This window comes from Thermosediminibacter litoriperuensis (assembly GCF_008124715.1).
GTDB lineage: Bacteria > Bacillota > Thermosediminibacteria > Thermosediminibacterales > Thermosediminibacteraceae > Thermosediminibacter > Thermosediminibacter litoriperuensis.
The window spans coordinates 57,672-115,342 of the sequence record NZ_VNHO01000003.1; the positions used below are offsets into that span (position 1 = coordinate 57,672).

A 57,671-nucleotide genomic window follows, 5' to 3' on the forward strand; every position below is an offset into this window, starting at 1 on the left:
CGGGCGAGATCATGCAGGCTCGTGATAGTCCGGACAAAACGGTTGATGAAGATCACTATTTCAGGACCATAGAAAAAAAAACGGCGTCGCTTATCGCAGCCTGCTGCAAATCAGGCGCCGACTGCGGCAAAGCCGGTGAGGTGCAGATAGAAAAAATGGGGCTTTTCGGCCTGTATCTGGGTTACGCCTTCCAGATAGTAGACGATATACTGGACGTAACCGGCGATACAAGCGAGATGGGAAAACCCGTAGCCCACGACCTGGAAGAGGGAAAAATAACCCTGCCCTATATATATCTTCTGCAGGACAGCGTGTTGGGGGCTAAATACCGGGATATTCTGTCGGACAGAAAACTGGCGGCCGGTATGAAGGCCCAGATCATCCGTGATCTCAAGCAGTCGGCTGCTATCACGAAGACCTATGCAAAGGCTGAAGAATGCGTTAAAAAGGCCAGAGAAATCTTGGACGGGCTGCCCGATTCAATTTACAAGGAGATATTGACAGACCTTTCCGGGAAGGTAATAAAAAGGAACAGGTGATCAAAGCCTGTTCGTTTTTCTTAGCTGGGAGCAAACACCGTGCATCAACCTGGCATAATATCCGCACCAGTTTAAGAGCTCCGCCGTGACCAGCTTGCGCCCGCCGGTGTAGGCTTTCGGATCCGACAGGTACATGGCCATGAGGCCGTCCACGACCGTGCTGTGAAAAACGGGATATCTTAATTTTGCCGATTCTTCCAGGGAATTTTGGTAAAACAACTTCAACCGTTCTAAACATTTTATCTCATTGGTGTAGTAACTTACGAAATTCAGATCGCCGCCATCCTTATCCTCATCCAAGTCGATGTAATAGTCCAGCAGGATGTGCAGGCCGCAGATCCAGGGAAAATACGATTGAAATATTTTCCAGGCCTCAAGGTTGTCCAGTTCCGGATCGGCGGCAGCCGCCACCAGCATGAAAATTCCCAGCGTAGAACCCGCGGCTGCGGAAAACTCCCACCCGCTGATTTCGGGAAAGTAATCCAGGTAGTTGCTGAACCACCCGGCCATTCTGCATTCCCTGATTTCCGGCGCCAGGTGTTTGTATACCTGTAGGTCCGAGTAAAGCCTCGCCAGAAAGAGAATCTTCTCCCTTATTATGGTATAAGAGGGCAGAGTGGATACAAATTTTTTGCACTCACTGACCAATAACGTAAGGTACCCGCCATCGTTTCTGTAAGGGTAATACTTGTAATAATCGTTGTAACTCTCCCCCGGAAGCAGGGCATCGATCATGGCCAGGTGAAGCTGCCTGAAAGCCTCTTCTTCCATAACTCCTGCCCTATCGCATAAATTGTCCAGGTAATCGCTAATTGTCTGGTATGATACTATGAAATGAACCATGTCCTTTTGCGAAACACCGGGGTACAGAGCGTATACGCTGCCGCCCTGGCAATGAAACTTCTTTTTCTTTATGCTCTCCAGGGCCTGGCGGCTTAACACCGGATCCGGAATTCTTTCCGCAAGGCTGGTATACTTTTTTAGTTCGACATCTACTATCGGAAATATCCTGTTAATAAATTTATACAGAAGGCTGAAACGGTAAAAGCAGTCTTTCAGAACCATAGATCCTCCGGAAAGTCGTTATTCTCCTTCCTATTATTTGCCAATATAGGGTTAAATATAATTTTACTTCAAAAACTTTACGGAGGAGCAGCTTTTTACAGTTTTTAAATTATAAAAAAGCAGCTTAAATTCAATAATATTAATTGTAAACTCAGAAGTCAGGAGTGTTTTTATGCTGAAAAGACAGGTCGCATTTTTCCTCCTAATATTTAATTTTGTGCTTTTTTCATCCCCCGTCGCCGCCGATACCGGTTCTTCCCGCAAGCTGGCGGTTATGATTGTGCTGGACCGCATAAACCTGGAGGACCTGGATGGAGATTATCCGAACATCCACGGGCTTATGGACCGGGGTGTCACTGCCCTAATGAACACCAGGACTGCCGGTTATTACGATCCCGCCAGCTGCTACCTTACTCTCGGAGCCGGAACCAGAGCCCATGCCGGCGGCAAAGGCAAAGAGGCCCTGATGGCCTTCGAAGAATATAAAGTCGCGGACGCAGGCAGCACCTTTGAAATGTTCACCGGTATTGCCGTGCCCCGCAGTGCCATAGTGGAACTGGATATTCCCGCCATAATTTCGGAAAGCAAAAAACAGAACCACGAGATAATACCGGGGCTCCTGGGGGAGCTCTTGAAAAACAACGGCATACCCGTATCAATTCTGGGTAACGCGGACACGCCTTCGGAAAAAAACAGGCTGGCGGCACTGATAGCAATGGATACTACCGGTGTAGTATACTCGGGGTATGTGGGCGGGGATCTCAACAAAAAAGACGGCAAAAGCCCTTTTTTCGTAAAAACCGACTACGAAAAACTTTACGCGAAATTTGATGAATTAAAGGAAAAGGGCGGTCTTATAGTAATCCAGCTGGGCGATACCGTCAGAGCCAACGACTGCATCAACCTCGTTACGCCGGAAGTGTACGAACACTATCGGAGGAAGGCTCTGAAGGAGGCCGACGAATTCATCGGAAGGGTAGCGGCGGCTATGGACCTTAAAAAGGACCTGCTGATGATCGTAACGCCATTCCCGTCCCACCGGGGGTACGCAGAACGCAACCTGCTCACTCCGTTCATAGCCGCCGGCCCCAAGATGGCCCCGGGCCTGGCGCGATCCGCCACCACCCGCCGACCCGGCATAATCTCAAACATCGACATTGCCCCTACGGTGCTGGCTTTTTTCCGAATCCCGGTACCGGCGGTGATGCTGGGCAATCCCGTGGAAAGTATAGATTTTTCAGGGACCTACGATTACCTCCTCGATACCAACAGGAAAGCGATTTATACATACGTCCAAAGACCCTATCTTATAAAGTCGTATGTAGCCATGCAGATAGCGGTCTCCATAGCATTCCTGCTGTTCATTTACTTTAAAAGGAACTGGCTCGCTTTCGCGAAGCCATTTATCCTTGCAAACATGGCGGTACCGCTGGTTTTCCTTGTGCTTCCGCTGTTTCCGGGGGAAACTTTGTTTTACAGGTACGCCTGGACCTTTATCATCACCGCGGCAGCAGTGTCCATCGCTATTAGCTTTAAAAGTACCCTTGGCTCCATTGCTTTTATATGCCTGCTCACTGCATCGGCAATAACCGCCGACCTGGTATCCGGTGCACGGCTTTTAGGAACTTCGGTACTGGGACATGATCCTCTGGCGGGGGCCCGCTATTACGGCCTGGGCAACGAATACATGGGCGTACTCGTAGGTTCGACCGCCATCGGTATTACCGCTCTTCTGGACGAAATTAAGATTAAAAATCGCCTCACGTCGCTTGCAGTAGGCCTTTTCGTATTCGGCTTACTCTTTTACCTCATATCATCCCCGTTTTTCGGAAGCAACGTGGGCGGGGCTATCAGCGCCTACGGAGCCTTTTTGACCACTCTGATTTTGCTTTCCGGCTCAAGGCTTAACCTGAGGACCTTCGGCGGCATTGGGGCCGGGATGGCGGTTATGATCGCGCTCCTGTTTTTCTGGGCAACCGTAGCAGGTCCGCCCAGTCATATCAGCCAGACGGTGGCGCTGATGAAAGAAATGGGAATAGAGCCTGTATTCTCGATAATAACCCGGAAACTCTCTATGAATTACAGGTTGTTCAGATACACACCCTGGACCCGGGCGCTCATCACAACCATCGCGGTCATAATTTCCCTTTCTTTCAGGCCTCCCGATACCATGAAGAAAATTTTCAGCAAGTACCGGCAGCTTTACGCCGGATTTTTAGGTGCCAGCGTCGGTTGCATTCTGGCGTTTATTTTCAACGATTCAGGTATCGTAGCAGCAGGAACCATGGCAATTTTCCTGGGGTTGCCGGTTTTGCTGCTGATAGCCGAAGAAATAACAGTTCACCGGCAGGTCGATTGAAATGCAGAAGATAAAACTCCTAGAACTGGTCCGGGACTCCGAAGGTGGCATGAAGCGCCACGTGGAACAGCTCCTTTGGGGTTTCGATAAAGCTAAATTCGACATATTCCTCGCCCTTTCGGACGACAACCCGGATACCTGGAATCTGGAGAAATTAAACGTAAAAGTCCACAGCATTAAACTGGGGGACCGACGTAGCCCAATAGCGGTGTGTAAATCCCTTTTTGACATCGTTAAGCTTATCAAAAAAGAGGGGATAGAAATAATACACGCCCATGGGCTGGCCGGGGCTATAATGGGCACTACTGCCGCCTTTTCCGCCGGCACCCCCGCAATCGTAACCACGGTGCACAATTTCCCGAAAAACACTTTTTTAAGCCGCACTGCGGGGTATTTGTTGAGGTACAATCACAAAATAATAACCGTGTCGTACCGGATGGCTCGTGAGATCAGCAGAATGTGGGGCATTCCCCCGGGAAAAATCGAGGTCATCTACAACGGTGTAGACCCCTATCTTATTGCAAAATACCAAGGGAACGACGATGAATGCCGGCAAAAACCCGTAGCGATTCTGAACATATCCCGCCTCATCCCCGAAAAGGGAGTTGACGTATTCCTCAAGGCCTGCGCCATCCTGGTCGAAAGGTTTTCCGGCGAGGACATAGAAACAGTTTTTTATATAGCCGGAAACGGCCCTCTGGAACGGGAGCTCAAGGATCTGGCAAAAGGCCTGGGGCTGGAAGGAAGGGTGAATTTCCTGGGGTTCTGCTGGGATATATACCGGATAGTGGGCAATTCAGATATGCTGGTGCTCTCCTCGCGCAGCGAGGGTTTGAGCCTTTCGCTGCTGGAGGCCATGGCCATGGGAAAGCCGGTCATAGCAACGGACGTTGGGGGAAATCCGGAAATAGTAAAACACGGGGTAACCGGCATACTGGTGCCGCCCGATAACCCCCGTGCCCTTGCGGAAGCCATGGAATACGTTATAAGAAACCCCGGTGATGCGGGGAAAATGGCCCGGACAGCCCACCGAATGGTAATGGAACACTTCACCCATGAGCACATGATAGAGGCCGTACAGAATCTCTTTATTTCCTTGGTAAATCAGAGTGGATAGAACTTTGTTAAATTTTTATTGATCTTTTCTCCAGTTTATGTTATTATAATCGTAGCATGAAAATCTGAAAAAGTAACATCTTCGGGAGGCTGCCATGGCGGATACCACTAGATTCGGAATTTCCATGAGCCAGGACTTACTGGATAAATTCGACAGAATGATACAGAAAAAAGGCTATACCAACCGTTCGGAAGCTCTGAGGGACCTGGTAAGAAACGCCCTCATAGAAGACATGTGGGAAAAAGACACCGGTACCCTCGCCGGCACCATAACAATTATTTACGACCACAACAGCCACGGAATTACCGACACCCTTACCCACATGCAGCATCACTTTCATCACCTGATAATATCCACCGTACACGTGCACTTCGATGAAAAAAACTGCTTGGAAGTCCTCATAGTAAAGGGCATGGCGCAAGAGATTAAAAAACTCCACGAAAAACTTTCTTCCCTGAAGGGCGTAAAACATTCCAGGCTGTCCGTAACGGGCATTATTTGATTTACGGCAGATTAATTTTTTTAACATAGCGTGTTACGTTATCTTTTTTGTGTGTTACCTAAAAATAAATGTTCAGGGGGAATGTATAATGGAAAATAAAATCAAAGACATCGCAGCCGCGGGCCTTCTGGTCGCCGCGGGAATACTGCTGCCGATAGCCTTTCACACTTACAAGCTGGGAGGGCCAGTGTTTCTACCCATGCATATCCCTGTACTGCTGGGGGGCTTCATGCTGTCGAAAAACCTGGCAGCCCTGATAGGGATTTCAACCCCCTTTTTAAGTTTCGTCCTTACATCGATGCCCTCTCCACCCGCCGTCTTTGCCATGATGGCCGAACTAGCTACATACGGATTTGTAAGTTCGTTTTTTTACCGCCACCGAAAATGGGGTATATACCCGGCCCTTGCCGGAACAATGCTTTCCGGAAGAATTGCCTCTATAGTTGCCAACTGGTTAATCATTGCCTGCATATTAGAAAAGCCCCTTAGCTTGGCGAAAGTAATGACGTCGCTTTTCATAACCGGCCTGCCGGGAATTCTTATTCAGCTCATCCTCATCCCCTTAATAGTGAAACTGGTCGAATCCCGAACCCCATTACAGGGGCAGGCCAGCGCTGCCGGTGGGGAAAGGAGGTAAAAACATGCCGGAATCTTTACGCCGGTTTTTCAACGATTTAGCCCCCGAATGGGATGGTAAAGTGAATCATTCCCCCGAAAAGATAAGGTTTATATTAAAGCTTACAGGAATCGCCCCGGGATTTAAAATCCTGGATGTGGGCTGCGGCACCGGGGTGCTCATCCCGTATTTAATTGAAAAAATCGGGCCTTCCGGGGAAATCACCGGTATAGATATTGCTGAAAAAATGCTGGAAAGGGCCAGGGAGAAATTCCAGGAAGCCCTTTTCCCCAACGTAAAATTCGCTCACGGGGACATAATGAATTTTGAGTCTCCGGATAAATTTGACGCGATAATCTTTTATTCGGTATTCCCTCATATTGAAGACAAACCAAAATGCATAAAAAAAACCGCCTCCCTGTTAAACCCGGGAGGCAAACTGACCATATGTCACTCGGAGAGCCGGGAAAAAATAAACGCCCTTCACCGGTCGGCAGGCTCCCCCGTGTTCCATCACCTTCTCCCGCCTGCCGACGCGGTAGCCTCCTATATGAAGCAAGCCGGTCTGGAAGTAATACATTCGATCGACAATGATGACGTATACGCAGTCATCGGTTCCTTGCCTGTATCAGGAAAGGGAATTTATAGCTGATATGATTCTCGGGACAACCTGCTTTTTTCTGGAAACAACGCGAGGCAGTAAGAAGCTGTTTCCTCCAACATCCACACCGAAAGCCCTTCTGATTAATTCCCTGTGATTACCCACAAACAGAAACTCGGAAACCTCATTGATTATATCCGTCAGCATAAGGAGCAGGAGGTCGTACTCCCTGTCGGTCCTCAGTTTTTCCATAAATTGTATCAGACGGTTTTTAAGGGATTCTGGGCTGTTGTTAAAGATATTCACCTGGCTTACTCCGATTTTGTAGTCTCCTATTTTAAACTCTTTAAAATCGGTAAAAAATATCTCCTCTTCGGTTTTCCCCTCAAGAGATGTCCCGGCCTCAAACATGGCCCTTGCGAATTTTTCAATTTCGATGCCGGCTATGCCGGCAAGTTTTTTTGCCGCTCTTATGTCTTCGCCGGTACACGTGGGCGATTTAAACATGAGCGTATCCGACAATATGGCAGCGCACATGAGGCCTGCTATTTTTTTTGAGGGCATAATATTTCTCTCTTCATAGTTCCTGCAAACTATAGTCGCGGTGCAGCCCACAGGCCGGTTTATAAAGACGATGGGCTGTCCGGTTTCCAGGCAGCCTATCCTGTGGTGGTCTATGATTTCCAGGATACTCGCCTGTTCGATACCCTCTGCAGACTGAGATTTTTCATTGTGGTCAACCAGTATTACATTTTTCCTGGTATAATCCAGTATGTGGCTCCTCGCCAGCATACCCACGGGCCTTTTCTGGCCATCCAGAACGGGGAAGTTTCTGTACCTGTATTTCAGCATTGTTTCCTTCACATCGTCAATCGTATCTTCCAGACTGAAGGTGATTAAATCTTCGGTTTTCATAATGTACCGTACGGGTAAGCTTTCATTTATCAATTTTACGGTATCAAATGTATCGTAGGGCACTTTTATTACCGTTACGCCGTTCGCTCCAGCCGTCTCCAATACATCACCCGGCACCTCATGGCCTCCTGTGACTACCAGGATTTTTATTCCGCTTTTTACAGCCATGAGTTGAACATCTTTCCTGTTGCCTACAATCAGCAGATCGCCTTCTTTTATGCGGCTTTGGATATCGTCTATCTGCATGGCGGCCACTATAATATTTCCGCTGAATACCTCTTCTTTTAAGACGAGGGCTTCGCCTTTCAGGGTTTCTACTATGTTTTTTACAGGTACTGCATATCCGGAGAAACCTGATGAAGATTCTAAGTAGACCTTTGCAATGTCCCCCAGCGTAGCAAGGCCCAGAAATTTGCCACTGTCATCCACAATGTTTATCGTCCTGGCGTTATGCTGAAGGATCATATGCCAGGCCTCAAACATTGAAGCATTTTTATTCACATTTACGGGCTTATCAAAATGTATATCGGATACTTGAGTATAAACATTTTCTATCACCCGGGGCACAGGGACGCCAAAATAGTCCAGGACAAATTGCGTTTCTCTGTTGATCGGCCCGAGCCTGGCGGGAATGTAATTATAGTCTTTTTCAGTAAGATTTTTGAAATCGCTGTATGCGATAGCAGAGCATATCGAATCGGTATCAGGATTTCTATGTCCGAACACATATATATCGCTCATTATTTCCCCTCTTCCTATTACGTTCAATGTTTTTTCACTTTGTTTCTATGGTTCGATTAAGATTATAGCACATCTTTTTCATCAAAAAAAAGCGTTCAAAACGAACGCTTTTTAGCAATTTTTCTCCGGAAAAACGCGTATCATCAGTTTTATTACAATAAAGAAAAGCGATATCGCCAAAAAAATTCCCGCCATGCCTTCAACCATTATTCTTAACGTCTCAAAAAAGACATCCAACAGAATCACCTCTTTCCTATTTAACCAGTGTAAGGATTAATCCGCCCGCTATAATAGAGCCTAACTGGCCCGCCACGTTAGCACCTACAGCCTGCATCAACACAAAGTTTGACGGGTCTTCCTGCTGGGCCATTTTTTGAATAACTCTTGCCGACATAGGAAACGCGGATATGCCCGCCGCTCCAACCATTGGATTTATTTTATTTTTAAGGAAAAGGTTAAGGATTTTTGCGAATATTACGCCGCCTGCGGTATCAAAAATAAATGCTACCAGGCCCATAGCTATTATCAGCAATGTGGCGGGGTTTAGGAACTGTTCCGCGGTCATTGTTGAACCAATGGTAATTCCGAGAAGAAGCGTAACGAGATTTGCCAGTTCGTTCTGAGCTGCTTTAGAGAGCCTGTCCAAAACGCCGGAAACCCGAATTAAATTGCCGAACATTAAAGAACCAACGAGTGCCACGCTTATTGGAGCAATTATTCCTGCTATGATAGTAATGACTATGGGAAAGAGAATCTGAACCGTTTTTGAAATTTTTATATTAAACTCAGGTCTCATATGAATTCTTCTTTCAGCCGGAGTTGTCAGCAATCTGATAACCGGCGGTTGAATAATAGGAACCAGGGACATATATGAATAAGCCGCCACCGAAATGGGTGCCAGCAAATGTCGCGCAAATTTGGTAGCCACGTAAATTGAAGTTGGGCCGTCAGCCGCACCTATTATTCCTATAGATGCCGCCTCTTTGAGGTCAAATCCAAATAAAGCCGCCATGGCCATAGTAAAGAATATACCGAATTGGGCCGCAGCCCCGAAAAAAAGCATGAAGGGTTGCTGCAGAAGAGGAGTAAAGTCAATCATAGCTCCCACGGCGATAAATATTAAAACAGGAAATAGTTCTGTCAAAATTCCTGCTTTAAATAGTAATGCCAAAAAACCATCATGGCTTATTGCCGAAGAATAAGGTATGTTTGCCAGAATTGCACCAAAGCCAATGGGCAACAAAAGCATCGGTTCGTACTCTTTTTTAATAGCAAGGTAAATCAGAACACCGCCGGTTAAAAACATAATTACCTGCGAAGGGTTTAGAGCTTTAATTCCATACAATAATTGATCCATTCTCCGTCCTCCTTAACTACAACTCATACTGCATACATTGTACATCTTGATTCCTATTAGAGCAACTTTAAATAAAATCGCTCCATGATTATATATTATTGTTTTTCTTTAAATTCCATTTTTTTCATACAAGAAGCACTTCACCAAAATTTTTTTGCCAGTTCCCTTTTTATGCCGCTTTATCGGCTTTTGCAGTTAAAAGTCTTTTCAAAACTTCCACAGCCCTCTTGAGCTGTAGATCCTCCCGGGACTCGAGTACCTCCTTTACGGCCTCATCCAGAGCTTTTTGCAGTTTTTCGCCGGCAATTCCGTCCACGGGAAACCCTTTTTTAGCCTGGAAATCCTCCACCGCCTTTTTGGTCCTGGGTCCGAATACGCCGTCGGGTTCCACCTTAAACAGGCCGAGGAACCGCAGGCGCTGCTGAAGACCCATAACGTCAAGGCCTATGCTGCCGTACTTAAGATCCCTTGTGGGCTTAAACGGCATGAAGTCTTTTGTAGGATCGGAGGTATCCTGCTTTACCTCTATATCCGGTGCTATGCCGGTCTTGTTTATATCAATCCCGTTGGGCGTGATGTATCTGGCGATCGTAAGTTTTATGCCCCCTAAAACCCCCAGGTTGATCAGCCGCTGCACGGTTGCCTTGCCGAAGGTCTTCTCCCCAACTATTACTCCGGCCTTTCTGTCTTTTATGGCTCCGGCCAGTATCTCCGATGCACTGGCAGAGCCTCCGTTTACCAGCACCACCAGCTTGAAGGGCGAAGGGTCCGAATCGGAATAATAAGCCCTGGTCTCACCGCTTTTTGAAACAACTTTGACTATGAGCCCTCTGGGAACAAATCGCCTGGCGGTTTCGACGGCCTGATCAAGAAGCCCGCCGGGATTGTTGCGCAGGTCGAGTATAATTCCCTTGACACCGCTGCTTTTGAAAGCCGCCAGTGCCTTGTCTATGTTTTCTGCGGTATTTTCGTTGAATTCGCTGATTTTTATGTACCCGATGCCGCTTTCCAGAATCCTGTACTCTATCGGGTTCACCTTGATTATTTCCCGGGTTATATCAAACTTCAAAATCTGTTTTTCGCCTTCTCTCAGGACCCCCACACTGACTTTCGTGCCTTCATTGCCCCTTAACAGCTCCGCCACTTCCGAGGTTGTAAATTTGGTCACGTCCCTCCCGCCGACTTCCACTATCCTGTCGCCGGGCTTTATTCCTGCCCTGGCTGCAGGGGAGCCTTCCAGCACCGAAACCACTGTATTAAAGCCGTCCTTTGCGGTTATAACGACGCCTATTCCGCCGAAATTTCCGCTGGTCGATCGTTCAAAATCCATCAGTTCTTTGGGCGTAAAATACTCCGAATACGGATCGTTCAAGGAGTCGACCATGCCGCGTATGGCTCCTTGAATTAACTGCAGCCTGTCCACATCCCCCGCATAATTTACATCAATGAAATCGGAGAGCTTCATCAGGAAGTCTACTTCGGGAGGTATGTCCTGCTGGTCACCGGCAGCCAGTACTTCGGGAGCAAAAATATTGAATACAATAACGGCAACCAGTAAGGTTGGAATTAATTTAAACCTTTTTTTGTTCATATGCCCTTCCTCCAATATCAAATTTACTCACATTATACCCGTCTTTAGGATGGAAATCAACAGGCCGAAGCCTAGCACTCCCGCCAGGATGAAGCCCAGAATCCCCATAATGGGAAAGCCCTGAAGATAGGGACCAGCGCTGGAGCGGATTATCAGCGAGGACCCGATTATCAGCGCGGCAACTATCATGCTGAACACCAGTCTGTTGGTCATGCGGTTAAGCTCGAAGGCGAACTTTTCAAGGCCATTATACTCAAAATCTATCTTTAGGCTTTCCCTCTTTACTTTGTCGAAAACTTCACCTATCAGGTCAGGTAAAAGGGCAAAAGACCTGGCCGCCTCGGTGAAATCAGTCCTGAGGGCCCTAGCTATATAACGTAAACTGTATCTTTCTTTCATCAACTGCCTCACAAAAGGCCTGGCTGTTTTTATAAAATCGAACTCCGGGTAAAGCTGCCTCCCAATGCCGTCAATGGTCAATATGCTCTTGGAAAGCAGGGCAAATCCCCGAGGTAACTTTATACCATGTCTGCCGGCCGTGATAAAAATTTCGTTAAGGAGTCCTGTCATGTTTATTTCTTTTAAAGTTCTGCCGTAATACCGGTCCAGCATGTCCTGGACGTCCAACTGAAACTCCCCGACATCGCTTTGTCTGCCGGGAGCTCCGATATCCAGGAGGGTATCTACAATTCTTGCTTCATCTCTATTTATAACACCTATTATAAGTTCGGCCATTTTTCCCCTGGTATAACGGTCTATCCTTCCCATCATCCCAAAGTCTATAAAGGCTATGCTGCCGTCGGGCCGTACCAATATATTACCCGGGTGCGGGTCTGCGTGGAAGAATCCATGCACGAAAATCTGCTTTAAAACGGCCCTGGCCCCGTTTTCCGCTATCTTCTTTCTGGAAACTCCCATTTGGGCAATTTTATCAAGCTGGTCCACTCTGACACCGCACACATATTCTATCGTAAGAACCCTGCGGGTTGTAAACTCCCAGAAAACCCTGGGGACATAAACGCTATCGTCTCCCTCAAAGTTCCGCCTGAACCTCTCCACATTCCACCCTTCCCGGGTAAAGTCCAGTTCCCTTTGCAGAGCCCGTGCAAATTCCTCCACCAGCCCCACCGGATCATATATGCGGCTTTCCGGGATATGTCTTTCGGCGAGCCTCGCCAGGCTGTGCAGTATATCCAGGTCTGCTTTAATTATCCATTCTATTCCCGGCCTCTGCACCTTCACCACAACGTCCTGCCCGCTGTTCAAAACAGCCCTGTGGACCTGGGCTATAGAAGCGGCTGCAAAAGGTTGGGTTTCAAAAGATGAAAACACTTCCTCAATCCTTCTCCCCAGCTCCCTCTCCACCTGCTCCTTTATCCTGTCGAACTCGACGCCGAAAACGCTATCGTGCAGCCTCTTAAGCTCGTCTATGTAATCGGGCGGTATCACGTCAGGCCTGGTCGCAAGGATCTGGCCGAACTTTACGAAGGTCGGCCCCAGTTCTTCAAGCATCAACCTGACCCTTTCAGGGACGGTTAATCTCCTGACTTTCCGGCACCTGTCCCTGCTTATCAAACGAGCAAGTCCGACCCTTTCCACCAGATAACCGAAGCCGTACTTTACGATTACGTTGATTATTTCCCTGTACCTTCTGGCATGAAGGTAGGTGGCGTTGAGCTGGCCGAACCGCAAGAATAAAACCTCCTCAATCGCATTCCATCAGCTAATATGTTAGCACCATGATCCGGAAAATGCAATTTTAATCTTATTAAACATTTATCTTGCAAATAAAAAACACCCGAGCCCGCTTAAGCATATCCGGGCAGGAGTGTTTTTCGTCGTTTCATTTTTTATAGCCTGAAGCTTCTCTGTAAAGGTCATAACCTATAGTGACGGGACCTTCTTCGCTTTCCCAAACCGTCTCAAAGGAAATCACGCCCCAGTTCTCCTGGATCCGCCTTTTTTCGTAAAAATCGCTGTCCTTATCCTTGTAAACCACCGTATAAATTTTCCCCTGAGGATCGTCTTCTACTTTCTGGATGGTGCAGGTCAGCCGGTATTCCCTGCCGTCTTTGTGCTGTGCCTTCTGTTCCCATTGCGTGCCTTTCTTCAGAGGCAGGCGGATAAGTTCCAGTTCCGAAAAGTTATCCATCATCTTCTCCGAATCTTTCCGCATTCTCAAAGATCCGTTTTTTACCTCATACTCCACCCGGAGACCAAAATCCCCCTCGGCTTCACCGCCGGAGACATCTATAACCTCCCCTTCTACTTCATAGCGAGCGGCGGTTTCGCCGCGGACTATTGACCGGAGTTCCATGGTATGGCCGTACTCGGCAAAGCCGCTGTATACCCAGCGGAATCCAGCTTTTTCGGGAAGGAGCTCTGTCAGTTCCCGTGAAAGGGGTTTTGCCTGCTGCGGTGGTTTTTTATCGGAGTCCCCGCTCCTCGTACATCCGCTTATAAATATTATAAGCAAACAGATTAATACGGCCCCTAACTCCAGCGTCTTTTTCCCAGCTGCACGATTCATATACCCGCACCTCTGAATTTGATTTTATCGAGCCGTTTTGAAATGCTCCTTTTTTATTGTTCCCCGAAAAGCCGGACTAAATTTACAGCCTTCGACCATCCGGTTCAGAAAGAATAAAAACGGCGTATCTTACCAATACGTAAAGGACCATTGTTATTGCCCAAAGCTCTAAAAATTTGGTCAAATACATAAATAGTGGATATACCTCTCCCGTTTTTGCTAAAAAAGCATATGTGCCTTTTATTGCAACGGCAGTAATGACAAATGGAAATGTTAAGGCCGAACAACTGGGATAGAATTTTAACTTCAGTATTTTAGGAATACATAACATCACTGAAATATACATAATTAGCGATAGTAAACTTAAAAAAACGACCATCGCCATATTTTTTCCCTGGAAAGAATTCAAATAACCAGCCAGACACAGACTTGCCGGGGCTGCAAAAATAGCAATGGTTGGAACAGCCGGTTCTGGTATTCCTTTTATTACCATAACCCTGTATATTATTAACGGCAGTAAAATTAAATAAGACGCAAAGCCGAGCCAGAATATGAATTGGCCCCAGCGGGCCAAACCGAATACCGGAGCAGTCACGCTGCCGCAAACTATACCCACATAAACAATAAAATAGCTCGGAAAAACTTTTTTAATGTTAAAGTTTAAAATATATTTTTTGGTAAAATAAAACATCAATACGGCGTGTATAGTTAAGCCAAGAAGCCATATACAGTAAGCTGCTGGGGAAAAATAGGGTTTTATATACGTGGATAAAATCATCATACCCATGGAAAACGTAGGCATGACGCCGGCAACCACAGGATTTTCGAAGCCCTCCGCCAATGATTTCGGCATGACAAATACTTTTATAATAAGTATAAACATTATAACAGCAGACAAAATGCCAAAAAAATTTCTATATATGTCTCCGTAAGACAATACCAGGTTACCCGCTGCTGCTGAAGCCAACATTAACCCGGCTATCGGAATTGGTATTTTATTGATAATCGTATACATTTTTTACCCCCGCATTACGCCTAACTATTTACTGCCATGTTAATTTTCTGTGCAATAGCCGGATCTTCCAGCAACCTTTCAGCAATCCATGCAGCCACTTCACCTGTTATTTGAACACAGTGAGCTTTTCTTTCGGGGCTGGTAAATTCATAGCCTTTTACAAGAACACGGCAGCATGTGCTTTTATATATACCTTTGATATGGTCATGCAGCGCAGCAGAAATTTGAAACATTTTTTCATTCATAGATTCACCGTGTTTTCTGCCGTAAGCCATGCCGAGGGCCATAGCGCCTCCGCTCACGGCTCCGCAGAGGCATCCTGACTTACCAAGGCCTATCGGAAAAGCGGATGCCATTTTTACGACGTCCTCAGGAAACGGCCAGCCGAGCAACTCATTGATGGTGTGCACCACGGCTTCCGAACAAAAAAATTCTCCGCGGACGAAATAACCTTCAGCCTTCCTGCGGACTGATTCAATTAATGCACTTTTCTCCATGAAAATTTTCCTCCAATCGTTTGAATATTTGTCTTTTCCTTCGGGGTACGAATTCCCCGCACACGGATATAATTATAGATGAATATTTTCTATAATAAAAATAAAATATCTCTATAACATCCCGTTGAACTATTATAATTGCAAATAAAGAAAAAAGTTCCGGGAAAATTTCCCGGAACGAACCTGAATTGAAACTTAATCGACTTGTTTTTGAAAAGGATTAGGTCCTTTTTGTTTTACGGCGGCACAGCGACAATGATGAGCGTGCCCGCAAGGCTTAATTTTTTCCCGATTGATGGACTGTTCTACTTTTACCGGTCTAATAAAAGTGAACATCGCTACCGGAGAAGCTCTCATCACTCCGCCACAACGAACACATATGAGTTCCAATCCCTCTTTGTCTTCATAATCTACTAACACCGGACGCCTGGCACCACAATCGCTACAAACAAAGTCGTATATAGGCATAATCAGCTGGCCCTTTCTCTTGCTGCAAGATGCTCTTTTACTAAGGAAACAGCTGCGTTGGCATCCGAACCATATTTGGCACCTATTCGGGCAGCAATCTGCTCATTCATCGCTGCTCCGCCGGTCATCACCAGATACTTGTCGGCTAGACCTTTCTCTTTAAGTAATTTCACAGTTTTCTCTGCATAGGTAACCGAGGAGTTAGTCATAACAGACATACCAATGGCTACAGCATTATTGGCTTCCGCTGCTTCTATAAACTCTTCAGGTTTAACGTTCTTGCCAAGGTCTATAACATTATAGCCATTTGCCTTCAACATAAGAACCACGAGATTTTTGCCAATGTCTTGGGTGTTTCCGCGTACCAGACCCATTACAACGGTTTCTTTCTTCCCATATCCTGATCCCGAGGCTTCCATCATCGGAGCAAGAATAGCTATAGCCTTCTCCATAGTCTTGGCAGATTTAAGCATATCGGTCACGAAACGTTCGTTGCGCTCATACAAATCGCCGACCATTTTCATTCCAAGGGATAAACCGTTGAATATGATTTGTTGAGGGGTCAAACCGAGTTCCAAACCTTTTTTAGTCCACTCTACAACCTTGTCATCATCATATTCCATAACCGCATCCGCCAGGTTAAAGTAAACCTCTTCTTCAGGAGTTTTCTTTACCTGATGGGTCTTCCGAATTCCCATTCTAACCATTTGATCGTTATCCGTTGATGCTTTGCGCATACCCGGGTGTTTGGGGTGTCCGGGCAAATAAACATCGCTCAGGTCACCAAGGGCCTCGATGTCTATCGGGTACTTGATTGACGCGCAGGTTTCAATCAACGCGCGTAAGTTTTCTTCTGGAACAGTCCAGTCAATATCACAACCGGGCATGCAGATAAATCCGCCGTTATACCCCACTTCAACAGCCAGTTTCTTTACTTCCCTGGCAACATCCTCGGGAGTGCCGTGGACTAACGTTGAGTAGGGACTGACCGTACCCATAAGTGAAATTTTATCTCCTATAGAGCGCTTGGCATGGTCTGCTCCAGGGTACATATCGCCGTTAAAGTTAACGGCGCCGGTAGTAACAATGTCGGGCCAGATGGGTTGGGTAAAGGTGCATGTATGTAGGAGCCCAATACCGCCGATTTCTTTAATATAAGCGAATAACCTCTGCTGGTAAGGCAAGCCGAATTCTCTATACATTTCCGGCGGCAAAATGTCGCAGGAGCAGAACGGGTCAAGGATATTGACGACATCAACCCCGGCTTCAAACATCATCCGGCAGACATTTTTCACAACATCAAGAGATAATTCTATAACCTCTTTAGCGAAATCCGGATCTTCAGCCAAATAGGTAAAAAAGTTGTCTGTTCCAGTAACCATCTGGGCGGTAGTAATCGGACCGCCGACGGGAGTAGCCAGTACGTGGGTATCTTTCCAGCCTTCTCTAATGAAGGTTCTTATTTCTTCTTGAATAGCTCTCAAACGGCCTTTATCCGGATTAAAACCATTCTTTAGGTAGTTATCTTTTAAACGGTAAAAAGCTTCTTTTGTAGGCGCGGGATGTTCAACTAATGAAGGTTGTGCATAAGGCAGGTATTCTAATACGGCACCCAGGTTCTCTACCGGGGTAAACAAGTCGGTTCCGGCAAGCACCACGTCTCCACCGAATTTTTGAAGAGCTTTAATTTTGGCTCTGGCCATAGCCTCACCGTCGAACATAACCTCATCAACTCTAACTCCCCCCTCGCGAATACCCCGTGTCATTAACAACGGGTTTACGGGCACCTGATCCGGCAGCTCTTTCATAGTAACTGCCGCAATAACTCTTTCCCGGCTGGTCATCTTGGGCATACTTGCTCCCTCCTTAAACTTTTTGCATTATTCGTGAATCTTAAGCAGTTCTTTAGACTTATTCGAATATACCTCACCACCTTTTTCCATAAAATTTGGCGATGACCCTGAAAAAATGTGCTCTATATTAAAGGGCGGCAATTACGGGCAATTCTGTTGAAAATGTTTTCTCTATTGCCTCTTCAATAATGTTTCGAACCGGACCAATGTAACGCAACTTTTCAAAATCATCGTTGGAGAAATTGCGGATAAAGGCAGCCCCGCGGATAGCTGCAAGCACTTCTTCTGCTGAAGACATATTGTCGAGGGGGCCGGCAATGACCGGTGCACTCTGAGCCAACTCTGTAATTAATAAGGCGATTCTAGCTTTGTTTTTATTGGCTACGGCTTCGCCCAAAGCACACAGGTCGTTTGATCCGTGCAATATTATAGAAGCAGGCAGTTCCCGCCGCACTTCCATAACATTCATTCCTTTAGCTTTGGTGTCCAGGTTGATTAACTCGACACCCAATTCTGCTATATCCTTCAGAATGGGACGAATAGCTCCGCAACTGTGAAAACAAATCGCCGCCGGGGTTAACTTTCTAAGCTGGGTCAGCAACAAATGCATATACGGACGGACAAGATTCCGGAAATCCGATGGAGAGAAAAACATACCATCCTGGTAGCCCAGATCATCGCTATAAATGATGACATCCGGTTGCTCAGGAAGCGAACTCAACATGTAGTTATAGGCATCAACAATAGATTCCAATGACCAATCCAGGAGGGCTGCAGCGATCTTCCAGTTTTTTTCAGCAATGTCTTCCATAAACCGCCAGGGGTTGCGCAACATAAAGCTCAGTTCTAAGAGGCCTGGGCAAGGAGCATCTGCAATTACAATGCCGGCGTTTCTAAATTCCGGTTCAACAAGCTGTACTTGGTTACGCCATTCAGGTTTAGGGTAATGTAAGATATCCTTGAGCCCTGCAGTTTCCAAAGGATGGCTGATTGGTGATAAGAAACCTTCGTCTCTTTGCCATTGAACGCCGAAAGCATCGGTAAAAGGTTCATCGGTCATCACCGGGGGGGCAAATAATAGACCGGTACGGATGAAATCGGATCCTAAACGGATACACTCCATTGGTGTCAAAGGCAGAGTTTCGTAAATGGAATGTGCCACCGCACTGTCTTTTCGCAAATGCGGAAGTGCACTGGCCCGAATGCCGGTAAGGGATGTTGTTCCGATGTCAATTAGTGGTGGACCGTTCCAGTCTCCGGAAAGCAATTCAGCTAACTTCATCCGGAGTGACATTACTCCATCTCCCCTGATAGCTTGAACATATTCCATAGGGGATGATTTTCCGGCAGTTTATGCCCGTCTAGTTCCTTAGCCGCAAATCCATAGAATACTTCTGCAGTCCCCGACACATGAGCTGCTATTGGGGCCTTCTCAATGATGCCGTAGTGCAAATAGTCTGCACCGGCGGCACGACAGACGGCAAGGGCCGTTGCTAAAGACAGATTTACCCATTCCCGGCCCAACTTTTTCACGCTGGTCCATTGTGGAAAACAGTTAGAAAAGGCACAACCCGCAGGATAACCGAAACGTTCCCGTACAGCCTGAATTTGTCGGATATTTAAGCCAATCGAAGGTGGATCCATGGTGCCTACATCAACAATCGGAGCTACTACACCAATCTCCTTTAACATAGGGTAATAATAGTTTTCAATCATTTCGCAAGTTCCCTCAGGGGTAGGATTACTTACATCGCTGGCAAGAATCATGACAGCAGCGGGGCGATGCCGGCCAAGTACTTCCAATTCTTCGTCTTCGGTATCCTCATTGAGTGATGCATAAATAGAACGGTTCAGAATGCCGAGTTTAGCACCCGCCTCAAGCCCGGCTATACGGGTTTCAGCCTCAGTAGCATTTATTAATAAAGGGAGGCTCGTACGCGCACTTACGAATTCCAAAAAACGTTCCATAGCTTCAGGTGAAGCGGCAATGATGTCAAAGGCCATTTGAACCCCATATCGTTTACTGAGTTTATTTACACGGTCCACCAGTTCCGCCGCCCGGGATTGATCAAACTCACCGGCGAAAGGATCAGAAACAATAGAGTGTTTGTCGTAGAAAATACTCCCTACCACCAAGCCGGTTGTTAAACCGAACGGCCCTCCTATCATTGCGTCACCAATCTTAATTACATGACATTCTGCCAACTTCAATTCCCCCTTATATATAATAAGATCAAAGGAATCACCAAAGCCACCAATATCAGGAGCCCCACTCCAAGTAATACCGGCGTTATCTCAAATGCAAACGGCCACGAAATCCGTTGCACCCATTTTGTAATAATTTGATTTTTGTGATTATTCTATATATCAAAAAAATACAACTCCTTATGAAAATTTGAGACGTGTAAAAAAGAAATAACAGCAAACAAAATTGTTATAGATTTTACGGAAGGTATAAAAATGTTCGAATGCATAGTATAGATCCAATTTTATTTTAAATCGCATTATTTTGTATGTCAATATATTATATCGTATATATTTTGTTATCATTGTATAACATTGTATAATTGTTGAAATATGTATTTTGCTTGATATTTTCAATACTCTGTAGTATCATTTTATTATTAATAATAGAATAGTGGAGCAGTGGTTAATATGAACGAAGAACTACTAACCGTAGAAGAGGTAGCAAAAATTCTGCGAACAACCACTAATACAATCTATAGATGGCTAAGAGCCGGAAAACTCCCCGGTATCAAACTAGGCAAAGAGTGGCGCATAAGAAAAGAAACCCTGGCTTCAAAACTAAATGAAACCAATTCCACCAGTATCAAAGGGCAGCGTTTTTTGGATAAAATCGGCCCTCATAGCGACCATGTGTTGGCGGTTACCCGCAAAACACACGATCTGTATAATCTTGAAGCGGAGTTTTTTAAAAAGGGGTTATCCAGAGGATATAGATTGTTTAAAGGGTGCTGGTGGCAAAAACCCGATGACGCAAGAAGGGAACTGTCTATTAGAGGGTTACCTATTGAGGAGCTTGAAGCAAAAAATGCCCTTACCATTGTTGACCTGACTGATTATTATAATCGTTCAGGGAAAAATGGACCGGTTCAGGTATGGTCGGAGGAAGCAAGAAAAACTTTTGAATTGGGATATAAGACTATGTGGGGTTCAGGTTCGCCTCACCTGCTGTCCTTGGGAGGACATTTCCGAAACCTAATCGAATTTGAAAGTTCACTGGATGATGCCCTTAGAAAGCTGCCGGTTGTTGGAATCTGTCCTTACATTTTTGATGATTTTACCGGCGACTATTTTGAACAGTTGATTGATTTGATGAACCTTCATTCAAGTGTTATTTTTTACAATAACGGATCGGCGACTTATTTAAAAAATCAACCGGCTTAAGACTGGAGAACAACCCGAGCACCTGGCGGAGTTTCTCCGGCCACAAACATTGAAGACGGCCCGATAGGACCGTCCTCAAATTTTATGTAATAATTTTATGGTTATATTATGATATTATAGCCGTGCTATAGGATCTCAGATTCCCATCTTTATCCAACCACAAGCGGACATTTTTTTCCTCCTCATTAAAGCGGTATGCCTGTCCACCTACAAGAATTAAAGCGTTCTCAAAGGCATATCCAACAGTCACCACAGCTTTCGGGCCGGTCACCACCCTGGTGGCGGCCCCGCCTTTGGCCCCCAGCTCTCCTACATGCACATCCCCGCCGGCGTGTATCTCGCCACCGCGAAATACCCCGGATACAGTAACTTTCTTACCAGCCTCAATCCGGGAAATATAACAACCGCTGCCCACCACCCGGACATCGCCGGTAGCTATTACTGTAGAATTGTGGACGCTTGACGCCTCCACATCACTTTCAGTAGACGGCGAGAACGCAAAGGCCTGTTCCCATTCCCCGGCTCGTTGCGCCAATGTTTCGATCTCCTGGAGGTCACGCACTGCCAGCGGGGAACGAACCAGAGCCCGTTCGACTTCTCGGATAAATTCTTCCAGGCCTTCAGCGGCCATTCCCGGGGGCATTGTCTCAACCTGCTTTCTGAAGGTACTGGCGGCACCAGGAAGATGGCGAAACTTCCCCTCCAACAATAACTTTACCAGAGGGCCGATACCGCCTTTAAGATCGCCTTGTTTGAACGCCGGGTGCCCCAGTAACTGCTGGATAGCCATGGTCATCTCTTGAAGACCGACCGCTAAAGCATGAACCTGCGGCAACATCCGTTGTAGAAAAGCAGGAACTCTTCCTGCGATAACCACCGATGATAGGATATTCCCACTGATCAGGATGGATCCAGCAGCTTGAACCCTCGCACCGGAGACCAAGCCTCCCACCCTAACATTCCCGCCGGCTTCTACCACCATCCTTTCTGTCACGTTACCGGCAATTAGGATATCGCCTTTAAAGACAATGTTACCTGAAGCAAGGTCTACATCACCATTATGTACCAGCTCAGGTAATACGCTTACCTTTACCAAGTTGCGAAAACAGGAGACAGCGGGACGTCCAGATCGGGCCGCTATGACCCGTTCACCATCTCCGGTAAGCACCGCTCCTTCACCTGCAGAAAGAGTAAAGTCGCGGGGCGACGGCGGCACAATCACCTCACCCTTGACGCTGGTGCCAGGGCGTCCCGGTTCTGGAGGGTGTTTGACAGCAAGGATTTCTCCCGCCTCCACCGACGTAAAAACATAGCGTTTCCGGAAATCCACCGCGTCATCTTGCTCCGTCACTACCGGCACCTTGGGATTAAGGGGAAAAAGTAATTCTACCCGTCCGTCCTTTGCCGGCTCTGCAGGAATACCTCTGGCAACAACCACCTCTTCTTCAGCGCAGGATGTAACAACTCTGAAGCATGTTTCCCAGTCTATTCCATAATTAATCCCCAGACGGGATAACTCCTGCAATAGTTCATCCCATGTAAGTGGGGGATGTCGTTCTTCTCGCTTTACTACCGATAGTTGCAGTATCCTGGCTGGCGGGAGATCCGGTAATTCCCGGTGAAGTACTACCGTAGGACGTATTCGCAAAATCGCTTGTAGGCCATCGGAAGAAATGGTCACGGACCATTCCCCTTGTCTTCTCTCTTTCACCGTTTCCAACCGCACCGTATCCTTCATGGATACGGGGGTGGGTTGAGTGCACTCCCGGCCGTTAATAATCAATCTTGCTCCCGGGCAAGGCACCACCACCGGGTAAGGTCCCTCCGGCCGGTGCCGGACAATCAGGCACCCCTGTTTAACTAAAGCATACGGCCCCACCGCTTCTTCTTCCAAAAAAGCTTTGTCGACTATATCAGCTGTTGCTATGAGGGCGTCGCGGGTAATCTCCTCCTTCATTTAGGAACTCACCTCTCGCCTAAGCGTTGGGATTTGTCTTCAGTACTTCCAGCACTTGAAAAAAGCCTATCACTTCCAGGTCTTCTCGAATAAGATCCGGGATATTAACAATTTTCAGGGTGCGCCCTTGACTGAAAAAGTGCCTTGCCTGGCTCAGAAGCATTCCCACCCCGGAAGAATCTATGAACCGAAGTCCCTGCAGATCTATCTCCACCACTTCCTCCGGCCGACGCTGAATTTCCTGTTGTAACTGATCCACGTTGCTAAAATCCAGTTCGCCTTCCACCTCCAGGATTGCCATTCCTTTCTGTTGCCGGACTCTAATCTCCAACCCTTTCACCTGCCTTTCCCGTCACTTTCATAACAACCAGTGTCACGTCATCCTTTTGAGGAAAACCGCGGGTAAATGTCTCCAGGTCAGATAAAATATTTTTTTTCATCCTGTCCGCCCCAGCGCCATACTGAAGACGTACTATCTCCCTCAATCGTTCCTGCCCGTATCTTTGTTCCCCCGGCCCACAGGCCTCCACAAGTCCATCGGTATACAGCACCACCGCATCTCCGGCGGCAAGAGAAAATTCCTCCACCCCTGACCCAAGGTAATCTTCCAACAGGCCCAAGGCGACTCCCCGGCACCGGACCACTTTCACCTCGCCGTCAGATAGAAGGATGGGAGGGTGGTGCCCTGCATTGACACAGGAGAGGCGTCCCGTTATCCCGTCGTAACACAGTAGGCATAGCGTGGCAAAAGCCCCGCATTTCCGCAGTTCATACCCTCCCACCTTGTTTAACCGGCGCACTACTTCCAGAGGATGGGGATTAACCCTGATACACTCCCGGAGCATATGGCGGATTGTTTCCATCAGCCGGGCCGCATGGAATCCTTTACCCATTACATCTCCAATGACAGCGAACACGGTTCTCTTGTCGCAGGAAATAAACTCAAAGAAATCTCCCCCGACCTGGCCGGCTGGCAGGCTGCACCCACTACCTTCCAACCTGTAGGCACTTAGTATTTTCTCATTACCAGTAATCACTTCTATCATTCTACTCCTCCCTCTCTTCTCCGACTGGAGCGGTGTTTTGCTCCAGGAGCCTGTCAAGCCCTACCAGCCGCATCACCTCCGCCACATCAGGTTGCGGCCTCAAAATCAGCATCTTGCCTCCCTTTTGTCGCCAATCGTTGTTAATGTCCAGTAAACTTTTCAAACCGGTGGAATCAACGAAAGATACACCTGACAGGTCCACTTCCAGCGTGCGTTCCCTCACTGTCCCAACAACTTCTTGCAATTGCGGTACCGTTTCTACGTCCAATTCACCATTCAGCACTACCCGGCACACTCCCCGGGCAACGGAAACATCCACTTTCAGCAATCAAATCACCTTCTTCATTGATCTTTTCCGGTTTTAACTTATTGCAGGCACAACATAAAAGTCCATGGCCAGGGTGGTACCTGACGGTCCTGTATTAAGGTGGAGGTAGTCCGCATAGTAGAGCATCAGGGTAAATCCGCACCCCAAGGAATTCTTGGTTGAATAATGTTGCATCAGCGTTGCCCGTGTCAACTCGCTTTTTTTGATTCCCGGACCTTTGTCCTGCACAACAACCCTGACGGTATCCCCTGACTGTCTAGCTTGCCAGCACCCGCCCCCCGCATGTTTGAGAGCGTTAGTCAGCGCCTCTGACAAGCACAGGGCGATCGCGTGCCACCTGCGCCTGTCAATAGAAGGTAAAAATTCCTGTATTATCCGGCGGGCTTCCGGAATGTCAAGGGTCTGCCGTACCTCACCCTTGACCAGTTCTGTCCCTTCTGATACCACTTTCTCAATCTCTTCACCATTCGCGAGGTTCAGCCGGCCCCCCGTCACCGCCGCTATAGCCTCCCGGTAAGCCTGCATCTCCTGCCGGTGCATCTTTCTCTCCTTTTCAATCACCTCTGTAATGTCAAAGGCCAGCAGTCCTCCGCTCTTGTGGTCGAACGGCACGCCGTGGAGGTCAAACACCTTTTGCCCGTCTTCGCTGATGATTACTTCACGCCGGTGTTCTGCTTGGCGGATAGCCTGACGCATCAGTTTTTCCGCTTCTTGCATGGGTAGGGCCAGGTCGGCTTGACCTGAAAGGTAGCGGAAGCGCCCCCCTTCATATTTCATAACCTTCCCCACCTTGAGAGCGTTAATTAGTTCGGATTTCTCCACTTCAGCCAGCAGCTTCTCCCTGACAAGGTCCTGAAGGTGCTCCGGCAAGCGCCTGGTAATCTCCTTAACTAGCTCACCGGCGCTTCCTCCCAGCAACTGATATTCCTCCTTGCTAAGACGGAAGGCGGTTTCTTGGTTCCGGTGGACATACAGGATATCAAAAACATGTACATTATTTTTCCCTTTGAACGGCACCCCGGCCACCTCAACCCACAAGCTATCCTGCAGCCTGATTTTATACCGGCCCGGAATTGGAGCTTCCGTTTCCAGCCCAAACTCCCTGGTACTTAACACCAGAATGTGGCCTGGATACTGCTTGCCATACTCATCTTCCAGTAATACCCGAACAGGCGGCGAAGGCACCCGCCGAAGGGGACCTGCCGGAATAAAGTAATTGCATTCCACACAATTACGGTTTGGTTCTTTTTTCGCGCATTCAAGACACCGTCGCATCTTTTCACCTCCTTTATACCGTGAAATAACCGTAAAATATTACGAGCCACCTTCTCTTTTTTGTAAAATAGAGATTGGCAAACCATCAATACAGGATGGGAGAAAATGGCTCGGTAAATTGATTAACTTTTAATCTTTTTATTAAAGGCAGCAGATTATTACTTGTCGCCTCATTTCAGGCCGCAATGGTTGAAAACCACCACCTTTAACATCGCCTGACATCAAGATATCACCTGAAAAATTTATACTGCCACTCTCCGTATTTACTTTACCGAAATGTTAATCCTTTTGATAAATCATTGCCAACAACTGCTATTAAAGCTTCTACAATCTCCGGATCAAATTGGGTTCCGCTGCACCTTTTTAACTCTTTGCATGCTTCAATAACGGTAATCTTTTTTCGGTAAACCCTATTTGAAGTCATTGCGTCGAACGCATCCGCTACCGCGATTATCCGTGCCCCTAAGGGTATATTTTTACCTTCAAGTTTTGTTTCGGGGTACCCATTGCCATCAAAATATTTATGGTGATAAAGCACATTCTCCGCCAGCTGTTGGTATCGCGGAACTTGAGCCAGTATTGAAGCACCTATAAGCGGGTGCCTTTTTATTTCATACCACTCACTTTCTGTAAGAGGTGAACTTTTATTAAGTATAGATTCTCTAACGCCGATTTTCCCGATATCATGGAGAAAGGCCGAATAATATACTTCATTTACTTCTGAAGAAGACAGACCCATGAAGCGAGCAATTTTTTGAGCGATTTCTGCAACATTTCTTGAATGGTTATACAAAAAGTCATCTTTTGCTTCAATAGCACTAACTAAGGCACTCAACGTTCCAGTGTAAACTTGTTCAACTTCCTTACTTTGACTTTTAACAAATTTACTACTGCTGATTAACTCAACGAGCATTGTTCTAAATTGTAAACCCGCCGTATAAACCAGCCCAAAAACTATCGGATAAAGCACAAATCCATATATAGCAAGATTTCCGGAATGTTCTTTTAAGTGAACATAAAAAGATAAAAAGATAAATACCGGCAGGCAAGTCCAGCTCCACTTTGTAGAAAAGCTTATAGCGGATAGAAAAATAAGAATTATGTAGAAAACTGGCGAAAATATGATAAAATCCGGCTCTACGAAATAAAACAAAAAAGCGGCTAATACAAGCGTAAAAACTATGACTCTTGTCTTTGCCTCATAATTCCATTTTGAAAATAATCTCATAAAAATCCCCCTACTGCAAAAAAGCAGAGGTATAGTTTTTAAAATTTATGAATGTTATTTATGTTCGTTATCCAATATCTTATAAATTTGACAAGATTTTTAATCTTGCACAACAACATTTTAGTATTATTGACCTGAAATTATAGGTAATTTTTACTATTATATACACCTTTATACTATATACTGAAAGTAAATTAAAATTCAATTCTTCCGGAGGTCCCGTTTATAACAATTTTCATCATCATTCATCACATTTTTTGCAATCATCCATGGAACTTTTATCATTATTGATGGAATTATGTCGAAGTTTCTTTTTTAGTATTATGATATATAAATAAGGTGACATAAGTAATATTTACAGGTATTTTTTTTAAACATAAGATAATTTTGTACAAACTAAAAGAAGAAATTTCCGTTGATTGTCCTGATTATTAATAATAAGGTACTTTTAGACCTCAATGAAACAGGTTTATCTTATCCCTTCTGCAGTTATATTATGCTAGGCACTATTAATTACGATATGGGGGTGTGCAATGCTAAATATACTTCTTGTGGATCCCAACAATGATAGAAATTCTAAAATGTCAAAAAAAATAAGACAGACGGGCCATCGAGTAAAAGCATGCAGAGATTTTCATGAAGCGGTTCAATTGTTAAAGGAGGATAATTTTGATGCGATAATAGAGAGAGTAACTTCCTCTGACTTTTTCATAACAAATTGTTCACCCTTTTATTTCGATTATAACAAGAGCAAGTATATAGCCCATTATATTGGAGACGGTGAAAATACCGCAAATAAAGAATTTATCGAAATAGTTACTAAATTGGCTTTTAATAACCTTAAAGAAACGAAAGACAATATTTTTTTATATGCAGACAAGAATGTAGACGTAATGATAATCGAGCCGACAACAATTTTACGTATAGGGCTCAGGACGATAATAGAGGGCACCTCTTTTTTAAATTATGCTGGTGAGGCGAAGACTGCATATGATGCTGTCCCCTTGTTAGAAGAAATACACACAGACGTTATTCTGATTGGGGTAAACTTGAAAGATGGTAAGGAGGTCGACGCATGTAAACTAATTAAAGTTCGGTATCCTAATATGAGTATTGTAGTTTTTTGCAACATTGAAGATCAGGAGATAGCTTTCCCATACATTAGAGATTGGGCGGATGCCATTTTGCTTAAAAATTGCGACAAAACCGATCTAATATATGCAATAATAAAAGTAGTTCAAGGCGGAAAATTTATTGATGCAAAAATTGTTAAAGAGCTACTTGTGAAGTCCAATAGCGAGGTTGGCAAAAACCCGCTAAACCTTTTAACAGCTCAAGAACAAAAGGTTTTTCAACGGCTGGCTTTAGGAAAAACAAACAAGGAGATTGCTAGTGAACTGTATTTATCGCCGGCGACAGTAAGAAATTATGTGTCAAAGATTCTGCGCAAGCTTAATTTGCCCAACCGGTCAGCCGTGGTATCGTACGCGTTGAAAAATTTATACATTCAAAAATAAAAAGTTCCGGGAAATTTTCCCGGAACCTGAATAATTTATTTTCCGCCTTCTATTGAAGCATAAATAAAATCCGGATCGGAACCGCTCGAGAAGGTTCTGACGAGGTCTTTTACGTAATCCTTCTTCACCCATACCTTCTCCCTGAAGTAGAGAGGAACAACAGCACCTTTTTCAAGGAGGTATTTTTCAGCTTCAAACAATATTTCATTTCTCTTTGCAAAATCGGAAGTGTTTTTTGCTGCATTGCAAAGTTCATTGTACTTTTCGTCGGTCCAGCCGCTGTTGATCATGCCCTCGCTCATTGTCCAGTAATCCAGGTAAGTCATCGGATCATCATAATCGGGACCCCAGCGGGTTATCATGACTTCGTAATCGCCGCTTCTCATTCTCTGAAGTCTTTCTTTAAAGGTTACGATTTTTATATTGACGTTTATACCTAAGTTTTTAACAAGCATATCCTGTATGGCTTCTATACCCTCTTTTGTACCTGAACTGTCATCTACAGTTATTTCAATGTTTATCTGGGAAGGATCGGTAATTCCCAATTCCTGCATTGCTTTGTTCAGAAGTTCTTTCGCTTTTGCCACATCAGCTTTTTTTGTATAGAATTCATAGGGGAATTCTTCCGCAAATTTTTTCTCAAGACCGGAAAGTGTCGGCGGAATATATCTGGTGGCAGGTTTTGAAACACCCTTAAACGCCATGTTTATATAATCTTCCCTGTCGATAGCAAAACCTATAGCTTTTCTAAAATTTTCATTGGCAAGATAGGGTTTGCCTTCTTTCTTCATGTTGAATCTTATGAAATATTCAAAGCTGTCCATATATGTTAAAGCATTACCTTCGCTTTTCACCTTCTCCACAAGTGGCGTAGGGACGTCGGCAAAGTCAAGTTCGTCGTTTTCAAACATCTGGTAAGCAGTATTGGGGTCGGTTATTATTAATATCCTCACCTTTTCAAGTTTTATTTTGTCCTTTGCCCAGTAGTTCGGATTTTTAACGAGTACTATCTCCTGTTCGTGCTTCCACTCTTTTATGATGAAAGGCCCGTTGTAGACCATCTTGTCCGCATCGGCGGCATATTTTTCAGCGTACTTTTCTACTAACTCCTTCTTTGACGGTAGAAATGAAATGAACCCTAAAAGGCTTTCAATATATTTGGTAGGCGATTTCAACGTGATCTGCAGCGTCTTTTCATCAAGAGCTTTTACACCCACCTGATTCGGATCATTTATTTTCCCCAAATTGTATTCTTCTCCATTCAGGATGTAATAGCCCTGATTTGCATATCCGGAAGCTAATTTAGGATCGAGCAGCCTTTTAATAGAATATTCAAAGTCATAAGCCGTTACCTTGGAACCGTCGCTCCATTTGGCATCCCTTAAATGGAAGGTATAGACTTTTTTGTCTTCGGATACATCCCATCTTTCCGCCATTCCCGGATATACTTTTCCGTCGTAATACCTTACTAACCCTTCAAATACAGCATTACCCACGATAATAGAATATTGGTCGGTTGCCAACTGAGGATCAAGGGTTGGCGGTTCCGATGGAATTGAAAATACTAATTCCTTGGATGATTTTGTAGCAGTATTGGAGCATCCAGTCAAAATACCCGCTACGATTAACATTGACAGTAAAATCGCTGTAAGTTTTTTAAGCATAAAAACCCCCCTTATAAATATAAACTGCTTTTCATAAATATAATATGGCTGTAATTTTATCATACTCTTTCAGTTTATGTCAATACAGAATTTTATTAAATTTTGTATACATTATTAAACACACATTAAAAGCCGGGCTGAACGCGTAGCTTGCGTTCTATCCCGGCTGGTATGCACTTCATCCGTTTGGTAATCCCGTTACAAAAAGCGCCTAAGCTCGCCTAAACACGGATCCATTTCATTTTAGCAATCCTGCTATAATAGTCAAAATATAAACAGTATTTATCAGGACAAAATTCTTAACCGACAAAACAAAAGTATCCTCTTTCGTTTGCTTTTCGCTGAATTTTTTTATATTTTTCCGCACGGGTAAAACGGTCAGCACGGCTGCAACAGAAAATACAGGAATAATTTTTAGCACTATCAAGATTATAATGTCTATATAAATAATATAGTACAGAAATTTAAAAAGCTTAACGGCATCATTTTTTCCGATGTAAACCGGCAGTGTATATCGTTTATTCTTCACGTCATCCTCGATATCGCAAATATTGTTTGCAAGCATTATATTTGCAATCCCATTTATAGTGGGTACTGAAACCAGAAAAATAGTTATGATTTCTATTATATTAACGTTAACACTTAAAATGGCCTGACTCAATGAAATTTCCACTATACTTTGATTGAACACGTGGATGTAAACTGAAAGAAATACTATTACAAATCCCATAAAAAAACCCGAGAAAATTTCTCCCAACGGCATCCTCGATATGGGTAACGGCCCGAACGTATAAAAGACCCCTACCATGAAGGATATAATACCTATAATCAGAACTACTATATCGGTATTTAGATATAATAATAAACCAAAACCCGTAGCTGTTAGCATCAATAAGATTATTGTTATTTTAACGGTACTTTCTTTAATCCCGTAACTGACAATAGCATTATGTTTTTCATAATTATAGCCGCAGGTCACATTAGCCTTTTTATAATCAAAATAGTTATTGATCGCAGTTGTGGCCATATCAATTGAGAGCAACGATATTAACATTAAAACAAAGTTTTTTATATTAAAACTGTCATAGCGATAAACACTGTAAGCCGCTCCTAATAAAAAAGGTATAATACTTGCTGCCTTTGTCCGTATTTCCACTAGCTCTAAAAAACTCTTTAAAGGCATTTTAATCCTCCTAATACTTTTAAGTGTAGAAATAAAGTGTTCTTCGATAAAATTAGGCAAGTCCAAATTTTTGTGTAAAATTTCCTCTGGTTATAACCAGGTGATTTAATCACCACCACTTGGCTAGATACCGCCTCCAGCCCTTTGAGGATCAATGATTTGCTATCGCCGGGCTTTGCCCGTCCTTGACACCGGGGTCATCCGGTTGAGCCATATCTTATCCCTTCAGTTAGGTTTTTGTGTTCGTCACCTTTAATTCTAACCAGAGGAGCGAGGATGGCTCAAGCTTTTTTTAAAATTCCCTTTTTATACAATTATATGGACGAAACTTATCGTTTTCAGTTAGAAATCAAAATAAGGGTTCAATTAATTTATTTACTGTCCTTTATTGACGACTACAGCCGCTATACTATTATTTTTCCCCGAAAAATCCCAGGAAGGTGACGCCCGGGTATTCCAGGAATACTTCGGTTTGACATACGAGCCTGGCAATGCAGATTTTCCGGGCTATAATCCAAAGGATTCAGGTCCGCTATCATTTGGGTGGCCAGACTTTACCATCTTAAACCTAGAAGTACACTCATAAATAAGAGCAGGATGTGTCCCTGCCCTATAATGCAAACATACTGTATACTCTACTCTGCTGCCTCTTGCTCTTCATCGCTACCCTTTGGTACGAAACCGATGATATGGCATATAGAGAAAACGCCTATTCGGTTAGGAGGACCTGAAGTAAGCATTACTTCTATTGTTCCCCTGTTAACTCTTTTAATAACACCGGTAATATTAGGTGGTCTGCCAGCCGGTGGTGGGGCTGCAGTAAGCAATTCAACCTCTAAGCCTGCCTTCGCAGCTTTCTTTAAGGCTTCTCTTAAATCTTTCAGACAAACATCCTCATCCTTTTTAAACTTAAATTTATCTTTGTCATTATCAAAAAAGTCAACTGATGTGTCATTCATTGTTGACATACAATATCACCTCCTCAATCCCTGTTGTAGTAAGCCTTGACTTAAGATATTTACACCATATTATATGTATTAAATAAGAGGACGGTTACAAATAAAAGCACCAACCGCCATTCAGATTCATGCTTATACCGCCTCCAGTCTGCAGTTCACATTTAGCCATGAACCAAAACATACCCAAACTCCTAAAAAATTATAAAGCCTTGCGCAACAAGGCTTTATGGGCTGTGTTTCCTTCTAATCGATGCCACACACTCAACATGATGCGTGAAAGGGAACATATCTACCGGCTGCACGAATTCGGTCCTGTAGCCCCTATCTTCCAGATACCTCAGGTCTCTGGCAAGAGTAGCGGGGTTGCACGACACGTACACCATGCGGGAAGGATTCATTTTCACAGCGGCTTCAAGGAGCTCCTCTTCGCACCCACGCCTAGGCGGGTCCACCACTATTACATCGGCTCTGATTCCCTGTTCAATCATCCGGGGCATTACTTCTTCGGCCGCCCCTTCTAGGAATTCTACATTTTCTGTTCCGTTCAATAGGGCGTTATTCCTGGCATCCCTCACCGCCTCGTGGACAACTTCTATGCCGTAAACCAGCCTCGCCATCCGGGCCAAAAACAGGGTTATGGTACCTATGCCGCAGTAAGCATCGATAACCGTCTCTTCGCCCGTAAGCCCGGCGTATTCCATCACTTTATTGTAAAGGACCTCCACCTGCACCGGATTAACCTGGAAGAAAGAGTTGGGAGAAAGGGTGAATTTTATTTCTCCGATAAAATCGATAATATGGGGTTCGCCGTAGACCAGTATATTTTCATCGCCCATAATCACATTTGTCTTCTTCGTGTTAACGTTCAGATAAACGCTTTTCAGCCCCTCTAAGTTTTTCTCCAAAGCGCCGAGGAGCTCCTTTAAATGAGGCACTTCCCTTCCGTTAATTACCAGTACCACCATTACTTCGCCGGTTTTGGCCCCGACCCTGGTCACCACATGTCTAATAAGGCCCCTATGGTTTACCTCGTCGTAAATCGATACCCGGAATTTTTCTATCCATTCCCGTACAACTTCCGCCGCCCGCCAACTCAATTCGTGCTGTATTAGACAGTCTTCTATGGGAACCAGGTCGTGGCTCCTTTTCATGTAAAACCCCAATGTGGGCCGGTAGTCCTTCTTCCCTACCGGATACTGGGCTTTATTTCTGTATTTCCAGGGATCTTCCATCCCTATGGTTTCGAACACCGTCGTATTTATGCGGCCTATCCTCTCAAGGCTGTCCCTGACCTTCTGCGTTTTAAACTCCAGCTGCCCCTTATACGACAGGTGCTGGAGGGAGCACCCACCGCACTCGCCCGCATAGGGACACCGGGGGATGATTCGGTCGGGCGACGGAGATATGATCTCCTCCACCCGAGCTATAGCGTAGTTTTTTGAAACCTTTTCCACGACCGCCAGCACCCTCTCGCCCTTCAACGCTCCTTCGACAAATACCGCGAGGCCGTCTACCCGGCCCACCCCCTGTCCTTCATGGGCCATGGCGGTTACATCAACTTCAATTCTATCTTCTTTTTTAAGCATTATACCACCGCCTTATAAATTTTATTTTTACATTGCTATAAATGACGAAATTAGATATAATTAGGTAAAATGTTAATTTTTATCATATCATAATGCTTTAAATTTTAGGAGGTATCTGTGTTGAAGCACGGTCGCCGAGCTTTAAAAATTCCTACAATTCCGTTAATAAAGCTTAAAGATTTGTCAGCATTTAAATTAAAGCGCAGCCTCAAAACCCGTCTGACTGTATACCTAATAATCATGGCCTTATTTCCGTTAATTCTGATGGGGGGAATTGTTAATTTCTTTATAAAAGAATCCATGGAAAAAGAGGTAAAGGAAAAGACCAGCGTAATCGTAAGCAATCTAAACGATCAAATAGACATTTTCATAAATCAAAATAAAAGCCTGGTTTCCTTTCTCGCCGCTACCAAAACCGTTCGCTCAATGGATAGAAACGTTATCGAGCCGTTCATTTACGACATGCTGATGCAGAACCCCCAGATACTCCGGGTTATAATAGCTGATACCCAAGGCTCCGTGTACGCTGTGCCTTTCGGTAACTTTCCCGAAAATTACAGCGTCTTTTCCGAAGCATGGTATACCGGCGCCCTGGACAACAAAGATACTTATATCACAAAGGTTAAAGTTGACCCTTCTTCATCAAGTACTATTCTTTCCATATCAGCTCCTATAATCTCTGAAACCGGCAACATTGCGGGAATTTTATGCGCCGACATTTCCCTTGTTTCCCTGACACGAACAGTCTCTACTATGAATATCGGCAACCATGGATACGCATTTATTACTGATAGCGACGGCTATGTTATAGGACACAAAGACTACAAGCTTGTAAGAGCCAGGGAGAATTTTTCAAAGTACGATTTCGTAAAGCAGGCTCTATTAGGTAAAAAGGACTTCACCACCTTTGATGAAAACGGCAATGAGATGTTTGTTGCTTACGGGCCCCAAAAGACAACCGGATGGGGTATTTTCGTTAGCCAACCGGTAAATGAAGCTTATTCCAATATATTCAGCGTGACGCGGACCTTTGGGGTAGTCGGCCTTCTGGCAACCCTGATCAGCATAGCCATGGGAATTTACATAGGAAATGCGGTTGCGACCCCAATCCTGCGCATGGTGGGTGCTGCTGAGACGATAGCTGAAGGAGACCTCACCGAATTCATAAAAATACAGGATTCGACAGAGATCGGGGCACTGGCTTCCTCCTTTAATTCCATGGTATCGGGTTTAAGAAATCTGGTCCTGGAAATCATGAGAACAGCCGGGGAGCTCTCTTCGTCAACAGAGGAACAGGTTTCAAGCGCCGAGGACAGCAAAAAAGCTGCAGAACAAATTTCCGGCGCAATTGAACAGATAGCCGCCGGAGCCGGAGATCAATCCCAAAAACTCACCGAAATATCGGAAATTATAAACCAGCTGGTGCTGTCTAACGGTAAGATTGACGAAAACGCCCATTCCACTGCCTCCTCGGCTACTGAAATGCTGGAGCGAGCCAGAAACGGCCAGAGGAAAATGAACAACGCCACAGAAAGCATGCATTCAATAATAAATTCAGTAGACCGGTCTAGGAATATAATAATGAACCTGCATTCCAGCGTCAAGGAAATAGGCAAGATATCAGATATAATTCGCGATATAGTGGATCAGACAAACCTGCTCGCTCTCAATGCATCGATAGAAGCGGCGCGGGCCGGCGAATACGGCCGCGGTTTTTCAGTGGTAGCCCAGGAAATCCGCAAACTGGCGGATCAGTCCGGCAAAGCGGCGAAGCAGATATCTGAAATCGTAAAAGAAATCCAGAAAAACAGCAGAGTGGCAGTTGATTCGATGGTCGAAAGCAGCAGTGAAGTAGATTCGGGCCGGGTACTGATCGTTGAAGCCAACGAAACCTTTAACAGGCTTATAGGCGATATTGAAGCTACAGCAAGGGCCGCCAAACAGATTTCGGAAGAAGTGACTTCCCAGTACAACAACATTGAAAAGATAGTCGCAAAGATAAATGATATTATGGCAGTATCAGAGGAAACCGCAGCAGCCAGTCAGCAGGTCTCGGCCTCTTCCCATGAACAAACGGCATCCATGGAAAGCATAGCCTCTTCAGCCAGACAGCTGGCAGGGCTTGCTGAAAAGCTGTCCGCCATGGTAAACAAGTTTAAGGTATAACGTTATTCGAAAAATAAAGCGACGCTCATACATATTAAAGTATGCGTCGCTCTATTTTTATTTCCTGGACGGGCCCTTTATCTTCAAGCCTTTAAAATTGTTCTGCCTCAGTGCTTCATAAAGTACTACAGCCACGGCATTGGACAGGTTCAAAGATCGGGCATCCTCCAGCATCGGTATTCTGACGCATCTTTCCCAGTTGGCCTTTAAAAGTTCGAGGGGCAGACCCGCGGTTTCCTTGCCGAATACCAGGTAGCTGCCCGGTTCGTAAAGCACGTCCGTATAGCATTTTTCCGCTTTCGTCGTGAGAAAATACAACGGCACACCCCGGTTTTTTTCCTTAAACTCGCCGTAACTAGAGTAATACCTTACGTCCACCAGGTGCCAGTAATCCAGCCCGGCTCTCTTCAGATACCTGTCTTCAAGGGAAAAGCCCAGAGGGCCCACCAGGTGAAGCACCGCCCCCGTCGCAGCGCACGTCCGGGCAATATTACCGGTATTCTGTGGGATTTCCGGTTCTACCAGCACAATATGGAACATCTTACATCGCCTCTTTTAAATTTCGTAATGAAGTCTTTTCCTTTTCCCGAAATAGCACAATCTCTTAAAACCGTAAGTTTTCACGTATTTCAGCGCTCTGTCAAAATCCCTGCCGACATCTTCAGGCCGGTGGGCATCGGAGTTTATCATAATAGGAATTTCATACTTTTTGAGGTAATTCATAATGGCCGGGGATGGATAAATCTCGCCAATGGGTTTTCTGATGCCAGCTGTGCTGATCTCGGCACACACATTCGCCCGCTTCATTGCAGCGGCTACTTTTTCGTAAACCGGTGCAAGATCCTTTACGGTCACGTGACCGAAAACTTTTATCACGTCAATATGGGCTATAATGTCAAAAATGCCCGACTCTATTGCTTTTATCAGCACACCAAAGTATTCCTTATGGGTTTCGTAAACATCCCTGGTTTCCCACTCCGGCATATAATCCGGATTGTCGAATCCGAAATCGCCCAGCCAGTGGACCGCACCTATCACGTAGTCAAAGGGGTATTTTAAAACAAAATCCCTTATTTCTCCTTCCCATTCCGGTATATAATCCATTTCGATTCCAAGCTTTACCGGGAGCCCTTCGCTCTTCGCCCTTTCCACGATTTTAATATACTGCTCTATATCTTCGGTAGCCCTTTCTCCGTGCCATTTACCCCTTGAGCCGCTGCTTCGCCACAGGTGCATCGCCTGGATAAACCTGTAACAGTGCTCCGAAAAGCCCACTTCCTTAACGCTTCTCTTTGCACCCTCTTCTAGAAATCTCTTCATCCATTCGATTGTATAAGGTCCCTGTTCCAGGTGTACGTGATAATCCCTTAGATCCATGATTCATGCTCCTATCGCATCCCGGGTGTCATGCCCGGCATAATCGATCATATTTTTCATTATAACATATTTTACTATTTCCGATAAAAAAAAACAGCGGATTTCTCCGCCGTCTATGCATTTTCTAACTCCCTGTTTTACCTGCGACTTTCAAGACCTAATCGGCCCTGGGAAAACCGAAGGCTATAGCTGCCAGTGCCATGAGCCCCAGCAGGTAAGGATAATATAGGTTAGGCATAATCTGCACCGGTGACAGCTTGGCTATACTGCCGGCAAGAAGGAGCTGGGCACCGTAAGGTATAATACCCTGCCATATGCAGGAAAATATATCGAGCATACTTGCACTTCTTCTTGGATCAACACCATTTTCCTCGGCCAGCTTTCTTGCCATGGGGCCGGTAATTACGATCGCCACAGTGTTGTTCGCCGTGCATATGTCGGCTACGGAGACCAATGCGCCTATACCCAGCTCGGCACCCTTGCGGCTTCTTATGCGGTGGCTTATGAAGTCAAGCAGGTAATCTATACCGCCTTCCTTTGCGATCATAGCGGCAAGACCGCCGATTAGCAGAGAAAGGATAAATATCTCCTGCATGGTACCGAAGCCCTCGTACATTTTCTGCGTGAAAGAGATGAGGGTAAAGCTTCCATCGGCAAGGCCGATAGCTCCCGCCAGTATTATTCCTATAAGCAGCACCAGGAACACGTTGATTCCCAGTAACGCTAGCACAAGCACTGAAACGTAGGGTAATATTTTTACAAAATTGTACTCAAGCCCCTGGGGGATATGACCCGTTATACCCGTAAAAGCCAGTATAGCTATTGTTATCAAAGCCGCCGGCAGTGCTATCTTGAAGTTCATGATGAACTTGTCCTTCATAGCGCAGCCCTGGGTCCTGGTGGCGGCTATTGTAGTATCGGATATCATGGATAAATTATCTCCGAACATGGCGCCACTTACCACCGTACCTACAGCTATCGCCAGAGGTATCTGGGCTTTTACTGCCATATCCACCGCTATCGGACATATTGCCGCGATCGTACCCATAGAAGTTCCCATTGCCGTGGAAACAAAGGCCGCTATTACGAATAGGCCGGGCAGTATCATACTAGGTGGAATCACCGAAAGTCCGAAGTTTACGGTGGAGTCTACTCCGCCCATGGCGTTTGCCACGGTAGAAAAAGCCCCCGCTAAGAGGTATATCATACACATTATTATTATATTCGAATCTCCAACTCCGTTGATGAAACTCTCCATCTTTTCTTCAAGGGAGCCTTTAAAAAGGATAAAAGCAACGGTGATACCGGCAATTGCAGCCACCGGAGAGGGAAGCTGGTAAAAGGCGAATTCTACGCCTTTGCTGTTAAAGTAAATCCCGCTTCCCAGGAAGAGTGCAAGAAATACTACAAGGGGCAAGAGAGCAAGAGGATTTTTTCTGTCCTTCATCTCTATCTCCTTTCTTGATGACTCTAGGCTTCGGTTGAAAATTAACCTTTTAACCCCTTCTGCACCTTTTCAAGGGCTTGATCCAGGTCTCCTATTATATCCTCCACATCCTCGATACCAACGGACAGTCTAACCAGACCGTCGGTTATTCCGGCCTTCAGCCTCTCCTCCCTGGGAACGGGGGAATGGGTCATCGATGCGGGATGCTGTATCAGAGAATCGACGCAGCCGAGGCTTACAGCCAGCGTTATCATTTTTACACTGTTCATCAACAGCTTTCCTGCCTCGATTCCGCCTCTAAGCTCGAAGCTTATCATGCCGCCGAAACCGTCCATCTGCCGCCTGGCCAGGTCATGCTGAGGATGGGATGGCAGGCCCGGATAGTAGACCCTCTCTATCATGGGATGGCCTTCCAGGTATTCGGCCACCTTCTGCGCATTCTGGCAGTGGCGCTCCATGCGCAATCCTAAAGTTTTTAGACCTCTGATGAGGAGCCAGGCGTCAAAGGGGCTTATCACACCGCCGATATCTTTGAGATACGGCATCTTCATTTCAGTTATCAGGTCTTTCGGCCCGACGATTATGCCGCCTATGACGTCACCGTGGCCGCCGATATACTTGGTGGCGCTGTGGACCACCACGTCCGCCCCATGTTCTATAGGCCTCTGCAGGTACGGTGACATGAAGGTATTGTCGACCACCACTCTTGCTCCGAACTTATGGGCTATTTCTGCGGCACCTTTAAGCTCGACCAGCTTCAGCGTGGGGTTGGCCGGTGTCTCCACATAAACGACTTTTGTATTAGGTCTCATAGCCTTTTCAAGATTCGACAGGTCAGAAATGTCCGTGAAAGTAACATCTATACCGTATTTGGGTGCCAGGTGGCTTAAAAAGCTGTGAGTACATCCGTATAGCGCATCATTTGCCACCACATGGTCCCCTTGTTTTAACAGGGTGAAGAGCACCGTTGAAATGGCCGCCATACCGGAAGCAGTAGCTATGGCAGCTTCACCGCCTTCCAGAGCTGCCATCTTTTCTTCAAGTTCCGCTACGGTGGGATTTCCGAGCCTTGTGTATATATAACCCTCTTCCTGACCGGCAAAGCGGCGCGCCCCCTGGTCCACGTTCTCAAAGACGAAGGTTGACGTCTGATAAATCGGCGTCACGTGGGACCCTGTTACCGGATCGTGTTTTTGCCCCGCGTGAATGGCTTTGGTATTAAAACCCATATAACTCCCTCCTAAAAAAATCTTTATTGTAATAAAACTTGCAAAAACTGTGCCATTATTGGAGGGGCTTTTTTGACATCATTCTGGTTAAATATTTTACCAACAGGGCGAAAAGTATGGTTACCAACGTATCCATTGGTTAATATTTTTACCATTTTATTCGGACCAGCGGGCTTCTTTTTTTATCCCGTAATTTTTCATCTTGTTCAACACTGTAGCGTGGGTTACACCCAGAAGCCGTGCCGCTTCTCTCACGCTCCTTGAGTTTTCCAGAGCTTCAAGAATCGCCTTCTTTTCGGCTTCCCCCACCACTTCTTTCAGTCTCTTACAGCCCTTCCCACAGCTCTGCTGGATATCCGCCGACTCGTTGAATTCCTCTTCCTTTAGAATAAGGTGTTCGGTCCTGATGACTTCGTCGTCGCACAGGTTCATGGCCCTCTCTATGACATTGGAAAGCTCCCTCACGTTTCCCGGCCAGTCGTATTCCATAAGCTTTTTCATCGCATCGGGGCTTATATTCGAAACCCTTTTGTTCATCTTCTGGCTGAGCTTCTTTACAAGGTGCATGGCCAAAAGCGGAATATCTTCTTTCCTTTCCCTGAGCGGCGGTATGAAGATGGGGATCACGTTGAGCCTGTAATACAGATCTTCTCTAAACTGGCCGTCCCTCATCAACTTCTCCAGGTTCCTGTTCGTAGCAGCTATTATCCTCACATCCACCGGGATTTCCTCATTTCCTCCGACCTGCCGGATTTTGCCTTCCTGGAGCACCCGGAGCAGTTTGACCTGCAGGTGGGTTGAAAGTTCCCCTATCTCGTCGAGGAACAGCGTGCCTTTGTCGGCGTATTTAAAAAGCCCCTGTTTCCCGCCCTTTTTTGCCCCGGTGAAGGCGCCTTCCTCATAACCGAACAGCTCGCTTTCCAGCAGCGTATCGGGTATGGCGGCACAGTTTACGGCCACGAAAGGTCTGTCGCGTCTCGGGCTTGCCATGTGGATGGACCGGGCAAAAAGCTCCTTGCCGGTCCCGCTCTCGCCTCTTATGAGTACGGTGGAGTTCCCCTTTGCAGCTATCTTAGCTATTTCCTTGACCTTCCTGATCTTGTCGCTTTCCCCCAGTATCTCATCGAAGGTTATCATTGCCGGCTGGGTAAAGGAATAAACCAGGTTCATGACGCTCTCTATATCCTGCAGTGACGCCACGGCTCCCACCGGATTCCCGTCCTCGTCCAGGATGGGGCGGCCAGAAGTAATATAATGGCTTTTGGATTTTTCGCTGTTCAGCACTATCTCCACATTGTCGTAGCTTTCTCCGGTTTTCACGGTCCTGAGCATGGGTAAATTCGGTGCCAGTATTTCGGATACCGGCTTACCGACAGCTTCTTTTGCCTTTACCTTGAGTATTTTTTCAGCTGCAGGATTGAATGCAGTTATCATACCGTTTTTATCGATGGCAATTATACCCTCTACGGTTGCATCGAGAACGGCTTTAATCTTTTTTTCCCTCTCCTCCTGGGGCAGCAGCTTTATCTCTTCGACTTCCATGACGTCTTCTTCCATGAGGAGCTGTTGTTTTAAAAAATCGAAGGAAAGCGAGTCATTTTTTTCGATTTTTAACCAGGCATACCCCGGCCCTACTTCCATAGCCTTGAGGTTTATGCCGTACCTATAAAGAATCTTCAAAATATCAAGGGCCATACCGACCCTGTCCCTGGTCCTCACCATGAAGCGAACTGTTTCTATCATCCCGGCATCACCCCTTGTTAATTGTACAAAAAAACAGCCCCGAATTCCATGTCAAAAAAAGGAGCTGCGAAAATCCGCAGCTCCCTCATTTCGCCTGGTGTTTTATTAGGTTGCTCAGAGTGAAGAAACATCCTCCCAGTATTACGACCCAGGCCAGGACCATGAAAAACAACGCGCTTCCGGACATGTTTTACGCCTCCTTTTAGGCTTTCGCGCCTTTTTGAATCTGAGCGCTGCCGTATTTCTTCTGGATGGTGTAGTAGGCTTCGATGAAACCTATGGCGAGGATTACAAAGAGCAACACGCGGGCACCCTGCACCCAGGGAACCAGCTCCGGCATATTCTCTACGAATCTTGGAATCCACTTGAAGTAACCGTCCTTTATATAGCTCCTCGTGGAGAAAACGAGAAGTATGGCGATCGAGAGCGGTGTGATGAATTTGATCATAAAGTTGAAGAAAGCGGAAGACACCTTCCAGTAGCCGCCCCTGTTCAACTCTTCGAGGGCTTTCTTTTCACCGAACAACCAGCCCACCACCAGAGCTTCGATGAGGCCCACGACTACCAGGAAGTAGTTGCCCACCCAGTTGTCGAGCTCGGTGAGGAACACCAGCTCAGCAGTCTTGGTCAGGTAGGGCTCCAAAGCCGTCGGCAGACCTACGAGGATATAGAAACTGAATACGATTACCGCACCGGCTTTTCTCGGTAAATTCAGGTCTTCTTCGAGCATGGCTATCAGGTAGTTGTACATCGCTATGGCCGACGTGAAGCCCGCGAAGAACAGCACCAGGAACCAGAAGGCGCCGAAAAATTGGCCACCCGGCATCATGCGGAACACGTTGGGAAGAGCGATGAAGGAAAGCCCGACACCGCTTTCTATGCCTTCGGGTCCCAGGAAGGTGAAGGCTATCGGAATGGCGATACTGCCGCCCAGGATGACTTCGGCAAATTCATTCAGGAATACCGTGGTTGTAGCGGAAAGAACGATGTCCTCATCGGGCTTGAGATAAGACGCGTAGTTCTGAATGATGCCCATGCCCAGGGACAGCGTGAAGAATATCTGGCCCGCAGCAGCCAGAGCCGATTGCCAATTCAGTTCGTTCCACTTCGGGCTCCAGAGGTAGTCGAGGCCTTTTATCGGCGACCAGTCTGGGTTTACCGGTGAACCTAGGGTCAGGGCCCTTATGATCAGGATGAAGCCAAGCACGTAAAGCAGAGGCATCATAATCTTGGCCCATGCCTCGATACCCTTCTGGACACCGCGGCTGAGGGCGAACGCCAGGAGAGCGAGCGCTATCACCCAGAATGTAATCGACATACCCGGATTCTGGATATAGCTCGCAAAGACTTCACCGGTAGACCGGGCAGTGTCCATATAGCCGCCGATCAGGGAGAGGTAGCTGTAACCGAGGGTCCAGCCGATGATCTGGGTGTAGTATGAGTTTACAAGGGTCGTAACAGAAAACACCAGCATACCGACCAGAGCACCTATTATCGCTGCGGAGGAATGACCGAGTTTTTCTTTGGCCTGCAGATAGGTCATGCAGCCAACGGTTCCGTGGCCGTACTTGCCGCCGTAGCGGCCCTGCATCCATTCCACATACATCAGGGGAATGCCGAGGACCAGCAGTGCAGCAAAATAGGGCAGCATGAATGCGCCGCCGCCGTTTTCGGCAACCTGGTAGGGGAACCTCCAGAAGTTGCCGAGACCTATGGCATTCCCCGCCATAGCAAGAATAAGTCCGAGCTTACTCCCCCAATTCTCTCTGTTTTCCGCCATAAAAACCCTCCTTTATAATTTTAAGTACAAATGAGTATTAATAATTTATTAAATTATACATTAAAAAAACTCTATTTTCAATACGTCATACATATCTTTCAATATACTCACTTGATAATATTATGAATTATATATTCAAAAAAAATTATATTATATCAGCCGCCCAGTTCCCACCCTCTTTCGAAAGCATTTATATTTAATTGGACGTACCGGGCAGGGACTACATCTTTAATGACTTTTATAAAGGACTGTTTCGACCAGTCCATAACCCTGGCTAGCACCCCAACCAGCACCATGTTCTGGGCGCGAACTTCGCCGCACTCTCTGGCTATACTAACAGCATCCACCACTATTGTGTTTTTTATCTCCGACTTCAATCGGGGAACAATATCCGGTGGGTATTCTTCTTTTCCTGTAAGCACCGAAGCCGGCGGCATTTCCAGGTCGTTTACGATCAGCGTGCCTTCGGACGAAAGGTACTCTATATACCTTACCGCCTCGAGTTTCTCGAAGGCCAGGAGCACATCGGCCCCTCCTTTTTCGATGAGGGGAGAGTAGACCCTATCGCCGTATCTGATCTGGGTTATCACACTGCCCCCGCGCTGGGCCATGCCGTGGACTTCGGACATCTTTACATCGTATCCCTGGTTTACGAGCGCGGTTGTTATGACCTTCCCCGCCAGGATGGTCCCCTGGCCTCCCACTCCGGAAATGAATATGCTCTTAACAGACATCACTCATCACCCGCCTTTTCTATTGCGCCGAAGGGGCAGACCTGAACACATACGGAACAGCCAACACAGCTTATGGGGTTTATAAATATTCCGTCTCCCCTTACCTGTATCGCCGGGCACCCCAACCTTAAACACATCCTGCACTTTCTGCACTTTTCCTCGCTTATGGAGTAGAGCCCTTTGGGGCCTTTGCCCTTCAGCAGAGCGCACACCCTCCTGGCGATGATAACGCTGGGACCCTCTTTGTACTCCAGGGCCTTTTTCACGGCATCCTCCACAGCTTTAAGGTCGTAGGAGTCCACCACCAATACGTTTTCCACGCCTATGGCTCTGCAAACGGCTTCAAGAGATACCGCGGCAGCCGGTTCTTCTTTGATGTTGTATCCTGTACCCGGGTGGTGCTGGTGTCCGGTCATTGCGGTGATACAATTGTCCACAATGATGTTTATTGTATTGCTGCGGTTGTATACAGCGTCCATAAGGGAAGTAATGCCCGAATGTAGAAACGTCGAGTCGCCTATTACGGTGACGACAGTGGCATCCTTTCCGTTGATCTCGCAGGCCTTCTTGAAACCGTGCCCCATGCTGATGCTGGCGCCCATGCAGAGGATGCTGTCAATGGACTCCAGAGGAGGCAGCACACCCAGGCTGTAGCACCCAATGTCGCTGGTTACCACTGCCTTCATTTTCTTGAGCACGTAGAAAACCCCTCTGTGAGGACATCCCGGGCACAGCACCGGCGGCCTCGGCGGCACGGAGGTATACGGTTTGAAGGCGGGAGTGACCTTGTCCCCCTTCAGCGCTTCCCTCAGGATTTCCGCGCTGAGCTCGCCGATTTCCGGTATGAGCTCTTTGCCCCTGACCTTCAATCCCATTGCCCTGATCTGGTTTTCCAGATAGGGGTCCAGCTCTTCAACCACGTAGACTTCCTTCACCTGCTCTACGAAAGCGGCGATCATTTTTTTAGGCAAGGGGAAGGTCATCGTCAGCTTCAAAACGCTTACTTCGTCACCAAAGACCTCTTTCACGTACTGGTAGCTGATGCCGCTGGTGATGATACCCACATCGTAACTCTTGCCCCACTCGACCCTGTTGTACGGAAATTTTTCGCTGTATTCCTCCAGGGCTTTAAGCCTTTCCTTCAGGATTAACCTTCTCTTGCGGGCAAAACCCGGAATCATCGAGAATTTCTCGGGGTTTTTAACATAAGGCTTGATGCCCGCTTCCTGCCTTTCACCGATTTGGACCACGCTACGGCTGTGAGATACGCGGGTGGTGGTCCTGAAAAGCACCGGGGTATCGAACATCTCGCTTATCTTCAGAGCTTCGCCCACCAGGTCTTTTGCTTCCTGGCTGTCGGAGGGCTCCAGCATGGGGATTTTGGCAAAGGGCGCAAAATTTCTGTTGTCCTGTTCGTTCTGGGAGCTGTGCATACCGGGATCGTCGGCGCTGACTATTACAAGGCCGCCGTTGACGCCGGTATATGCCAGGGTAAAAAGAGGATCTGCAGCCACGTTCAGGCCTACGTGTTTCATGGAAACTATTGCTCGTGCTCCGGCCATGGATGCCCCGGCGGTTGCCTCCAGGGCTACTTTTTCGTTAGGAGCCCATTCCGAATATATCTCGCTGTATTTAGCTATATTTTCCAGGATCTCGGTGCTGGGAGTTCCGGGATATGCCGAGGCAAAGGTGACTCCGTACTCGTAAGCGCCACGGGCTATGGCCTCGTTCCCGGTGAGGAAAACCTTTTTCATAATTTCTCACCTCGTTTCACAAGACATGCGAAAGCAATAGACATGAGCTTGGATACCGGCGAATCCGCTCTGGAAGAAAGCACTACCGGAGCTTTTGCCCCTACTACTATGCCGGCCATGTTGCCCCCCGCCAGGAAGGTGAGGGATTTGCCCAGGGCATTCCCAGTCTCTATATTGGGGACCAGGATGAGGTCGGCCTTTCCGGCGACGGGGCTTTTTATGCCTTTATGGGCCGCCGCCTCTTCGCTGACGGCGTTGTCCAGAGCCAGGGGTCCGTCAACCAGGGCCCCTCTTATTTGCTTCCTCTCCGCCATTTTGGCCAGAATGGCTGCGTCCACGGCCGACTGCATCTTGGCCGAAACAGTCTCCACAGCCGAAAGAAGCGCCACTTTCGGCTCGCTGTAACCAATAGCCCTGAGCGCGTTGACTGCATTCTGGAGGATTGCGGCCTTTTCTTCCAGAGTGGGCGCTATGTTGACGCCACCGTCGGTTATGAAAAGTATTCTATCGAAGTTGGGGATTTCGAAGGCGGCCAGGTGGCTCAGAAGCATGCCGGTCCTCAGCCCGAAATCGGGATTCAGCACCGCCCTCATGAAGGCCGCCGTGTCAACTAGCCCTTTCATGAGTACATCGGCCTGGTTTTCGTAGACCAGCCGCACTCCAACCATAGGCGCTTCCGGTGCGGGACAATCGATTATTTCTATATTTTCAAGGGAAAAGCCTATTTTAGAAGCTTCCTCCTGGATCTTTTCTTTTTCTCCTACCAGCACCGGTTCTATAATACCCTTTTCGTAGGCGTCCTTTACGGCTTCCAGCACGGGGGCGTCGGCAGCCTGTACGACGATGAGCCGCACGGGCGGAAGGTTTTTCAGCCTCTCCAGCATCTCGCCGAAATTTCTCATCATTCCTATTCACCTCCCCCGTAATCCAGTACCTTCTCGCGCCCGGCCATGACCCTGCACGCGGCTTCAGCCAGGGCCTTCATCTCCTCTTCGCCGGGCACTCTTTCTACAGGGGCTATAAATTTTACCCTGCCGGCTATGCATTCGCTGATGTAATCTGATTTGGCTATACCACCGGTAAGAATTATATAGTCCACATTACCTTTTAAAACCGTCGCCATCTGGCCGATACACTTGGCTATCTGGTAAACCATCGCCTCCAGTATGAGGGCAGCTTTTTTATCGCCGCTCCTCGCCCTTTCTTCAACTTCTCTCATATCCTTCGTGCCGAGATACGAATATACTCCGCCTTCCTGGATGAGCTTTTTCTTCAGCTCGTCCTTCGTGTATTTGCCGCTGAAGCAGAAATCCACGACCTCCAGGATTGGCAGCCCTCCAGCCCTCTCCGGAGAAAAGGGACCTTCACAGTTGGCGCTCTCCACATCTACCATCTGTCCCTTTCTTATGGCGCCGATGGAAATCCCGCCGCCCAGGTGGGCTACTATAAAATTGAGCTCACCTGGGTCTTTTCCGAGCTTTTCAGAGACCTTGTATATAACGCGCCTGATGTTGAGCGCGTGGGACAGGCTCTTTCTCTCGATTCCATCGAGCCCCGAAATACGGGCCACATCTTCCATTTCATCCACCGAAACCGGATCGACTATATAAACCGGTATGCCCTTTTCCGCACCGATGCGGCGGGCTATGAAGGCAGCCACGTTGGAAGCGTGCTCTCCGGCCACGGCGTTTCTCAGGTCTTCCAGCATGAGGTCGTTTATGCGGTAAGTGCCAGCTTTAACCGGGCGCAGGATGCCCCCTCTGGCTACCACCACGTCTATTTCATCCAGGCTGTAGCCCCTGGCCGCGAGAACGCTTAAGATCGCTTCGTAACGGTAGCCTTCCTGTTCTATGACATTTCTGAATTTCTTCAGTTCTTCATAATCGTGGACTATATTTTCCGTGAAAACCTCTTCTTCGCCGTGAAAAATCGAGATCTTCGTGGATGTGGATCCGGGGTTTATTGCGAGTATCCTGAACTTTTCCATTATACCCTCCTATCTTTTAACATAATTGGTCTTCAGCCTGCCTATAACTTCTATGCGCTCTTCGGCAAGCCTGTCGGCAACCTTGTGGGGCGGCACATTTTGCTCCTTGCTTATGGTAAATATTTTAAGCAGGATATCGTAAATGGCCCCCGCCTTCATCATTACCCTTTCGTGCCTCTTTTCGTCATTTTTGAATTCCAGTTCATCGGCAACCTGGATGAGGCCGCCTGCATTTATCACGTAATCCGGAGCGTACAGGATTCCCCTTTCGTGCAGCACATCACCGTGTCTGGGCTCCAGCAGCTGGTTGTTGGCAGCTCCAGCTACGATCCTGCACTTCAACCTGGATATGGTGTCATCGTTGATGATACCGCCTCTGGCGCAGGGAGCGAATATGTCGCATTCCACATCGTATATCTTTTCGCATTCTACTACTTCCACATCCGGGTATTTTTCTTTTACTTTGTTTATATTTTCCTCGGTTATATCGGCAATCACGACCCGGGCCTCTTCTTCTTTTAGGTAACCTACCAGCACCTGCCCCACTTTGCCCACGCCCTGGACAGCGATTTTCAGCCCTTTCAACGAATCACTGCCGAAGACTATTTTGGCCGCAGCCTTCATGCCATTGTACACACCGTAAGCGGTGGGAACGGCCGAATTACCGCTTCCGCCGTATTCCTCGGGCAGCCCCACCATGTAATCGGATTCGCGGCTTGCATAAACGAAATCCATACCGGTGGTCCCCATGTCGGTGCCGGTATAGTACCTACCGCCCAGCGTCTGAACAAAACGCCCCAAGGCCCTAAAAAGCGCTTCTGACTTGTCCTTTTTCGGGTCGCCGATTATCACGGTCTTGCCGCCGCCAAAATTGTTGTCCGAGACGGCGCACTTGTAGGTCATGCCTTTGGCCAAGCGCATGGCATCCATCAGAGCTTCGTCTTCGGTTTCGTAAGGCCACATACGGCAGCCTCCGAGGGCGGGGCCCAGAGTTGTGTCGTGAATGGCTATTATAGCCTTTAGGCCCGTGGTCTTGTCGTAATTGAAGATTATCTGTTCAAAACCATGTTTCTCCATTTCCTTGAAAATATCAATTTTCACAAGCAAACCCTCCCATAGACTTTTTTCGACATAGAATAAGAGCAAAAAAGATGCCACCGGGAAAAAGTCCGTCGGGAGGGCTTTATTGTATACTTTTGTTCTCTTTTTCTGTGTATTATTGTTCACACCACTCTAAAATACCCCTGTCCCGAAGGAGATGGTGTATACTTTTATTCTCATTTTATCGCAATCATCGGACTTGTCCTGTAATTTATCAATCTTCCAACAACTTCATTTTTTTATAAAGGGCTCGCCTGGTTATCCCCAGGTCCCTGGCTATTTCCGTCTTGGACTTTTTCTTCTTGAGGAAAAACTTCAGGACTTCCGCTTCAAACTCTCTTTTCACCTGGTCCCATGTCTTTCCCTTGACGCTGACAACAATATCGCCGTCGGACAATTGGCGGAAAGACCCGTGATTATCCACCAGATCCGGCAGATGCTCGGGCTTAATCTCCTTTTCGGATATGTCCATATTTATCATGGCACGGCTAATGATGTTTTCCAATTCCCTTACATTTCCCGGCCAGTCGTAGGACATCAAAATTTCTAAGGCCTTTTTCGAGATGGAGTTTATACCCCTGCCGTATTTTTGATTGTATCTTTTTATTATACTGCTGCAAAGCAGTGGTATATCTCCCTTCCTCTCTCTCAGCGGCGGAATTGTTATTTTTATCACATTCAGACGATAATACAGGTCCTGCCTGAAATTTCCCCGCCGCACCTCTTCCTCCAGATCCCTGTTGGTGGCGGCTATAACCCTTACGTCTACTTTCTGGGGCACCGTGCTGCCTATCCTGAGCACCTCCTGTTCCTGCAGCACCCTGAGGAGCTTGGCCTGCGCCGAGAGGCTGAACTCGCTTATCTCGTCGAGAAACAGAGTGCCGCCGTCGGCCTGCTCGAAATATCCCTTTTTCCCGTGCCTCAGTGAACCGGTGAAAGAGCCTCCCTCGTATCCAAAGAGTTCGCTCTCCACCAGCTCTTTATTTATCGCAGCACAGTTCACCCTCACAAACGGCCCTCCGGCCCTGGGGCTCATATTGTGGATGGCGTGGGCGAAGAGCTCTTTGCCGGTACCGCTTTCTCCCACGAGCAGCACGGTAGCGGAAACTCCCGCACAGGCTCTCGCCTCTTCTTTAGCCTTCATGATCTTTTCGCTGTTTCCCAGGATGTCGTCCAGGGTGTACTTGGACTCGAGGCTGCGGAGCATCCTGTTCTTGTACTCCAGCTCCCTGCTCATCCGCTTTATCTCCGATATGTCGTGCATGACGCCCACGCTGCCTACCAGTTCCCCCTGAATGTAGATGGGTTTCGCGCTGCACAACACCTCCCTTTTGTCGGGTCCCACCCGCCGCAAGAGGTTTACGAACTCCCTACCCTCCTGGATGGATTTAATGAGCACGCTGTCCCGCTCCGCTATATCTATATCCGCCGGTTTTCCAACCACATCCTCTTCCGAAAGCCCGCTTAAATTCTTGTAAGCCTGGTTGACCATTATGCAGTTCCCGTCCCTGTCGGCCACCATTACGGCATCGGGAATCATTTCTATAATGTTTTTCAGAAGATTTATTACGTATTCCGCTTCACCTTTTAGAGAGGAAATCATCCAAAAGGCCTCCCAACAAAAATATTATATGATATAATAAATTATAACAAAAAATTCGGAAAACCTGGAGGTAATATTTTGGCAAACGAAGTATTTGAAACGCTTACTTCCATTGAAAAATGGACAAAGTCCGCCGACATCCCCGCCCACGCCCGGGCCAAGATAAAAAAGGAACTAGAAAAGGCCAAAGGGCGCTACCGGGATTTCGACCCGAGCGGTATAAAAAGCATCGAACAGAAAAGAGTCTACGAAGCTCTTGTAAAAAAGGGCGGGGATCTGGGGAAAAAGCTTAATAAAAAAAGCGAAATGAAGGATCAGGTTTATTCCTACCTGCGATACGCCAACGCGGCCTACTTCGATTTCATGAACACCCTGACCCCGCTGAATTCCGGGATCCGGTTTTTCGCATTAACCTCGGCCCTGTTCATAGCCCTTTCCCCGCAGTTTCTAGGGGCGGCTTTTTCGCTGGTCTTTCTGGTGCCTATATTCCTGGGACTGAACGCACTTAAAAAAAGGCGCGCCGCGGGCTACACTCTGGCTATGCTTTTACTGCCCGTGTCTTTCGCGGTGTCGGCCTTGTGGCTGCGTTTCGGATACCGAGTACTGGTTGACTACCAGGCGGTGCTTTCGGAAACGGTAAAGGCCACGGGAAAATCCCCTGAGGTCGCACGCCTTTTAATAACGGTGCCGCCGGTGTTTTCCCTCCTGCTCCTCTTTGCTGCCGGTTACATGGCATACCAGCTCACTAAGGCCAGAGATATGCTTATATAGGCTGAAAGCTCCTTTAAAAAGCAAAACCCGGGCATTGCGCCCGGGTTTTAAAACGGAAGGGGTTCCGTATAAATCACAGGATCTTGCTTAAAAATTCCCGTGTCCTCTGATTTTGCGGCCTTTCAAAAATCTCTTCGGGTCTGCCTTCTTCGACTATCATTCCCTCATCCATGAACATCACCCTGTCGCCCACTTCCCTGGCAAACCCCATTTCGTGGGTGACCACCACCATGGTCATGCCCTCCGCGGCCAGGTCTTTCATGACATCCAGGACCTCCTTTATCATCTCAGGGTCCAGGGCTGATGTGGGCTCATCGAACAGCATGACCTTCGGGTTCATAGCCAGGGCCCTGGCTATGGCAACCCGCTGCTTTTGCCCGCCGGACAGTGAAGACGGGTAGCATCCGGCCTTGCCGGCGAGGCCTACCCGGTTTAACAGTTCCATAGCCCTTTCCTGCGCTTCTTTAGGATTCACGCCCCTGACTTTGACGGGGGCCAGGGTAATATTTTCGATGACCGTTTTATGGGGGAAGAGGTTAAAGTGCTGGAATACCATCCCCACGTCCTGCCTTATCTTGTTTATATCGGTACAGGGGTCCATCAGAGATTTCCCTTCAATTTTTATCTCACCCCTGTTTGGTCTTTCCAAGAGGTTCAGGCATCTCAAAAAGGTGCTCTTGCCGGACCCGCTGGGACCTATGATCACCACTACTTCGCCTTTATCTATTCTGGTGCTGATGCCCTTCAGGACCTCCAGCTTTCCGAAACTCTTGTGCAAATCCCTCACTTCAATCACCGGCCGCCAGCCTCCTTTCCAGCACCCCTAATATCCAGGAAAAACCCAGCGTCATGATAAGATAAAAAGCCGCAGCGGTTATATAAGGCTCGAAGGGCCTGTAGGTGCTGCCTGCCACTATCTGGGCCGCTCTGGTGAGTTCCTGAAAACCTATGGTCGTAGCTAGTGAAGAATTTTTTAGCAATGTTACGAACTCGTTTCCCAGAGGCGGTATCATTTTCTTAAAAGCCTGGGGCAGGATAATATACCTCATAGCCTGAGCGTGGGACATGCCCAGGGATCTGGCCGCTTCCATCTGTCCCCGGTCTACGGCCAGGATGCCTCCCCTGACTATTTCAGCCACGTAACCGCCGCTGTTTATGCCCAGGGCCAGTACCGCCGCCGGGAACTCGGGTATGGTAAAACCCAGAATCTGGGGAAGCCCGAAGTAGAATATGAGCAGCTGAACGAGGAGGGGGGTGCCCCGGATAATTTCCACATAAGTGCTGCAGATAAGTTTTAGTATCAATACCCGCGACATTTTCCCCATTCCCACGAAAGTGCCTATAAATATTCCGATGAGTACTGCAAGTAACGTGATCTCAACTGCTGTCAGTGCTCCCCTGAAAAACAGGTTGATGTAAGGTAGAACTATCGTAAAATCGAGATTGGTCAATTCCCTTCCCCTTTCGGAAAAGCTTTAAAATTAGTTGGCAGGCTTATAGTCTATGAACCACTTTTTAACAAGCCGGTCGTATTCACCGCTGACCTTCAGGTCTTTAATAACCTTGTTCACGACATCAAGTAGCTTTCCGTCCTCCTTGCGGATAACCACAGCTTTAGCCGCATCGTCCAGCGTTTCTGCCGCCAATTCCAGCTTATCCGGGTTATTTGTGGCATAAGCCTGGGCTACGGCAAAATCGATTATTACGGCTTCAACCCTCTTATTCATCAGGTCCAGCATGGCAGCGTCAACCTTGTCGAACTGCTTCAGTTTTGCACCCTCTATCTTCTTGGCTATTTCCTCGCCTGTAGTGCCCAGCTGCACCCCAATGGTTTTCCCTTTTAGGTCTTCTTTACTCCTGATGCCACTGCCTTTATATGTGATGATCTGCTGGCCTCCCTCCAGGTAGGGATCCGAGAAGTTTACACTCTTTTTTCTTTCTTCGGTTATGGTGAAACCGGCTATGCCCAGGTCTACGGTCTTGCTTAAAACAGCCGGAATTATACTTTCGAAGGCTATGTCTTTTATCTCCAGCTCAACGCCCAGTTCCTTCGCGATAGCCTTAGCCAGATCGATATCGAAGCCAACTATCTCGTCTTTACCGCCAGTAACCTGGTGGAACTCAAAGGGCGGATAATCGGCACTGGTCCCGAGGACCAGCTTACCTGCCTTTTTGATCTTATCTACCGTATCCTCCTGCTGCACCCCCCGACCGCCGCCTGCATCCTGCGAATTATTCTGCTGCTGCGGCGCCTGCGCCTTCTGCCCGCACCCGGTCGTTCCTAAAACGGCGGCCGCTATGAAAACCAGAATGAACAGTGTCAAAAAAAACTTCTTCGTTATCATCTTTGACCCCCCAACTTCTAAACGGTTAAACTAGGTATAATTATACATTAGTCCGCATATTTTTTCAATATGTTTTTTATTTACTATTATTAAATATGGGATAACCCGGAATCGGGCAAAAAATAAAAGGCCCGGTTTTTCCGGACCCCTGCTTTCCCTTTAATTAGAATTCACTTGTCACCCGGTGCTTCTGGAAGCACTCGCTGCAGTATACGGGCCTGTCGTTTCTCGGCTTAAAGGGAACCTTTGTTTCTGCACCGCAGTCCGCACACACAGCATCGTATAGAGTCCTCTGGCCCTTCTTTGCGCCGAAGTCCCTCCTGCTGGCTTTTCTTGCGTCGCGGCATGCCTTGCAGCGACCGGGCTCGTTTTCAAAGCCCTTCTCTGCGTAGAATTCTTGTTCGCCTGCTGTAAAGACGAACTCCTTCCCGCAGTCCTTACAAACTAATACCTTGTCCTGGAATGCCATTAAAAAAACCCCTCACTTTGAATTAGATTATTATCTGGCATTCCTTAGCTGACCTGGTCATACCCTCCATCGCCGCACTTGCAGGTGAAACCACCCGAGGGAGTCGCTTTGCCCGCGGCTGGCATCGACTTTCAACCACAGACCTAAGTAATGCCTAATGCTAATTATATACCTGGAAAATAAAAAAAGCAAGAAAAATTTAGGATTATTTTTTTTGATCGATAAAAAACCCATATTGCGGGCTGGAGCCTTCAAATAAATTCCTGTATTTTATGTAAGCTTCTTTCGCTCTATAGTATTCATCTATTTTCTGCTCAAGTTCGTCAAATATATTTCTGGCTTTTTCATTTAATTCATCGTCAAGCGCTTTCAGTTCGTTTAAATTTCTCCTTATTTCATTTACATGAAAGACAGCTTCGCTCTCTTTTAATATTAAGGCAAAATTTTCACGCCCGCGGGTTTCGCGAAGGATTTCATCATCGATTTTCCCCGACTCATTCATCGCTTCCCGGCGCAATGATAAAAGTCCTGTAAGTTCCTCATGGTTTTTATTTTCCAAAACCCTTATCATTTCGGTGGTGAGCTTTTTTATGTTTTCCAGCGTATCTTTCTTTTTCTTCAGAAGCTCTATCAATCTACCGTATTTAATTTCACTTTCCATGTTTTAACCCGCTCACTTCAATATACGCCCTCTGCCATGTTTCCTTCAGATCTTCCAACAGGGGCTCTATTTCATCAATAACCCCGCCGTCTTTTTTTATATTGGCCTCTACCAGCCGCTGGTAAATGAAGTTGTAAAGGCTCCTTAAATTTTTGGATATATCATAATCCATTTCGAGGCTTGCATTCAGCTCCATTATTATATCTTGCGTTCTTATAAGATGATTGTTCGCTTCCGCATAATTCTTTTCTTCAATAGCTCTCTTAGCAAGCCTGGCAAATTTCAGAGCACCTTCGCAGAGCATCACTACGAGCTTCTCCGGCGGCGCCGAAAGTATGTAGTTTTGCTGGTACTGCTGGTATGCGTTGATCACAGACAACCCCCCTTATTAGGACTGCGAACCGTATAGTCCCATCTGGCTTGCCAGCCACAGGCTCTGCTGGTTCATGGCTGATATTGCCTTCTCCATCTCGGTAAACTGGCGCCAGTAGCGGTCTTCGATCCTCTTGAGCTGTTCTTCCACACTATCGATTCTTTCGTCTATTTCCCTTATCTGCCTTGCGAGCAGGCTGTTATCGAAAATCTCAAAATCCCCGCCTCCGGCCTTATCGGTAATGCTCTTCATGCCGGACTTCAGGATGTCGTACAATTTGACCGCAATACCATTTTGATCAGAGTCTGTCTCATTCGTGTTTGTAAAAAGCCTCATAACGGCATTTAAATCCTTTGATAGGGCCTGCCGCAGCTTGTTCTCGTCAAGGTGCAGTTTTCCCTTTTCAATGTAGGTCCCCGTGGTTATTCCGATATCGTACAGGGAATCAATTTCAGCCGGCAAACCGCTGACGGGTGTATATAAGGTCTGCCTCATTTTGTTGACTATTGATGAAAGCAGCGGATCGGACCTCAGAAGCCCGCTTTTGGCTTTTTCCTCCCAGAGCTTTATCTCATCTTCTTTCATTTCCTTTTTCTGTGCGTCTGTCAGCGGAGGATAATCCCGGTAGCGCTCTTCCGATAGTTTCTTGTTTATGGCGTCGATGGTGTCGTTGTAGAGGTTAATGAAGTTTTTTATGCTCTCCACGACGCCGTCGATATCGGATTCGATTCTTAGAGTTGCGGTTTCGGTTTCGGGCATGGCCTGCTTTAGGGTGAACTGGATGCCGTTTAAGGTGAAGCTGTTGGATTGGTTTTCTACAGTTATCCCGTTGATTACAATCGTTGAATTCGTACCCGTAGCAGATTCCCCTGAATCAATGTTGAAGGCACCCGGGGTGCTGCCATCGCCGAATAAATTGCCGGCTAAATTTTCTATTTTAATACTGGCGTTTGCGCCGGTATCCTTGGACTTGAACACCACTTTATCGGTCAGGGAATCGTAATAAGCCGTAACTCTGATGTTTTCACTGGAAGATATCTTTGAAAGAATATAGCTTATGGAGTCCGTTGTTTTAAAAGTAAATGTTTCGGATTTATCACCGTTATATATAGTAAATTTAAACTCGGAGAGACTTCCGTCTCCGCCAAAAGGATCGTTTTTGAATAAGTCCCTTTGATCCGCTATGGATTGGGTCGGGTCTATCTCTGTATACGTGGCATCATCGGAAAAGCCGAGGGTTCCGAGGATATTTTCATCAGGGTGTGAGTAATTTTTTAATGTTATTGTTATGTCATGATTATAATTTGGCGCTGGGGCAAAAGTTATACTGTCCGACTTGGTACCTACTAATATTTTCCCGGAACCAAAAGCATTATCTACGGCGTTTTGAATAGCCGCTGCTAAAGAAGTAACATCATTATATGTATTCTCAGCTATACTGATAGTTTTTTCTACACCATCTACCACCATCTGAAATTTATTTTTTGTCGAATCTACAGTTACAGGAAATGATATACTGGTTCCCGTCAGCTCCTTCGTTATAGAATCACTGCTGGTTATCTGTGCATTCGTCGCCAGAGATTTGACGTTAACAGTATACTCCCCCGCAACAGCGGTCGAACCGGCCGTGGCGGTGAAATATACATCCGACGATGCACCGGATGATAGGGTGCCGGTAACCTTGTATTTCAAATACGTACCCTGAAGCTTCATATTAAAGACATTGTCGTAAAGCGCCTTCAGCTTGAGGTTTATATCCCTGTAATCCTGCTTCTGCCACTCCAGTATCTGCCTTTGCTGGTATAATTTGTCCACCCTCATGCGCTCAACCTTCATGAGGTCCGAAACAATCTGGTCTATGTCTATGCCCGAAGCAAGGCCGCCTATCCTTAAAGTGCTGTACGGCATTTATTCGCACCCACCCTTCAACATATAAAAATCAAACCCTCTTGTCTATTATAAGCCCCACCTGTTTCCATATATTCGCAATGAGGTCCAGAAACTTTTCCGGAGGAATCTCGCTTATGAGTTCATCGGTATTTTTGTCGTAAATCCTTACGATTACCCTGTTCGTCTCTTCATGGATGGAAAACTCGAACCTGGTGTTTTTTATTTCCAGGGCGAAATCCTCCAGCCTTTCGGTGAGGTATTGGAAATCCTCTTCTTCACCCGGAATATTTTCTCTGGAAACAGGCTTCTTCAGACTTTCCGCCT

At 46.7% G+C, this 57,671-nt stretch carries 53 protein-coding genes (2 of these 53 cut by a window edge); 10 read left to right on the top strand and 43 right to left on the bottom strand.

The window, feature by feature from the left end; genetic code table 11:
• Window positions 1-539, top strand: partial view of a polyprenyl synthetase family protein gene (locus LZ11_RS01845; protein ID WP_170240258.1) — the 3' portion only. It extends 442 nt beyond the left edge of the window; only the last 539 of its 981 coding nucleotides appear in the window; the start codon falls outside the window, past its left edge; the stop codon is at window positions 537-539.
• On the opposite strand, the gene LZ11_RS01850 is transcribed toward LZ11_RS01845, so the two are convergent.
• The gene (locus tag LZ11_RS01850; RefSeq protein WP_170240259.1) at window positions 540-1,604 is read right to left on the bottom strand and encodes a tetraprenyl-beta-curcumene synthase family protein; all 1,065 of its coding nucleotides are present in this window, start codon (window positions 1,602-1,604) and stop codon (window positions 540-542) included.
• A gap of 172 nt (window positions 1,605-1,776) precedes the next feature.
• Between LZ11_RS01850 and LZ11_RS01855 the strand changes: the two genes are divergently transcribed.
• The 5 genes from LZ11_RS01855 to LZ11_RS01875 all read left to right on the top strand — a co-directional run bounded on the left by LZ11_RS01855 (window position 1,777) and on the right by LZ11_RS01875 (window position 6,850).
• Window positions 1,777-3,963, top strand: a complete 2,187-nt coding sequence (locus LZ11_RS01855) for an alkaline phosphatase family protein (protein WP_148866099.1) — start codon at window positions 1,777-1,779, stop codon at window positions 3,961-3,963.
• A gap of 1 nt (window position 3,964) precedes the next feature.
• The gene (locus LZ11_RS01860) at window positions 3,965-5,080 is read left to right on the top strand and encodes a glycosyltransferase family 4 protein (RefSeq protein WP_148866101.1); all 1,116 of its coding nucleotides are present in this window, start codon (window positions 3,965-3,967) and stop codon (window positions 5,078-5,080) included.
• 94 nt (window positions 5,081-5,174) lie between these two features.
• A complete protein-coding gene (nikR, locus tag LZ11_RS01865) occupies window positions 5,175-5,582 on the top strand; it encodes a nickel-responsive transcriptional regulator NikR (protein ID WP_148866103.1) in 408 nt (135 codons plus the stop codon).
• Window positions 5,583-5,670: 88 nt separating this feature from the next.
• Window positions 5,671-6,219: an ECF transporter S component gene (locus LZ11_RS01870; protein ID WP_148866105.1), complete on the top strand. Its 549-nt coding sequence runs from the start codon at window positions 5,671-5,673 to the stop codon at window positions 6,217-6,219.
• A gap of 4 nt (window positions 6,220-6,223) precedes the next feature.
• Window positions 6,224-6,850: a class I SAM-dependent DNA methyltransferase gene (locus LZ11_RS01875; protein WP_148866107.1), complete on the top strand. Its 627-nt coding sequence runs from the start codon at window positions 6,224-6,226 to the stop codon at window positions 6,848-6,850.
• Here the strand turns inward: LZ11_RS01875 and LZ11_RS01880 are convergent.
• The 11 genes from LZ11_RS01880 to LZ11_RS01930 all read right to left on the bottom strand — a co-directional run bounded on the left by LZ11_RS01880 (window position 6,827) and on the right by LZ11_RS01930 (window position 19,971).
• Window positions 6,827-8,455 carry a putative manganese-dependent inorganic diphosphatase gene (locus tag LZ11_RS01880; protein WP_148866109.1) on the bottom strand — a complete coding sequence of 543 codons (1,629 nt, stop codon included), beginning with the start codon at window positions 8,453-8,455 and terminating at the stop codon, window positions 6,827-6,829. The genes LZ11_RS01875 and LZ11_RS01880 overlap by 24 nt on opposite strands.
• Window positions 8,456-8,566: 111 nt before the next feature.
• Window positions 8,567-8,662 carry an OadG-related small transporter subunit gene (locus LZ11_RS12965; protein ID WP_342782580.1) on the bottom strand — a complete coding sequence of 32 codons (96 nt, stop codon included), beginning with the start codon at window positions 8,660-8,662 and terminating at the stop codon, window positions 8,567-8,569.
• A 46-nt stretch (window positions 8,663-8,708) separates the two neighbouring features.
• Complete coding sequence (locus LZ11_RS01885) at window positions 8,709-9,812, bottom strand: sodium ion-translocating decarboxylase subunit beta (RefSeq protein WP_148866111.1); 1,104 nt, start codon at window positions 9,810-9,812, stop codon at window positions 8,709-8,711.
• 169 nt (window positions 9,813-9,981) lie between these two features.
• Window positions 9,982-11,403, bottom strand: a complete 1,422-nt coding sequence (locus LZ11_RS01890; RefSeq protein ID WP_148866112.1) for a S41 family peptidase — start codon at window positions 11,401-11,403, stop codon at window positions 9,982-9,984.
• Between the two features lie 27 nt (window positions 11,404-11,430).
• Window positions 11,431-13,095, bottom strand: a complete 1,665-nt coding sequence (gene ubiB, locus LZ11_RS01895) for a 2-polyprenylphenol 6-hydroxylase (protein WP_148866114.1) — start codon at window positions 13,093-13,095, stop codon at window positions 11,431-11,433.
• A 151-nt stretch (window positions 13,096-13,246) separates the two neighbouring features.
• Complete coding sequence (locus LZ11_RS01900) at window positions 13,247-13,933, bottom strand: hypothetical protein (protein ID WP_148866116.1); 687 nt, start codon at window positions 13,931-13,933, stop codon at window positions 13,247-13,249.
• A gap of 82 nt (window positions 13,934-14,015) precedes the next feature.
• On the bottom strand, window positions 14,016-14,948 hold the full coding sequence (locus LZ11_RS01905; protein WP_148866118.1) for a TDT family transporter: 933 nt from the start codon (window positions 14,946-14,948) through the stop codon (window positions 14,016-14,018).
• Window positions 14,949-14,968: 20 nt separating this feature from the next.
• Complete coding sequence (locus LZ11_RS01910; RefSeq protein ID WP_148866120.1) at window positions 14,969-15,445, bottom strand: C-GCAxxG-C-C family protein; 477 nt, start codon at window positions 15,443-15,445, stop codon at window positions 14,969-14,971.
• A 470-nt stretch (window positions 15,446-15,915) separates the two neighbouring features.
• Entirely contained in the window at window positions 15,916-17,766 is a 1,851-nt protein-coding gene (locus LZ11_RS01920) for an MtaA/CmuA family methyltransferase (RefSeq protein ID WP_148866124.1), read from the bottom strand.
• A gap of 127 nt (window positions 17,767-17,893) precedes the next feature.
• A complete protein-coding gene (locus tag LZ11_RS01925; RefSeq protein ID WP_246110673.1) occupies window positions 17,894-19,048 on the bottom strand; it encodes a uroporphyrinogen decarboxylase family protein in 1,155 nt (384 codons plus the stop codon).
• A gap of 11 nt (window positions 19,049-19,059) precedes the next feature.
• Complete coding sequence (locus LZ11_RS01930; RefSeq protein ID WP_148866128.1) at window positions 19,060-19,971, bottom strand: tetrahydromethanopterin S-methyltransferase subunit H family protein; 912 nt, start codon at window positions 19,969-19,971, stop codon at window positions 19,060-19,062.
• Between the two features lie 450 nt (window positions 19,972-20,421).
• On the opposite strand from LZ11_RS01930, the gene LZ11_RS01940 reads away from it, so the two are divergent.
• Window positions 20,422-21,174: an MEDS domain-containing protein gene (locus LZ11_RS01940; RefSeq protein WP_148866130.1), complete on the top strand. Its 753-nt coding sequence runs from the start codon at window positions 20,422-20,424 to the stop codon at window positions 21,172-21,174.
• A gap of 106 nt (window positions 21,175-21,280) precedes the next feature.
• On the opposite strand, the gene LZ11_RS01945 is transcribed toward LZ11_RS01940, so the two are convergent.
• The 6 genes from LZ11_RS01945 to LZ11_RS01970 form a co-directional block, all read right to left on the bottom strand.
• Window positions 21,281-23,131 (bottom strand): flagellar assembly protein A, encoded by a 1,851-nt coding sequence (locus tag LZ11_RS01945; RefSeq protein ID WP_148866132.1) that lies wholly within the window; start codon window positions 23,129-23,131, stop codon window positions 21,281-21,283.
• Window positions 23,132-23,150: 19 nt separating this feature from the next.
• Window positions 23,151-23,471 (bottom strand): anti-sigma factor antagonist, encoded by a 321-nt coding sequence (locus LZ11_RS01950; RefSeq protein WP_170240260.1) that lies wholly within the window; start codon window positions 23,469-23,471, stop codon window positions 23,151-23,153.
• The gene (locus tag LZ11_RS01955) at window positions 23,452-24,177 is read right to left on the bottom strand and encodes a PP2C family protein-serine/threonine phosphatase (RefSeq protein ID WP_148866136.1); all 726 of its coding nucleotides are present in this window, start codon (window positions 24,175-24,177) and stop codon (window positions 23,452-23,454) included. The genes LZ11_RS01950 and LZ11_RS01955 overlap by 20 nt, the downstream gene beginning before the upstream one ends.
• A 1-nt stretch (window position 24,178) precedes the next feature.
• Complete coding sequence (locus LZ11_RS01960) at window positions 24,179-24,496, bottom strand: STAS domain-containing protein (protein WP_246110675.1); 318 nt, start codon at window positions 24,494-24,496, stop codon at window positions 24,179-24,181.
• Window positions 24,497-24,538: 42 nt separating this feature from the next.
• Entirely contained in the window at window positions 24,539-25,780 is a 1,242-nt protein-coding gene (locus LZ11_RS01965; RefSeq protein ID WP_148866139.1) for an ATP-binding protein, read from the bottom strand.
• A gap of 268 nt (window positions 25,781-26,048) precedes the next feature.
• Entirely contained in the window at window positions 26,049-27,008 is a 960-nt protein-coding gene (locus LZ11_RS01970) for an HD-GYP domain-containing protein (protein WP_148866141.1), read from the bottom strand.
• A gap of 533 nt (window positions 27,009-27,541) precedes the next feature.
• Between LZ11_RS01970 and LZ11_RS12830 the strand changes: the two genes are divergently transcribed.
• Window positions 27,542-28,525, top strand: a complete 984-nt coding sequence (locus LZ11_RS12830) for a response regulator transcription factor (RefSeq protein WP_148866143.1) — start codon at window positions 27,542-27,544, stop codon at window positions 28,523-28,525.
• Between the two features lie 35 nt (window positions 28,526-28,560).
• Here LZ11_RS12830 and LZ11_RS01980 read toward each other — a convergent pair whose 3' ends face one another.
• From LZ11_RS01980 to rlmD, 4 genes are all read right to left on the bottom strand, one after another.
• On the bottom strand, window positions 28,561-30,189 hold the full coding sequence (locus LZ11_RS01980; RefSeq protein ID WP_148866145.1) for a peptide ABC transporter substrate-binding protein: 1,629 nt from the start codon (window positions 30,187-30,189) through the stop codon (window positions 28,561-28,563).
• A gap of 238 nt (window positions 30,190-30,427) precedes the next feature.
• Window positions 30,428-31,372, bottom strand: a complete 945-nt coding sequence (gene menA / locus LZ11_RS01985; RefSeq protein ID WP_148866147.1) for a 1,4-dihydroxy-2-naphthoate polyprenyltransferase — start codon at window positions 31,370-31,372, stop codon at window positions 30,428-30,430.
• 635 nt (window positions 31,373-32,007) lie between these two features.
• A complete protein-coding gene (locus LZ11_RS01990; RefSeq protein ID WP_148866149.1) occupies window positions 32,008-32,340 on the bottom strand; it encodes a hypothetical protein in 333 nt (110 codons plus the stop codon).
• 215 nt (window positions 32,341-32,555) lie between these two features.
• Entirely contained in the window at window positions 32,556-33,917 is a 1,362-nt protein-coding gene (rlmD, locus tag LZ11_RS01995; RefSeq protein ID WP_148866151.1) for a 23S rRNA (uracil(1939)-C(5))-methyltransferase RlmD, read from the bottom strand.
• Window positions 33,918-34,037: 120 nt separating this feature from the next.
• Here rlmD and LZ11_RS02000 point away from each other — a divergent pair, with 120 nt between their 5' ends.
• A complete protein-coding gene (locus LZ11_RS02000; RefSeq protein ID WP_246110674.1) occupies window positions 34,038-36,083 on the top strand; it encodes a methyl-accepting chemotaxis protein in 2,046 nt (681 codons plus the stop codon).
• 57 nt (window positions 36,084-36,140) lie between these two features.
• Here LZ11_RS02000 and trmL read toward each other — a convergent pair whose 3' ends face one another.
• From trmL to LZ11_RS02065, 13 genes are all read right to left on the bottom strand, one after another.
• The gene (gene trmL / locus LZ11_RS02005) at window positions 36,141-36,623 is read right to left on the bottom strand and encodes a tRNA (uridine(34)/cytosine(34)/5-carboxymethylaminomethyluridine(34)-2'-O)-methyltransferase TrmL (protein ID WP_148866153.1); all 483 of its coding nucleotides are present in this window, start codon (window positions 36,621-36,623) and stop codon (window positions 36,141-36,143) included.
• Window positions 36,624-36,638: 15 nt separating this feature from the next.
• Window positions 36,639-37,460 carry a histidinol-phosphatase gene (locus LZ11_RS02010; RefSeq protein ID WP_148866155.1) on the bottom strand — a complete coding sequence of 274 codons (822 nt, stop codon included), beginning with the start codon at window positions 37,458-37,460 and terminating at the stop codon, window positions 36,639-36,641.
• Window positions 37,461-37,617: 157 nt separating this feature from the next.
• The gene (locus LZ11_RS02015) at window positions 37,618-38,907 is read right to left on the bottom strand and encodes a Na+/H+ antiporter NhaC family protein (RefSeq protein ID WP_148866156.1); all 1,290 of its coding nucleotides are present in this window, start codon (window positions 38,905-38,907) and stop codon (window positions 37,618-37,620) included.
• Between the two features lie 41 nt (window positions 38,908-38,948).
• Window positions 38,949-40,136 (bottom strand): methionine gamma-lyase, encoded by a 1,188-nt coding sequence (gene megL / locus LZ11_RS02020; RefSeq protein WP_148866158.1) that lies wholly within the window; start codon window positions 40,134-40,136, stop codon window positions 38,949-38,951.
• Between the two features lie 156 nt (window positions 40,137-40,292).
• Window positions 40,293-41,879 carry a sigma 54-interacting transcriptional regulator gene (locus tag LZ11_RS02025; protein ID WP_148866161.1) on the bottom strand — a complete coding sequence of 529 codons (1,587 nt, stop codon included), beginning with the start codon at window positions 41,877-41,879 and terminating at the stop codon, window positions 40,293-40,295.
• Window positions 41,880-41,964: 85 nt separating this feature from the next.
• Window positions 41,965-42,066 (bottom strand): MetS family NSS transporter small subunit, encoded by a 102-nt coding sequence (locus tag LZ11_RS02030; RefSeq protein WP_148866162.1) that lies wholly within the window; start codon window positions 42,064-42,066, stop codon window positions 41,965-41,967.
• A gap of 15 nt (window positions 42,067-42,081) precedes the next feature.
• On the bottom strand, window positions 42,082-43,659 hold the full coding sequence (locus LZ11_RS02035) for a sodium:neurotransmitter symporter family protein (RefSeq protein WP_148866164.1): 1,578 nt from the start codon (window positions 43,657-43,659) through the stop codon (window positions 42,082-42,084).
• 155 nt (window positions 43,660-43,814) lie between these two features.
• Window positions 43,815-44,393, bottom strand: coding sequence for an indolepyruvate oxidoreductase subunit beta (locus LZ11_RS02040; RefSeq protein ID WP_187695043.1), 579 nt, complete (start codon window positions 44,391-44,393; stop codon window positions 43,815-43,817).
• A complete protein-coding gene (iorA, locus tag LZ11_RS02045) occupies window positions 44,393-46,147 on the bottom strand; it encodes an indolepyruvate ferredoxin oxidoreductase subunit alpha (RefSeq protein ID WP_148866168.1) in 1,755 nt (584 codons plus the stop codon). Before iorA ends, LZ11_RS02040 begins: the two co-directional genes overlap by 1 nt.
• Complete coding sequence (locus tag LZ11_RS02050) at window positions 46,144-47,049, bottom strand: bifunctional enoyl-CoA hydratase/phosphate acetyltransferase (protein ID WP_148866208.1); 906 nt, start codon at window positions 47,047-47,049, stop codon at window positions 46,144-46,146. The genes iorA and LZ11_RS02050 overlap by 4 nt, the downstream gene beginning before the upstream one ends.
• 5 nt (window positions 47,050-47,054) lie before the next feature.
• Window positions 47,055-48,134, bottom strand: coding sequence for a butyrate kinase (gene buk / locus LZ11_RS02055; RefSeq protein WP_148866170.1), 1,080 nt, complete (start codon window positions 48,132-48,134; stop codon window positions 47,055-47,057).
• Between the two features lie 9 nt (window positions 48,135-48,143).
• Entirely contained in the window at window positions 48,144-49,229 is a 1,086-nt protein-coding gene (locus LZ11_RS02060) for a Glu/Leu/Phe/Val dehydrogenase dimerization domain-containing protein (RefSeq protein ID WP_148866210.1), read from the bottom strand.
• A 220-nt stretch (window positions 49,230-49,449) separates the two neighbouring features.
• The gene (locus LZ11_RS02065; protein ID WP_148866172.1) at window positions 49,450-50,838 is read right to left on the bottom strand and encodes a sigma-54 interaction domain-containing protein; all 1,389 of its coding nucleotides are present in this window, start codon (window positions 50,836-50,838) and stop codon (window positions 49,450-49,452) included.
• Window positions 50,839-50,916: 78 nt separating this feature from the next.
• On the opposite strand from LZ11_RS02065, the gene LZ11_RS02070 reads away from it, so the two are divergent.
• Window positions 50,917-51,609, top strand: a complete 693-nt coding sequence (locus tag LZ11_RS02070) for a hypothetical protein (RefSeq protein WP_148866174.1) — start codon at window positions 50,917-50,919, stop codon at window positions 51,607-51,609.
• Window positions 51,610-51,682: 73 nt separating this feature from the next.
• On the opposite strand, the gene LZ11_RS02075 is transcribed toward LZ11_RS02070, so the two are convergent.
• The 8 genes from LZ11_RS02075 to LZ11_RS02110 all read right to left on the bottom strand — a co-directional run.
• Window positions 51,683-52,405, bottom strand: a complete 723-nt coding sequence (locus LZ11_RS02075; protein WP_148866176.1) for an amino acid ABC transporter ATP-binding protein — start codon at window positions 52,403-52,405, stop codon at window positions 51,683-51,685.
• Entirely contained in the window at window positions 52,398-53,060 is a 663-nt protein-coding gene (locus LZ11_RS02080; protein WP_148866177.1) for an amino acid ABC transporter permease, read from the bottom strand. Before LZ11_RS02080 ends, LZ11_RS02075 begins: the two co-directional genes overlap by 8 nt.
• A gap of 30 nt (window positions 53,061-53,090) precedes the next feature.
• The gene (locus LZ11_RS02085; RefSeq protein WP_148866179.1) at window positions 53,091-53,954 is read right to left on the bottom strand and encodes a basic amino acid ABC transporter substrate-binding protein; all 864 of its coding nucleotides are present in this window, start codon (window positions 53,952-53,954) and stop codon (window positions 53,091-53,093) included.
• Between the two features lie 163 nt (window positions 53,955-54,117).
• Window positions 54,118-54,423: a zinc-ribbon domain containing protein gene (locus LZ11_RS02090; RefSeq protein WP_148866181.1), complete on the bottom strand. Its 306-nt coding sequence runs from the start codon at window positions 54,421-54,423 to the stop codon at window positions 54,118-54,120.
• Window positions 54,424-54,628: 205 nt separating this feature from the next.
• Window positions 54,629-55,084, bottom strand: a complete 456-nt coding sequence (locus tag LZ11_RS02095; protein ID WP_148866183.1) for a hypothetical protein — start codon at window positions 55,082-55,084, stop codon at window positions 54,629-54,631.
• On the bottom strand, window positions 55,074-55,457 hold the full coding sequence (fliS, locus tag LZ11_RS02100; RefSeq protein WP_148866185.1) for a flagellar export chaperone FliS: 384 nt from the start codon (window positions 55,455-55,457) through the stop codon (window positions 55,074-55,076). The genes LZ11_RS02095 and fliS overlap by 11 nt, the downstream gene beginning before the upstream one ends.
• 15 nt (window positions 55,458-55,472) lie before the next feature.
• Window positions 55,473-57,365, bottom strand: a complete 1,893-nt coding sequence (gene fliD, locus LZ11_RS02105; RefSeq protein ID WP_148866187.1) for a flagellar filament capping protein FliD — start codon at window positions 57,363-57,365, stop codon at window positions 55,473-55,475.
• A gap of 31 nt (window positions 57,366-57,396) precedes the next feature.
• On the bottom strand, window positions 57,397-57,671 hold the 3' portion of the coding sequence (locus LZ11_RS02110) for a flagellar protein FlaG (protein WP_148866189.1). It continues 79 nt past the right edge of the window; 275 of the gene's 354 nt are visible here — the last part of the coding sequence; the start codon falls outside the window, past its right edge; it ends in the stop codon at window positions 57,397-57,399.

Excerpts from the sequence above, each read along its gene's own strand:
- LZ11_RS01850 (WP_170240259.1), bottom strand. The coding sequence starts at position 1,604 with ATGGTTCTGAAAGACTGCTTTTACCGTTTCAGCCTTCTGTATAAATTT.
- LZ11_RS01855 (WP_148866099.1), top strand. The coding sequence starts at position 1,777 with ATGCTGAAAAGACAGGTCGCATTTTTCCTCCTAATATTTAATTTTGTG.
- LZ11_RS01860 (WP_148866101.1), top strand. The coding sequence starts at position 3,965 with ATGCAGAAGATAAAACTCCTAGAACTGGTCCGGGACTCCGAAGGTGGC.
- nikR (WP_148866103.1), top strand. The coding sequence starts at position 5,175 with ATGGCGGATACCACTAGATTCGGAATTTCCATGAGCCAGGACTTACTG.
- LZ11_RS01870 (WP_148866105.1), top strand. The coding sequence starts at position 5,671 with ATGGAAAATAAAATCAAAGACATCGCAGCCGCGGGCCTTCTGGTCGCC.
- LZ11_RS01875 (WP_148866107.1), top strand. The coding sequence starts at position 6,224 with ATGCCGGAATCTTTACGCCGGTTTTTCAACGATTTAGCCCCCGAATGG.
- LZ11_RS01880 (WP_148866109.1), bottom strand. The coding sequence starts at position 8,455 with ATGAGCGATATATATGTGTTCGGACATAGAAATCCTGATACCGATTCG.
- LZ11_RS12965 (WP_342782580.1), bottom strand. The coding sequence starts at position 8,662 with ATGGTTGAAGGCATGGCGGGAATTTTTTTGGCGATATCGCTTTTCTTT.
- LZ11_RS01885 (WP_148866111.1), bottom strand. The coding sequence starts at position 9,812 with ATGGATCAATTATTGTATGGAATTAAAGCTCTAAACCCTTCGCAGGTA.
- LZ11_RS01890 (WP_148866112.1), bottom strand. The coding sequence starts at position 11,403 with ATGAACAAAAAAAGGTTTAAATTAATTCCAACCTTACTGGTTGCCGTT.
- LZ11_RS01900 (WP_148866116.1), bottom strand. The coding sequence starts at position 13,933 with ATGAATCGTGCAGCTGGGAAAAAGACGCTGGAGTTAGGGGCCGTATTA.
- LZ11_RS01905 (WP_148866118.1), bottom strand. The coding sequence starts at position 14,948 with ATGTATACGATTATCAATAAAATACCAATTCCGATAGCCGGGTTAATG.
- LZ11_RS01910 (WP_148866120.1), bottom strand. The coding sequence starts at position 15,445 with ATGGAGAAAAGTGCATTAATTGAATCAGTCCGCAGGAAGGCTGAAGGT.
- LZ11_RS01920 (WP_148866124.1), bottom strand. The coding sequence starts at position 17,766 with ATGCCCAAGATGACCAGCCGGGAAAGAGTTATTGCGGCAGTTACTATG.
- LZ11_RS01925 (WP_246110673.1), bottom strand. The coding sequence starts at position 19,048 with ATGAAGTTAGCTGAATTGCTTTCCGGAGACTGGAACGGTCCACCACTA.
- LZ11_RS01940 (WP_148866130.1), top strand. The coding sequence starts at position 20,422 with ATGAACGAAGAACTACTAACCGTAGAAGAGGTAGCAAAAATTCTGCGA.
- LZ11_RS01945 (WP_148866132.1), bottom strand. The coding sequence starts at position 23,131 with ATGAAGGAGGAGATTACCCGCGACGCCCTCATAGCAACAGCTGATATA.
- LZ11_RS01955 (WP_148866136.1), bottom strand. The coding sequence starts at position 24,177 with ATGATAGAAGTGATTACTGGTAATGAGAAAATACTAAGTGCCTACAGG.
- LZ11_RS01965 (WP_148866139.1), bottom strand. The coding sequence starts at position 25,780 with ATGCGACGGTGTCTTGAATGCGCGAAAAAAGAACCAAACCGTAATTGT.
- LZ11_RS01970 (WP_148866141.1), bottom strand. The coding sequence starts at position 27,008 with ATGAGATTATTTTCAAAATGGAATTATGAGGCAAAGACAAGAGTCATA.
- LZ11_RS12830 (WP_148866143.1), top strand. The coding sequence starts at position 27,542 with ATGCTAAATATACTTCTTGTGGATCCCAACAATGATAGAAATTCTAAA.
- LZ11_RS01980 (WP_148866145.1), bottom strand. The coding sequence starts at position 30,189 with ATGCTTAAAAAACTTACAGCGATTTTACTGTCAATGTTAATCGTAGCG.
- menA (WP_148866147.1), bottom strand. The coding sequence starts at position 31,372 with ATGCCTTTAAAGAGTTTTTTAGAGCTAGTGGAAATACGGACAAAGGCA.
- LZ11_RS01990 (WP_148866149.1), bottom strand. The coding sequence starts at position 32,340 with ATGTCAACAATGAATGACACATCAGTTGACTTTTTTGATAATGACAAA.
- rlmD (WP_148866151.1), bottom strand. The coding sequence starts at position 33,917 with ATGCTTAAAAAAGAAGATAGAATTGAAGTTGATGTAACCGCCATGGCC.
- trmL (WP_148866153.1), bottom strand. The coding sequence starts at position 36,623 with ATGTTCCATATTGTGCTGGTAGAACCGGAAATCCCACAGAATACCGGT.
- LZ11_RS02010 (WP_148866155.1), bottom strand. The coding sequence starts at position 37,460 with ATGGATCTAAGGGATTATCACGTACACCTGGAACAGGGACCTTATACA.
- LZ11_RS02015 (WP_148866156.1), bottom strand. The coding sequence starts at position 38,907 with ATGAAGGACAGAAAAAATCCTCTTGCTCTCTTGCCCCTTGTAGTATTT.
- megL (WP_148866158.1), bottom strand. The coding sequence starts at position 40,136 with ATGGGTTTTAATACCAAAGCCATTCACGCGGGGCAAAAACACGATCCG.
- LZ11_RS02025 (WP_148866161.1), bottom strand. The coding sequence starts at position 41,879 with ATGATAGAAACAGTTCGCTTCATGGTGAGGACCAGGGACAGGGTCGGT.
- LZ11_RS02030 (WP_148866162.1), bottom strand. The coding sequence starts at position 42,066 with ATGTCCGGAAGCGCGTTGTTTTTCATGGTCCTGGCCTGGGTCGTAATA.
- LZ11_RS02035 (WP_148866164.1), bottom strand. The coding sequence starts at position 43,659 with ATGGCGGAAAACAGAGAGAATTGGGGGAGTAAGCTCGGACTTATTCTT.
- LZ11_RS02040 (WP_187695043.1), bottom strand. The coding sequence starts at position 44,393 with ATGTCTGTTAAGAGCATATTCATTTCCGGAGTGGGAGGCCAGGGGACC.
- iorA (WP_148866168.1), bottom strand. The coding sequence starts at position 46,147 with ATGAAAAAGGTTTTCCTCACCGGGAACGAGGCCATAGCCCGTGGCGCT.
- LZ11_RS02050 (WP_148866208.1), bottom strand. The coding sequence starts at position 47,049 with ATGAGAAATTTCGGCGAGATGCTGGAGAGGCTGAAAAACCTTCCGCCC.
- buk (WP_148866170.1), bottom strand. The coding sequence starts at position 48,134 with ATGGAAAAGTTCAGGATACTCGCAATAAACCCCGGATCCACATCCACG.
- LZ11_RS02065 (WP_148866172.1), bottom strand. The coding sequence starts at position 50,838 with ATGATTTCCTCTCTAAAAGGTGAAGCGGAATACGTAATAAATCTTCTG.
- LZ11_RS02085 (WP_148866179.1), bottom strand. The coding sequence starts at position 53,954 with ATGATAACGAAGAAGTTTTTTTTGACACTGTTCATTCTGGTTTTCATA.
- LZ11_RS02090 (WP_148866181.1), bottom strand. The coding sequence starts at position 54,423 with ATGGCATTCCAGGACAAGGTATTAGTTTGTAAGGACTGCGGGAAGGAG.
- LZ11_RS02095 (WP_148866183.1), bottom strand. The coding sequence starts at position 55,084 with ATGGAAAGTGAAATTAAATACGGTAGATTGATAGAGCTTCTGAAGAAA.
- fliD (WP_148866187.1), bottom strand. The coding sequence starts at position 57,365 with ATGCCGTACAGCACTTTAAGGATAGGCGGCCTTGCTTCGGGCATAGAC.